Source organism: Klebsiella sp. EMBS2024 (assembly GCF_036233805.1).
Lineage (GTDB): Bacteria > Pseudomonadota > Gammaproteobacteria > Enterobacterales > Enterobacteriaceae > Klebsiella > Klebsiella pneumoniae.
On record NZ_JAZARW010000001.1, the window covers coordinates 3,928,013 to 3,985,683 of the forward strand.

Sequence of the window (57,671 nt, forward strand, 5' to 3'; positions counted from 1 at the left end):
ACTGATAAACCGGCAGCAGATTGACGCTCGACAGGATATGTACAACCGCATTGCCGAGGCCAAAGAGCAGGATCAGCACAATCATTGGCGTTCCGCCCCAAACGCGGAACTGTGGGCTGCCGAAGCGTTTGCGTGAGGCGTGAGCCAGCAGCGCCGGTACAATCGCCGCCCAGATCGTCGCCGCCAGGCCAGCATAGCCGATGGCGTAGAGGAAACCATCGGGTTTGACCAGTCCGCCAATCATCGGCGGGATAAAGGTCAGCAGCGCGGTTTTAAAGCGTCCCATCGCGCTATCGTCAAAGCCAAACAGATCCGCCAGGTAGTCGAACAGCCCCAGCGTCACGCCGAGGAACGAACTGGCGACAGCAAAGTTCGAGAACACCACCAGCAGCAGATCCAGACTCCGACTATTCAGCACGCCGCTCAACGCCTGCACCAGCACATCAATGTTGCCGCCCTTCTGCGCAATGTCGATAAACTGCGGACGAGGGATGTTACCCATCGTCACCAGCAGCCAAACGACATACAGACCCAGCGCCAGCAGCGTACCGTAGGTTAAGCAGCGGATGATGGTGCGCGGATCTTTTCCGTAGTATTTCATCAGGCTCGGCACGTTGCCGTGATAGCCAAACGAGGCCAGGCAGAACGGGAGCGTCATCAGCAGGTATGGCGCATAGGAGGCATTCTTCTCCGCAACGTTAAATAGCGTCGTCGGCTCGACGTGCCCGAGCAGGCTACCGAAGGTCAGGAAGAAGGTGATCACCTTAGCGCCCAGTACGATAGCCGTCATGCGGCTCACCGCTTTGGTGCTCATCCAGACGATAAACGCCACCAGCAGCGCAAAGCCGAAGCCCGCCGCGCGCGCCAGCACCTTCAGCGACAGTTCACTGAAGGTGTGGTGGAGGATCGAACCGCTCGCCGAAATATAGGCGTAGGTCAGGATATAGAGCACAAAGGCGATTGATACACCGTTCACCAGGTTCCAGCCCTTGCCGAGCAGGTCTTTGGTAATGGTGTCGAAGCTGGAGCCGATGCGGTAGTTAAGATTGGCCTCGAGGATCATCAAACCGGAGTGCAGCATGCAGAACCAGGTGAAGACCAGCGCCGCCAGCGACCAGAAAAACCACGCGCCGGACATCACCACCGGCAGCGAGAACATGCCCGCGCCGATAATCGTGCCGCCGATAATCACCACGCCGCCAAATAGAGACGGACAGGTTGCCGTAGTGGTTAGTGTCGCCATTTACCGAATTCTCCAGTCGAAAATACTTCGCTCACGTTGAGCATGACGCACTGTACCAGTACACGAGTACAAAGGGAATAAAAAAAGCCCCAATCATGACGATCGGGGCTGTATTATTTAGTTTACGCTAGCGGGCGGCGTTGATTACGCATCGCCACCGAAGCGACGGCGACCGGCTGAGTCATCGCGGCGCGGCGCGGATGCATCGTCACGACGCGGCGCACGGCCTTCACGACGTTCGCCGCTGAAACGACGTCCTTCACCACGACCGCCTTCACGACGTTCGCCACCGAAGCCACGGCCGCCTTCACGACGCTCGCCGCCAAAGCCACGGCCGCCTTCGCGACGCTCACCGCCGCCACGACGTTCGGTGCGCGGCTGCGCATCGCCCAGCAGCTGCATGTTCATCGGCTTGTTCAGGATACGGGTACGAGTAAAGTGCTGCAGCACTTCGCCCGGCATCCCTTTCGGCAGCTCAATGGTGGAGTGAGAAGCGAACAGCTTGATGTTACCGATGTAACGGCTGCTGATATCGCCTTCATTGGCGATCGCGCCAACGATATGACGCACTTCAACGCCGTCATCGCGACCCACTTCAATGCGATACAGCTCCATGTCACCCACGTCACGACGCTCACGCTTCGGACGATCTTCGCGATCGCCGCGCGGGCCGCGATCATTACGGTCGCCACGACGGTCGAAACGATCGTCACGATCGCGGAATTCACGACGTGGACGCATCGGCGCGTCCGGCGGAACGATCAGCGAACGTTCGCCCTGAGCCATCTTCAGCAGCGCAGCAGCCAGCGTTTCCACGTCCAGCTCTTCACCTTCCGCCGTCGGCTGGATTTTCGCCAGCAGTGCACGGTACTGATCCAGATCGCTGCTTTCCAGCTGCTGCTGAACTTTCGCGGCGAATTTTTCCAGACGACGCTTGCTCAGCAGCTCCGCGTTAGGCAGTTCCACTTCAGGAATGGTCAGCTTCATAGTGCGTTCGATGTTGCGCAGCAGACGACGCTCGCGGTTCTCAACGAACAGCAGCGCGCGGCCAGCACGACCGGCACGACCAGTACGGCCGATACGGTGAACGTAGGATTCAGAATCCATTGGGATGTCGTAGTTCACCACCAGGCTGATACGCTCAACGTCCAGGCCACGGGCCGCAACGTCAGTCGCAATCAGGATATCCAGACGACCATCTTTCAGGCGTTCCAGAGTCTGCTCACGCAGCGCCTGGTTCATGTCGCCGTTCAGCGCCGCGCTGTTGTAGCCATTACGCTCCAGCGCTTCAGCTACTTCCAGGGTCGCGTTTTTGGTACGGACGAAGATAATCGCCGCATCAAAGTCTTCCGCTTCCAGGAAACGCACCAGCGCTTCGTTTTTACGCATGCCGTAGGCAGTCCAGTAGCTCTGGCTGATATCCGGGCGAGTCGTCACGCTGGACTGAATGCGCACTTCCTGCGGCTCTTTCATAAAGCGACGGGTAATGCGACGGATAGCTTCCGGCATGGTGGCGGAGAACAGCGCGGTCTGATGCCCTTCCGGGATCTGCGCCATAATGGTTTCTACGTCTTCGATAAAGCCCATGCGCAGCATTTCATCTGCTTCATCCAGTACCAGGCCGCTCAGTTTGGAGAGGTCCAGGGTGCCGCGCTTCAGGTGGTCCAGCAGACGACCCGGGGTACCGACGACGATCTGCGGACCCTGACGCAGGGCGCGCAGCTGCACGTCATAACGCTGGCCGCCGTACAGGGCAACCACGTTCACGCCGCGCATATGTTTAGAGAATTCCGTCATTGCTTCAGCAACCTGTACCGCCAGCTCGCGGGTCGGCGCCAGCACCAGAATCTGCGGTGCTCTCAGCTCAGGATCGATGTTGTTCAGCAGCGGTAAAGAGAATGCTGCGGTTTTACCGCTACCGGTCTGGGCCATACCCAGAACGTCGCGGCCGTCCAGCAGATGCGGAATGCACTCAGCCTGGATCGGAGATGGTTTTTCGTAACCCAGATCGGTGAGCGCTTCAAGGATAGGAGCCTTCAGGCCCAGATCTGCAAAAGTGGTTTCGAATTCAGCCATGTAGTACGTGTGCCTCAAAATTAATGGCGGCCAGTCTACATAACTCATCGTGAAAATTTACGGTAATTTTCATTGAAAAGTGTGAACCGGCTCAAAGTAGGTGTATTAACGAACAACAACGCCCTCACCCGCGAAGGTGATGGCAAGCAAAAAACTATGGGCTGATGTGTTCGTCAGCTATTGCTGGTCCGATTCTGCCAGGTCATCTTGCTCCTGGCCCAAGAGCGATAATTCCAACAATGCGTATCGGTGCTCAACGTAGTTGTGTACGTTGTTGGCGACCGCCAGTTTGAACAGTGCCGTAGCGCTGTCCTTGTCCCCCAGACTTAGGTAGTACTTACCTAAATAGAAGTTGGTTTCACTGAGATGCTCAGCGAGCGAGGTGTTATCCGTTGCGTCTGCCTTCAGACGAGTCATCAGCTCTTTTTCGCTAATGTCGCCAAGGTAGAACTCGACAATGTTCCATCCCCATTGCTCTTTATCCGACTTGTTTAAGCGCTCTCTGAGTGCTTCAAGCGCCCGCTTCTCGTCGAGTTTACGCTCGGCGATATAAAGCCACAGGCTACGGAAAGGATCATTGGGATCGTCTTGATAAAACGCCAGCAGATCATCTTGCGCTAACTTAGCCCGGCCGCCGTAATACAGGGCGATACCGCGGTTCAAGTGCGCGTAGTTGTAAGTTGGATCAAGCTCAAGTACAGAATCAAACGCTTCATAGGCAGCATCAAAATTGCCTGCCTGCGTTAAGTAAATGCCTAAGTAATTGAATACTTCCGGCATATCGGGTCGGATTGCCAGCGCTTGTGAAAAATCATTTCGCGCTAGTGCCCTCAGACCGAGACTATCATACAACACTCCGCGCTCATATAAAAGCTGTGCGCGTTCGTCATCGGATAAAGCCCGACTGGCAAGAATTTGTTCCATGCGTGCCAGAATCACTTCTTGCTGTAAAGTCGGTTGCAATGGTACTGCGAGGACGGCGTCCTTACGCCAGGCGGTGCTACTGCATCCTGCCAGCGTGAGAGCTGTCGCCACGAAACACCAGCGCAAAAAAGGCTTCATTTCCCACTCCCGAAGACAACGATTGGATGAACGTCCTGTTCCCCGGCTGCAAACGAGGCGTCCTGCCCGTAAAACGCCCTCCGCAAAAGCGGAGGGCTAACGGCAACCTTACTCGCCCTGCTCGGCAGCCGGAGCTTCCGGCGCTGCGGCAGACGGAGTCTGTTCAGTTGCTTCTTTAATGCTCAGACGGACACGGCCCTGGCGGTCAACTTCCAGAACCTTAACCGGTACTTCCTGACCCATCTGCAGGTAGTCAGTCACTTTCTCAACGCGCTTGTCAGCGATCTGCGAGATGTGAACCAGACCTTCTTTACCGCCGCCGATGGCAACGAATGCACCAAAGTCAACGATACGGGTCACTTTACCATTGTAGATGCGGCCAACTTCGATCTCAGCGGTGATCTCTTCGATACGACGGATAGCATGCTGCGCTTTGTCGCCGTCGGTCGCTGCGATCTTCACGGTACCGTCATCTTCGATCTCGATGGTAGTACCGGTCTCTTCGGTCAGGGCACGGATAACAGAACCGCCTTTACCGATAACGTCTTTGATCTTGTCCGGGTTGATCTTGATGGTGTGGATACGCGGTGCGAATTCAGAGATATCGCCGCGCGGCGCGTTAATCGCCTGCTCCATCACGCCCAGGATGTGCAGACGCGCACCTTTAGCCTGGTTCAATGCAACCTGCATGATTTCTTTGGTGATACCTTCAATTTTGATATCCATCTGCAGCGCAGAGATACCGTCGCGGGAACCCGCAACTTTGAAGTCCATATCGCCGAGGTGGTCTTCGTCACCGAGGATGTCAGACAGCACGACGAAGTTGTCGCCTTCTTTCACCAGACCCATTGCGATACCCGCCACAGCGGCTTTTACCGGCACGCCCGCGTCCATCAGCGCCAGAGAGGCGCCGCAGACGGAAGCCATGGAAGAGGAACCGTTAGATTCGGTGATTTCCGATACCACGCGCACGGTGTACGGGAATTCTTCAATAGTCGGCATCACGGCCAGTACGCCGCGCTTCGCCAGACGACCGTGACCGATTTCACGACGCTTCGGAGACCCCACCATGCCAGTTTCGCCTACGGAGTACGGAGGGAAGTTGTAGTGGAACAGGAAGGAGTCGGTGCGCTCGCCCATCAGTTCGTCGATGTTCTGCGCATCGCGTGCGGTACCCAGAGTCGCGGTAACCAGCGCCTGCGTTTCGCCACGGGTGAACAGCGCGGAACCGTGAGTACGCGGCAGAACGCCGGTACGAACGTCCAGACCACGGATCATATCTTTTTCACGGCCATCGATACGCGGCTCGCCGGCCAGTACGCGGCTACGAACCACGTTTTTCTCGATGGCGTGCAGGATTTCACCCAGCTCGTTAGCGTCCAGGGTTTCATCTTCAGCAACCAGCGTGGCGATGGTTTCAGATTTGATCACGTCAACCTGAGCGTAACGCTCTTGTTTGTCGGTGATACGGTAAGCATCGCTCAGACGGGATTCAGCCAGCGCAGCCACGCGCGCGTTCAGCGCTTCGTTGACCGCTTCCGGCTGCCAGTCCCAACGCGGTTTACCGGCTTCTTTCACCAGGTCGTTGATGTTCTGAATAACAATCTGCTGCTGCTCGTGGCCGAAGACCACCGCGCCCAGCATCTGGTCTTCGCTCAGCAGTTCCGCTTCGGATTCCACCATCAGCACGGCCGCTTCGGTACCGGCAACCACCAGGTCCAGTTTGCTGGACTTCAGTTCTTCCTGGGTTGGGTTCAGTACGTACTGGTCGTTGATGTAACCCACGCGCGCAGCGCCGATTGGGCCATTGAACGGAATACCAGACAGCGACAGCGCAGCGGAAGCACCGATCATCGCGACGATGTCTGGGTTAACCTGCGGGTTAACGGAAACGACGGTGGCGATAACCTGAACTTCGTTAACGAAGCCTTCCGGGAACAGCGGGCGAACCGGGCGGTCAATCAGACGCGCGATCAGGGTTTCGCCTTCGCTTGGACGGCCTTCACGACGGAAGAAACCACCCGGGATTTTACCGGCAGCGTAGGTACGCTCCTGGTAGTTAACGGTCAGCGGGAAAAAGTCCTGGCCTGGCTTCGCTTTTTTCTGACCCACAACGGTAACGAATACCGCAGTGTCATCCATGCTAACCATCACAGCGGCCGTTGCCTGGCGCGCCATCATGCCGGTTTCCAGGGTCACGGTATGCTGGCCGTACTGGAATTTACGAACGATCGGATTAAGCAAAATTCTATCCTTTTTATCTATAAATCACGCCATATCCACGACATAGCGTCTATTGACCCGATCTTCTGCATCCTCGCGACTAATGACAACCTTTACCCGCCCCTGCGGATGAAGCCTCTCATTAGCCGCGCGAACCTCTGCATGAAGATCATTACTAGCAACAATACATGAGTTTTGAATGAATTGCTGCCGCCCGGTCGAAAAAAGGGGCCGTCAGGCCCCTTTTTCTGAAACTCGCAGAATTAGCGACGCAGACCCAGACGCTCAATCAGCGCAGAGTAACGGGCAACATCTTTACGTTTCAGGTAGTCGAGCAGTTTACGACGCTGAGAAACCATGCGCAGCAGACCACGACGGCTGTGGTGATCTTTTTTGTGCTCTGCAAAGTGGCCCTGCAGGTGGTTGATCTGTGCGGTCAGCAGTGCAACCTGAACTTCGGTAGAACCGCTGTCGTTTTCGCCACGACCAAACTCAGAAACGATTTTTGCTTTAGCTTCAACGCTTAGAGACATTTTATAACTCCAAAAATTAAAAGAAAGAAAGGGTGCCGATCTCTAATTCAGCGACCCCTGATGCAACGCCCGAAAATGTTAAAACACGTTAGCGGACGTTAAGCGGCGATATTCTACTCGTAGCAGGCTTTTATCGCAAGAAAAGCGCTTACGCCGGGTATTCCACCACCAGACGACGCGGGGCCACGCGGCCTTCATCGTCAATTTCGCCCATGCCGAGAAACTTGCCGGACTCGCTCTCCATCACTCGCACCAGCCCGTTAAGCGGCGCGCCTGACTGACGTACCGGGTTGCCGTTCTTAAAGTAGACTGCGGAGGTTTCTGGAATATTAACCAGCGGGTAATCCGAGGCCGGGCTGTCCATCGGCATCAGCAGCGGATCAAGCAACTGAGCGGCAGGAATATCCTGCGCCGCCGCCTCATCGACCAGCGCCTGCAGCTGCTCGAGGGTCACCATCCGCTCGACCGGGTATTTGCTTACCGCCAGGCGACGCAGGAAAATCACGTGCGCGCCGCAGCCGAGCTTCTCACCTAAATCATCGATAATCGTCCGGATGTAGGTGCCTTTCGAGCAGTGGATCTCCAGTTCCAGCTCATCGCCTTCGCGGCGAATAAACAGCAGCTCATAGACGGTTATCGGCCGGGCTTCCCGCGGAACTTCAATACCCTGGCGAGCATATTCGTATAGCTTCTTGCCCTGATATTTCAGCGCCGAATACATCGACGGCACCTGCTGCGTCTCGCCGCGGAAGCTGTCCAGCGCCGCCGCCAGCTGTTCGTCGCTAAAAGTCAGCGGGCGCTCTTCCACCACCTGACCGTCGGCATCGGAGGTATCCGTGCGCTGGCCAAGTTTGGCGATCACGCGGTAACGCTTATCGGAGTCCAGCAGATACTGGGAAAACTTGGTCGCTTCGCCAAGGCAGATCGGCAGCATACCGGTCGCCAGCGGATCCAGCGCGCCGGTATGCCCGGCGCGGTTGGCGTTATAAATACGTTTTACTTTTTGCAGCACATCGTTACTGGAGGCGCCCTGAGGCTTGTCCAGCAACAATACGCCATGCACGTCGCGGCCGCGACGACGAGGACGACTCATCAGTCCTCCTTGCTGTCGTCCGGGTTCACACGACGCTCATCGTCGTGTTTCACCACGCTGGTGACCAGGTTGGACATACGCATCCCTTCTACCAGTGAGTTGTCGTAGAAGAAAGTCAGTTCCGGTACGATGCGCAGACGCATCGCTTTCCCCAGCAGAGAGCGGATAAAGCCAGAAGCTTCCTGCAGCGCTTTGATGCCCGCTTTCACCGCGGCTTCATCTTTGTCGTTAAGGAAGGTGACATACACCTTGGCATAGGCCAGGTCACGGGACATTTCCACACCGGAAACGGTGGTCATCATGCCCAGACGCGGATCTTTAATTTCACGCTGCAGGATGATGGCAATCTCTTTTTGCATCTCCTGGGCCACACGCTGCGGGCGACCAAATTCTTTCGCCATAATAAGTTCTCCAGAATAAAGACAAAAAAGGGGCCAAAAGCCCCTTTTTAAAATGATTGCCGGGTGGCGCTTCGCTTCCCCGGCTGCTTAGCCATCAAATGATTAATCGATGCTACGCTGGATTTCGATGATTTCGAACACTTCGATCATATCGCCAACGCGAACGTCGTTGTAGTTCTTCACACCGATACCACATTCCATGCCGTTACGGACTTCGTTAACGTCATCTTTGAAGCGGCGCAGGGATTCCAGCTCGCCTTCATAGATAACCACGTTGTCACGCAGAACGCGGATTGGGTTGTGACGTTTGATCGTCCCTTCGGTAACCATACAGCCCGCGATGGCGCCGAATTTCGGCGATTTGAAGACATCACGCACTTCAGCCAGACCGATGATCTGCTGTTTCAGTTCCGGAGACAGCATGCCGCTCATCGCCGCTTTCACTTCGTCGATCAGGTTATAGATGACGGAGTAGTAACGCAGATCCAGGCTTTCCGCTTCGATAACTTTACGCGCAGAGGCATCGGCACGAACGTTGAAGCCAACCAGAATCGCGTTGGATGCTGCTGCCAGGGTAGCGTCGGTTTCGGTGATACCACCTACGCCGGAACCGATGATCTTCACTTTCACTTCGTCGGTAGACAGTTTCAGTAAGGAATCGGAAATCGCTTCGACAGAACCCTGTACGTCCGCTTTCAGTACGATGTTCACTTCGTGAACTTCGCCTTCGGTCATGTTAGCGAACATGTTTTCCAGTTTAGATTTCTGCTGACGCGCCAGCTTAACTTCACGGAATTTGCCCTGACGATACAGCGCCACTTCACGCGCTTTTTTCTCGTCACGCACTACGGTCACTTCATCACCGGCAGCCGGCACACCGGACAGGCCGAGGATTTCCACCGGAATGGACGGACCCGCTTCCAGCACTTCGCGACCCAGTTCGTCACGCATCGCGCGCACACGGCCATATTCGAAGCCGCACAGAACAATGTCGCCCTTGTGCAGAGTACCTTCGCGAACCAGAACGGTAGCTACCGGACCACGACCTTTATCAAGGAAGGATTCGATGACCGCGCCGCTCGCCATACCGTTGCGGACCGCTTTCAGCTCAAGAACTTCAGCCTGCAGCAGGATCGCGTCCAGCAGGTCGTCGATGCCGGTACCCGCTTTCGCGGAAACGTGGACGAACTGGCTCTCGCCGCCCCACTCTTCCGGCAGGATGCCGTACTGGGACAGTTCGTTCTTCACGCGATCCGGATCGGCTTCTGGCTTATCGATCTTGTTCACCGCCACTACCACCGGTACCTGCGCCGCTTTAGCGTGCTGGATAGCTTCGATAGTCTGCGGCATCACGCCGTCGTCTGCCGCCACCACCAGAACCACGATATCCGTCGCCTGCGCGCCACGAGCACGCATGGAGGTAAACGCGGCGTGGCCCGGGGTATCCAGGAAGGTGATCATGCCGTTGTCGGTTTCGACGTGGTAAGCACCGATGTGCTGGGTAATACCACCCGCTTCGCCGGAGGCAACCTTGGTAGAACGAATGTAGTCCAGCAGCGAGGTTTTACCGTGGTCAACGTGACNCATAATGGTCACGACCGGTGCGCGCGGTTCAGCCGCCGCGCCGGTGTCACGGTCGCTCATTACGGCTTCTTCCAGTTCGTTTTCACGACGCAGGATAACTTTGTGGCCCATCTCTTCGGCAACCAGCTGTGCGGTTTCCTGGTCGATGACCTGGTTGATGGTCGCCATGGCGCCCAGCTTCATCATCGCTTTGATGACCTGAGAACCTTTCACCGCCATCTTGTTAGCCAGTTCGCCAACGGTGATGGTTTCGCCGATTACGACGTCACGGTTAACGGCCTGCGCTGGCTTCTGGAAGCCCTGCTGCAGAGCGGAACCTTTACGGTGCTTACCGCCTTTACCGCCGCGAACGGCCGCGCGGGCTTCTTCACGATCAGCTTTCGATTCAGCGTGTTTGTTGCCTTTCTTCGCCGGACGAGCCGCTTTGCTGCTACGGCTACGGCCGCGACCGCCTTCGACTTCACGATCGTTATCATCTTCAGCCTGACGAGCATGCTGTGATGTGGTGACGTGATAGTCGCTGCTATCTTCCGGGCTGTCTGAGGTTTCAGACCAATTTTTTTCGTTTTCTTCAGCCATACGGCGTGCTTCTTCCGCTACACGGCGCGCTTCTTCTTCAAGTTTGCGGCGTGCTTCTTCTTCCGATTTGCGCTTCAATTCCGCGGCTTCGTTCTCGCGACGGATCTTTTCAGCCTGGGCGGTTTTGGTCATTTCGTCGGTATGTTGATTGCTCACTTTGTCTTTTTCCGCAGCTTCACGTTTCGCTTTATCAGCGACTTCACGTTTAGCTTGTTCTGCGGCCTCACGTTCAGCTTTTAATTGCGCCTCGCGTTTCGCTGCTTCTTCAGCTTCACGACGGGCCTGCTCTTCCGCTTCACGCTGCGCCTGCTCTTCCGCGGCCAGGCGTTCAGCCTCTTGCGGATCGCGTTTCACAAAGGTGCGTTTCTTGCGGACTTCGATTTGTACCGATTTACTCTTTCCACCGGTACCTGGAATATTCAACGTACTGCGCGTCTTACGCTGTAACGTCAGCTTGTCTGGCGCCGAGCCGTGTTCACGGTTCAGGTGCGTCAACAAAGTTTGTTTCTCTTGCGAGGTCACAGAATCATCAGCCGATTTGCGGATGCCTGCGTCAGCAAATTGCTGTATCAGGCGATCCACAGAGGTCTGAATCTCTGAGGCCAGCGCTTTAATAGTCACATCTGTCATGCTGTTCCTTCCTGCTACAGTTTATTACGCTTCGTCGCCGAACCAACAAATGTTGCGAGCGGCCATGATGAGCTCGCCAGCTTTCTCGTCGGTCATCCCTTCGATATCAGCCAGGTCATCAACGCCCTGCTCGGCGAGATCTTCCAGCGTACAAACACCACGGGCAGCCAGTTTGAATGCCAGGGCACGATCCAGACCTTCGAGATTCAACAGATCATCGGCAGGTTTGTTATCTCCCAGGCTTTCTTCCTGAGCCAGCGCCAGCGTAGTCAGTGCGTTTTTCGCACGCTCACGAAGTGCTTCAACGGTGGCTTCATCCAGACCGTCGATTTCCAGCAGTTCTTTCATCGGCACATAGGCCAGCTCTTCCAGCGAGGAGAAGCCTTCTTCAACCAGCACTGTCGCGAAATCTTCATCAATATCAAGATATTTGGTGAAGGTATCGATAGCGGCATGCGCTTCCGCCTGGTGCTTAGCCTGCAGATCGTCAACGGTCATGACGTTGAGTTCCCAGCCGCTGAGCTGTGAAGCCAGGCGGACGTTCTGACCGTTACGGCCGATCGCCTGCGCCAGGTTGCCCGCTTCTACCGCGATATCCATGGTGTGTTTATCTTCATCCACCACGATGGACGCGACGTCTGCCGGCGCCATAGCGTTAATCACGAACTGCGCCGGGTTATCATCCCACAGGACGATATCGATGCGTTCACCACCCAGCTCAGTCGACACGGCCTGCACACGCGCACCGCGCATACCGACGCAAGCGCCAACCGGGTCGATGCGCTTGTCGTTGGTTTTCACCGCGATTTTGGCACGAGAGCCCGGATCGCGAGCCGCCGCTTTGATCTCCAGCACTTCTTCACCGATTTCCGGCACTTCGATGCGGAACAGTTCGATCAGCATCTCAGGTTTGGAACGGGTGACGAATAGCTGGGCGCCACGCGCTTCCGGACGGACAGCGTACAGTACGCCGCGAATGCGGTCGCCCGGACGGAAGTTTTCACGCGGCAGCATATCTTCACGCAGGATCACGGCTTCAGCGTTGTTACCCAGATCCAGTGTGATATTGTCGCGGTTCACTTTTTTCACCACGCCGGTGATGATCTCACCTTCGTGCTCGCGGAACTGATCGACCACCATCGCGCGCTCGGCTTCGCGGACTTTCTGCACGATAACCTGCTTAGCGGTCTGGGTGGTGATACGGTCGAAGGTAACAGATTCGATCTGATCTTCGACATAGTCGCCGACGTTCATGCTTTCATCTTCGAAACGCGCTGCTTCCAGCGTGATCTCGCGCGTCGGCTGGGTGACTTCTTCTACAACCAGCCAACGACGGAAGGTATCGAAATCGCCGCTCTTGCGGTCGATTTCAACGCGAACGTCGATCTCTTGTTCGTATTTTTTCTTGGTGGCCGTTGCCAGCGCGCTTTCCAGCGCTTCGAAAATTTTCTCACGCGGCAGCGCTTTTTCGTTGGAAACGGCTTCAACAACAGCCAAAATTTCTTTGTTCATCGGGGCCTTTCACCTCAATCCAGACTGTTAAAAGTGGGGAACCAGGTTCGCCTTCTGGATGTTACTCAGCGCGAACACTTCATCTTTGCCTTCGACGGTTACCGTGATCATCTCACCGTCTACCGCTTTGATAATGCCCTGCCATTTGCGGCGGTTCTGAACCGCCATGCGCAGCACCAGCGCAACTTCTTCGCCGGTGAAACGTTGATAGTGTTCGGCGGTGAACATCGGACGGTCAAGACCAGGCGAAGAGACTTCCAGGTTGTAAGCGACAGTGATCGGGTCTTCGACATCCATGACGGCGCTTACCTGGTGGCTCACATCAGCACAATCATCAACGTTGATGCCATCTTCACTATCAATATAGATGCGCAGTGTGGATGTGCGACCGCGAATAAATTCGATGCCGACCAGCTCAAAGCCAAGCGCTTCAACCGGCGCAGTGAGCATCTCTGTCAATTTTTGCTCTAATGTGGACAAACCCACCCCCAAGACATAAAAAAAGGGCGTATAGCCCAGTTATTCTGAAGTCAGATAACAAAAAACCCCGATAAATCGGGGCTTTAGATAACTGAACCCTGAGATCGCCATGGCGATCTGGAACACCTTCCGCAAGAATTCTTTCAAATTCGGCTACGAAGGACACCTAGTCCTCACAGTATATTTGAAAAAGTACTTAATGGGAAAGTGGTTGCGGGGGCCGGATTTGAACCGACGACCTTCGGGTTATGAGCCCGACGAGCTACCAGGCTGCTCCACCCCGCGCCTGAAACGTGGCATATTTTACTCTTTTTGAGCAAAAGACGCAAATACTGCTGGGATTTGGTACCGAAGACGGGACATAAAATCGAGATGAATTGTAACGGCGATTAGTATATTTTGTCAACATGCTTTTTAGCGTCCCCGATTGCCGTTTGTGCTGGTATTTCAGGCTTTTTTAGCAAAAAGATGATGAAGCACTTCCTGTCGCCAGTAAAAGATGGTTAAATGAATACTCACAATTAATGCATAAAAATGCAGTTAAGGTTGTTGGGTCGAACTCACCACAGTCTATCGAGCAGGGTTTTATTTTATGACGACGATTCTCAAGCATCTCCCGGTTGGTCAACGTATTGGTATCGCTTTCTCTGGTGGACTGGATACCAGCGCCGCGCTGTTATGGATGCGCAAAAAAGGCGCCGTGCCTTATGCATATACCGCTAACCTGGGTCAACCGGACGAAGACGACTACGATGCTATCCCGCGCCGCGCGAAAGAGTACGGCGCTGAAGGCGCCCGTCTGATCGACTGCCGCAAACAGCTGGTCGCAGAAGGGATCGCCGCGATTCAGTGTGGCGCTTTCCATAACACCACCGGTGGGTTGACCTACTTCAACACCACGCCGCTAGGCCGCGCGGTCACCGGCACCATGCTGGTGGCGGCGATGAAAGAAGACGGCGTTAACATTTGGGGCGATGGCAGCACCTATAAAGGCAACGATATCGAACGTTTCTATCGTTACGGCCTGCTGACCAACGCTGAACTGCAGATTTACAAACCGTGGCTGGACAGCGACTTTATCAATGAGCTCGGCGGTCGTCACGAAATGTCCGAATTTATGATCGCCTGCGGCTTTGATTACAAGATGTCGGTCGAGAAAGCCTACTCCACCGACTCCAATATGCTCGGCGCGACCCATGAAGCGAAAGATCTCGAATTCCTGAACTCCAGCGTCAAGATCGTCAACCCGATTATGGGCGTGAAGTTCTGGGACGAAAACGTGAAGATCCCTGCGGAAGAGGTCACCGTACGCTTTGAGCAGGGCCATCCGGTGGCGCTGAATGGTAAAACCTTTGCCGATGACGTCGAGATGATGCTGGAAGCCAACCGCATCGGCGGTCGTCACGGCCTGGGCATGAGCGACCAGATTGAAAACCGGATTATCGAAGCGAAAAGCCGCGGCATTTATGAAGCTCCGGGGATGGCGCTGCTGCATATTGCCTACGAGCGTTTGCTGACCGGTATCCATAACGAAGATACGATTGAGCAATATCACGCCCACGGTCGCCAGTTGGGCCGCCTGCTGTATCAGGGCCGCTGGTTTGATTCCCAGGCGCTGATGCTGCGTGATTCGCTGCAGCGCTGGGTCGCCAGCCAGATCACCGGCGAAGTCACCCTCGAACTGCGTCGCGGTAACGACTACTCGATCCTTAATACGGTATCAGACAACCTGACCTATAAAGCGGAGCGTCTGACCATGGAAAAAGGCGATTCCATGTTTACTGCCGCAGACCGTATCGGCCAGCTGACCATGCGTAATCTGGACATCACCGATACCCGCGAGAAGCTGTTCGGCTATGCCCAGTCTGGCCTGCTGAGCGCCTCCTCGGCAACCGGTTTACCGCAGGTTGAAAATCTGGAAAACAAAGGCAAATAATCGCCTGACAATGTTGCTTTCCGCCGGCGGCTCACCGCCGGCTTTTTATTTTGAATGACCCACCAACGTAAAAAAAATGCCATGACGCATTTTTTCCTTATCGCCAGACCAGCAAAACTGTTGACTATAATAGCCTCAATTGATTAATTCATATCTGGTGATACACATCATGAATATTAAACCGCCGATCAGGCCGCAAAAGACCATTGACCGACTGATCGATGTACTTGAGCCACACGCGACACCCGTTAACGCAATCGCCAGAAAAAGACTGACATGGGAATATAAAGGCAAAACCCAGCTCTTTATTTTTAAAAAAGGCGAGCTGTCGATTATTCGTAATTCCGACAGGCTACTGATGGTGACCGTCTATGAGCCGCATCTTTTCGGCGTGGCGGAAATGCTGCAGCCCAGCCGCAGCCACAGCCTGCGAGCCGAGGTATCATGCGAACTGCTACGGATCGACTATGACCTGGCTTCGGCGCTTTTTCGTCAGCATAACCTATGGGAAGAGGTGACCAGCCTGTTGGCTTATCATACCTCGTATATGGTGTATCGTGACGATCTGGTCCTGCAGCAGCGTACCTATTCGGTCATCCGTAACCATCTGCTGGAGATGATGCTATTAAGCGAAGAGACCCGACAGCGGGTATCTATTCTTGAGTATATTCAGGACAGGACCCTTCTGTCGCGTAGCAGTATTCTCAATGTATTGTCAGCATTAAAGAAAGGCGGTTATATTACCTTTGCCCGCGGCGGTTATTTACAAAATATCGTCTCACTTCCTGAAAAATTCTGACCCGCACTCCTCCTATCATTTATTGTTATTTGCTGCAGCGGGGAAGATGTTTAAATTTAAACCAATAACCGTTACCGCTAAAAGAACAAAAATTTTATGCTAAGCGCCTGGGTTTCCCGGAAGACAATCTATTACTGAGTTCGCCAGCAGACGACCACAAACGGCGTTAACCGCCGGGTCTGCACCGGCTCAGGATATGCCAGCGGAAATCGGCCAGACGTGTGCGGCGGTAGCGAGAGTTGCCCCCTCGCCTGCCGCGACCATAACAATGAGATGCACGAACCCGTTAATTATGCCCGAACGCCCATATCGGGCTTTTTTTTATCTGAAGGAATTTAATAATGAAGTCTATTGCTGCAAAAATGGTTGCCGTAACGATCGCTTTGGGAGCCAGCAGCGCTGCCTGCGCAGCCGTTAACCTGCATGGAGAAGCTGGCGCCGAGTTTACCAATCTGTCCGCCAGCTTTGGCGCCGGGGAACCGGGTATGACGTTCAGTTCTCAGTGGGCCCATAGCGACAACGACGGAGATAGTGTAGGACTGGGAATGGGTTATAACTTTAACCTTGGCCCTTTTCTGATGACCCTGGGCGGTAAGGCGGTCTATCTGAATCCAAAAGATGGTGATGAAGGTTACGCCATCGCCGCCGGTGGTGGCGCTGAACTCCCCCTTGGTCAGTATTTCACGCTTTTCGGCGAGGGCTATTACTCACCGGACTCAATGTCCAGCGGCGTTGAGGATTATGTGGAGGCCAATGCCGGGGTACGCCTTAACGTGCTCCCATCTCTGAATATCGAAGCTGGCTATCGCTATATTGATATGGCAGGGAAAGAGGGCAATCGCGATAACACCCTGGCCGACGGCGCTTACGCCGGGGTTAACTTCCGCTTTTAACTCTTCACAGGGATTGCCGGTCAGCAGTCCCTGTTTCATTCTCAGCTGGTCAGCGGCACGCTTTTCAGTACGCGGTTGATCTCTTGTAGGCCCGCAACATTATTCTCTTTGCGGTAAACCTCATTCATGGACGCCATCTGCTCCAGGCGGGTCAGGGCGCCATACACTTTATACGCCTCGCTGTGTCTGTCGAACACATCGCGGCGCTCCACGTCCTGCAGATAATGACTTTTCAACGAATGGTTAAGGCGACTAATCAGTGCCGTATTGTCCTGGAAATAGCGCCTCACCGCCTGGGCATGATTCGCTGTAGTCCCAGACTCACTGGGCGATACCGGTACGGTTAGCGCATTAATCATCTCCACTGTTTGGGAGGGCGATGTTGAACTGCACCCAGCTAAACCGAGCACGCCGGCGACGATAAGCAACCCGATCTTGTTCATTGTGTCACTTCACCTCTGTTAATTTGACGAGGCGACTTTAACGACAGTAAAAGGAGGCAACCAGCGAAGAGATGTTTATAAATAAATGTCCAGCGGGGACAAAAACAAAAAAAGACGCTTTTCAGCGTCTTTTTTCTGGAATATTGGTACCGAGGATGGGACTCGAACCCACAAGCCCGTTAGGGCACTACCACCTCAAGGTAGCGTGTCTACCAATTCCACCACCTCGGTACAGAATACTTAGTGCGGGATATCGCTGGTCGGCTGAGCCGGCGCAGTTGGCTGAGTTTGCTCCGTTTTCGGCGCGCTCAGATTATCCCACTCACTTCCTTTACTGGTCTTGTTGCTGTTGATATTACCCAGCGCCAGACTGATGATGAAGAACAGCGCAGCCAGGATGCCGGTCATACGGGTCATAAAGTTGCCAGAACCGCTGGACCCAAACAGTGTGCCGGAAGCGCCTGCACCGAAGGAGGCTCCCATATCAGCGCCTTTACCTTGCTGCAGCATAACCAGACCTACAAGGCCAATCGCTACAATAAGGAAAACAACCAAAAGAGCTTCGTACATAATCAACCTGTTCCTTGCGGATTCGCCGCATACCAAGTGCTTCGACCAATAAAGCGGGACGTTTTAACGTTTCCCACTGAAGCGGGTGTGAATACTAACCAAAGCGAATGACCTTCGCAAGGGCAATTTCGACACATTGTATCAACTGCAGAAAAAAACAGCAAAAAGCCAATTTTCGATCATAAAAAAGGCGGCAAGCGCCGCCTTTTTAACCACTTAGCCGGCAAAGCTAAACGCTTTTTACCGCCTCAGCGATGCGGTGCGCAAACTCGTGCACCTGATCTTCATGCTCGCCTTCCACCATCACGCGGATCAGCGGCTCCGTACCCGATTTACGCAGCAGGACACGGCCGCGTTTTCCTAACGCCGCCTCCACTTCCGCGGTCACCGCTTTGACGCGCTCATTCTCCAGCGGGTTACCGCTGCCCTCGGTAAAGCGGACATTCACCAGCAGTTGAGGGAACATTTTCATGCCGCTGCACAGGTCATGCAGGCTCATGTGGTTGCGGACCATCGCCGCGACCACCTGCAGGCTGGCAACAATGCCATCGCCGGTGGTGGTTTTATCCAGCAGGATCACATGGCCGGAGTTTTCCGCACCGATGCGCCAGCCTTTTTCCTGGAGCATCTCCAGTACATAGCGGTCACCGACCTTCGCGCGGGCAAACGGGATGCCTAACTGCTTGAGCGCCAGCTCCAGCCCCATATTACTCATCAGCGTGCCGACGGCGCCGCCGCGCAGCTGCCCCTGACGCAATCCTTCCCGGGCTATGATATAGAGGATCTGGTCGCCATCGACTTTATTGCCTTCGTGGTCAACCATAATCACCCGATCGCCATCGCCGTCGTAGGCAATACCCAGATCGGCTTTTTCCGCCAGCACGCGCGCCTGCAGCGCCCGCACGTCAGTGGCGCCGACCTCTTCGTTGATGTTGAGACCGTCTGGCTCGCAGCCCATCGCGATAACCTGGGCTCCCAGCTCGCGGAAGACATTAGGGGCGATGTGATAGGTCGCGCCGTGCGCGCAATCCACCACCACTTTCAGCGTGCCCAGGCTCAGTTCGTTGGGAAAGGTACCCTTACAAAATTCAATGTAGCGCCCCGCCGCATCAACGATACGGCTGGCTTTGCCCAGCTCAGCCGAATCCACGCAGGTGAGCTCTTTCTCCATTTCGGCTTCAATCGCCTCTTCGACATCATCCGGCAGCTTGGTGCCCTCAATGGAGAAGAATTTAATGCCGTTGTCGTAGAAAGGGTTATGTGAAGCAGAGATAACAATCCCCGCCTCGGCGCGGAAGGCGCGCGTCAGGTAGGCGATGGCCGGTGTCGGCATAGGCCCGGTGAACGACGCAGAGAGCCCCGCTGCCGCCAGTCCAGCTTCCAGCGCCGATTCCAGCATATAGCCCGAAATACGGGTATCCTTGCCGATGATAATTTTACGCGAACCGTGACGCGCTAACACTTTGCCCGCCGCCCAGCCCAGCTTGAGCACAAACTCCGGAGTGATCGGCGCATCGCCGACGCGGCCACGAATACCATCGGTGCCAAAATACTTGCGGTTACTCATAACGTTTTTTTCCCTTAGCGGCGAGGGTGGCTTCCACCACGCGCAGCGCTTCTACCGTTTCTTTGACATCATGGACGCGGATAATCTGCGCGCCCTGCATTGCTGCAATGACGGCACACGCCAGGCTGCCGTTCAGCCGCTCCGACGGCCCGACGTTCAGCAACTGACCTACCATCGACTTACGTGACATACCGACCAGCAGCGGCAGACCAAAGTGATGAAACTCCCCAAGCCTGGCCAACAGTTGGTAATTGTGGGAGAGATTTTTACCGAAACCGAATCCCGGGTCGAGCAGCAATTTTTCTTTTGCGATCCNCGCCTGTTCGCAGCGCACAATGTGCTCATTAAAAAAACGCTCAACATCGGCGAAGACGTCCTCATACTTCGGCGCCTCCTGCATGGTTTTTGGTTGTCCCTGCATATGCATCAGACACACTGGCAGTCCGGTTTCCGCGGCAGCCTGCAGCGCGCCGGGCTCGGTCAGCGAACGAATATCGTTGATGATATGCGCCCCGGCCCTGGCCGATTGGCGAATAACCTCCGCCTTGGAGGTATCCACTGAGATCCATACCTCAAAGCGCTGGGCAATGGCTTCAACCACCGGTATCACCCGCGCAAGCTCCTCTTCCACATTAACCTCAGCCGCCCCTGGCCGCGTCGATTCACCGCCGATATCAATGATGGTCGCGCCGGCGTTGATCATCAGATTGGCATGCTTCACCGCCTCAATCAGCGAATTATGGGCGCCGCCATCGGAGAAGGAGTCAGGCGTCACATTTAGAATACCCATCACGTGGGGGTGAGAGAGATCGAGGGTTGAGCCCTGGGCTACAAGTTTCATCACAAAATCCCTGAGACTGAAGAGGTTAAAAAAGAAAAACCCCGGAGCGGACGCCCGGGGTTTTAAGGTTAAACAAGCATCAACAGCGGTAGCTTACTTGTCGCCCAGCTGCTCTGACATGGTGTTGCCCGGGTTCGGCGTACGCGGTTCATCAACCGGACGCGGCGCACGAGGCGTGCCATTGTTGTCAGAGTTGTTAGAAGAACCAGGTTCTTCCCAACCCGCTGGCGGACGAACTTCGCGACGAGCCATCAGGTCGTCAATCTGCGGCGCATCGATGGTCTCATACTTCATGAGCGCATCTTTCATCGCGTGCAGAATGTCCATGTTGTCGTTCAGCAGCTGGCGAGCACGACCGTAGTTACGCTCAATCAGCGATTTCACTTCCTGGTCGATGATACGCGCGGTTTCATCGGACATATGCTTCGCTTTCGCGACGCTACGGCCGAGGAAGACTTCACCCTCTTCTTCCGCATACAGCAGCGGACCGAGTTTGTCGGAGAAGCCCCACTGGGTCACCATGTTACGCGCCAGGTTCGTCGCCACTTTAATATCGTTGGACGCACCGGTAGAAACATGTTCCGGACCGTAGATAATCTCTTCCGCCAGACGACCGCCGTACAGGGTGGAGATCTGGCTTTCCAGTTTCTGACGGCTGGCGCTGATTGCATCGCCTTCCGGCAGGAAGAAGGTCACACCCAGCGCACGACCGCGCGGGATAATCGTCACTTTGTGCACCGGATCGTGCTCCGGCACCAGGCGACCAATAATCGCGTGGCCCGCTTCATGATAAGCAGTAGACTCTTTCTGCGCTTCCGTCATCACCATGGAGCGACGTTCCGCACCCATCATGATTTTGTCTTTCGCTTTCTCGAACTCAACCATCGACACAACGCGTTTGTTGCCGCGGGCAGCAAACAGCGCCGCTTCGTTGACCAGGTTGGCCAGATCCGCACCGGAGAAGCCCGGGGTACCGCGCGCAATGATTGCCGCATCGATATCCGGCGCCAGCGGAACGCGACGCATATGCACTTTCAGGATCTGCTCACGACCGCGAACATCCGGCAGGCCAACCACCACCTGGCGGTCAAAACGGCCCGGACGCAACAGCGCGGGGTCAAGAACGTCCGGACGGTTAGTCGCCGCGATAACGATGATACCTTCGTTACCTTCGAAGCCGTCCATCTCAACCAGCATCTGGTTCAGGGTCTGCTCACGTTCATCGTGACCACCGCCCAGGCCTGCGCCACGCTGGCGGCCGACGGCGTCGATTTCATCGATGAAGATGATGCAAGGCGCGGCTTTCTTAGCCTGTTCGAACATGTCACGCACACGAGAAGCGCCCACACCGACGAACATTTCGACGAAGTCAGAACCGGAAATGGTAAAGAACGGAACCTTCGCTTCACCAGCGATCGCTTTCGCCAGCAGCGTTTTACCGGTACCCGGAGGGCCGACCATCAGGACGCCTTTCGGGATTTTACCGCCCAGTTTCTGGAAACGGCTCGGCTCACGCAGGTATTCTACCAGCTCGCCGACTTCCTCTTTCGCTTCGTCACACCCGGCAACGTCTGCAAAAGTGGTTTTGATCTGGTCTTCCGTCAACATACGGGCTTTGCTTTTGCCGAAGGACATCGCGCCCTTCCCGCCGCCGCCCTGCATTTGCCGCATAAAGAAGATCCAGACGCCGATCAGCAGCAGCATTGGGAACCAGGAGATGAAGATGGAAGCCAGCAGGCTCGGCTCTTCTGGTGGTTCGCCAACAACTTTGACGTTTTTAGTCAACAGGTTATCGAGCAGCTTCGGATCGTTAACCGGAATGTAAGTCGTGTAACGGTTACTATCTTTCTTGGTAACGTTGATCTCACGTCCGTTGATACGCGCTTCGCGAACCTGGTCCTGATTGACCTCTTGCAGGAAGGTAGAATAATCCACCTTGCGGCCATTCGACTCGCTGGGCCCAAAGCTCTGGAATACTGACATCAGCACAACGGCAATGACCAGCCAGAGTATTAGGTTTTTCGCCATGTCACTCAAGGGATTAACCTCTTATTACAACTGTGTTAAAAACAGCGTCAGGATACTCTATATCCAGTTTCTTTCAAACTTTCGTTTGAAATCTGCCGGTTATGGTTTACGCCCGGTCGCTACAATATACACTTCACGCGAACGAGCGCGGGAAGAGTCCGGCTTACGAACTTTGACCTTCGTAAACAGGGAGCGAATTTCTCGAAGATACTCATCGAAGCCTTCGCCCTGGAACACCTTCACTACAAAACTACCACCTGGCGCTAATACATCACGAGACATTTCAAGCGCCAGTTCTACCAGATACATAGCCCGGGGAATATCCACCGCCGGTGTTCCGCACATATTCGGCGCCATATCGGACATGACAACTTGGACTTTACTGTCGCCCACTCGCTCAAGTAACGCTTTCAGGACTAATTCATCACGAAAATCGCCCTGAAGGAAGTCCACACCAACGATTGGATCCATTGGTAAAAGATCGCAAGCGATGATGCGGCCGCTGTTGCCGATCTGCGTGACCGCATACTGCGACCAGCCACCGGGAGCAGCACCGAGGTCGACTACCGTCATCCCCGGCTTAAAAATTTTGTCACTTTGCTGTATTTCATCAAGTTTAAACCAGGCACGGGAACGTAACCCCTTTTTCTGTGCCTGTTGAACATATTTATCGCTAAAGTGTTCCTGAAGCCAGCGGCTTGAGCTGGCAGAACGCTTTTTACCTGTCATTTAACATTCCCGTTCGGGTTCATCGTACTTTACTGCGTAAAAATCGACGCGGTAGTTTGGCGATATATGGGAGATGGCGGTAGAATGACCCGTTTTCAATCCCAACGTAAGCAAAAAAATACGATGAATCTGAGTACTAAACAAAAACAGCACCTGAAAGGTCTGGCACATCCGCTCAAGCCGGTAGTTATGCTTGGCAACAATGGTTTGACCGAAGGGGTACTGGCCGAGATCGAACAAGCGTTAGGGCACCATGAACTCATCAAGGTGAAGATCGCCTCAGAAGATCGCGAAACAAAAGCCTTGATCGTGGAAGCCATCGTACGCGAAACCGGCGCCTGTAACGTACAGGTCATCGGTAAAACGCTGGTTCTGTACCGCCCAACGCCAGAGCGTAAAATCTCGCTGCCACGCTAAGAATATCCTGAATCTCGACACAACTTTGTGTAAAACGAGGGATTTCTGCGGCCAGGCGAGCAAAATGCCATGCTCCTGACGTTGATAAAAGGCCGCTATGCGGCCTTTTTCCTTTCTTTACAATCTATAAACATCGTAGCGGGAAATACGCCTTACAGGTATTCAACCTTGGTAATTTCGTATTCCACTTCCCCACCCGGGGTACGGATAGTCACGACGTCATCCTGCTCTTTGCCGATCAGACCGCGAGCGATCGGCGAGTTCACGGAGATCAGATTCTGCTTAAAATCAGCTTCGTCATCGCCCACGATGCGGTAGGTCTGTTCCTCGTCGGTATCGAGGTTCAGCACGCTGACGGTAGAACCAAAAATCACCCGGCCGTTGTTCGGCATTTTGGTGATATCGATAACCTGCGCGTTAGACAGCTTCGCTTCGATATCCTTGATACGCCCCTCGCAGAAACCCTGCTGCTCACGCGCGGCGTGATACTCGGCATTCTCTTTCAGATCGCCGTGTTCACGGGCCTCAGCAATAGCGGCAATGATTTCAGGACGACGCACAGACTTCAGATAATCCAGTTCTTCGCGCAGTTTTTCAGCGCCACGTAAGGTCATCGGAATCGCTTGCATTAGTTATACCTCTTTATCATTCCTTCAGGGAACGGATAGCTCCGCTCCGCCACCTGTCCTGCCCACGGGCAGGACACGAGCAAAAAGAAACCGACCCGGGAAACACTCCCCAGGTCAGCAGCAATTTTTCATTTGATGGGTATTTTACCCCGAAGTTCATTATGGGTCATCGTTTACTTTACTGGGCGTTGCACCGTAGTATGACGGCCTGGCTTCAGGTTGTTAGCGCGAGATTATGCGATTTCCCAGATTTATCATCGGATTGACCGCCGGTATAGCGCTTAGCGCTCAGGCGGCGAATATTGACGAGTACATCAACCAGCTTCCCGCCGGTGCGAACCTTGCCTTTATGGCGCAAAAGGTCGGCGCATCGACGCCGGAAATCGACTATCACAGCCAGCAAATGGCGCTCCCGGCCAGTACGCAAAAGGTCATCACCGCGTTGGCGGCACTGCTGCAACTGGGGCCCGATTTTCGCTTTACCACCACGCTGGAAACCAAAGGTTCCCTTGACGGCGGCGTGCTGAAAGGCGACCTGATTGCACGCTTCGGCGGCGATCCGACGCTTAAACGGCAGGATATTCGCAATATGGTGGCGACGCTGAAAAAAGCCGGCGTGCAGCGTATCGAAGGCAATGTGCTCATCGATACGTCGGTCTTCGCCAGCCATGACAAAGCGCCCGGCTGGCCGTGGAACGACCTGACGCAGTGCTTCAGCGCCCCGCCGGCGGCGGCGATTGTCGACCGTAACTGCTTCTCTGTCTCGCTGTATAGCGCGCAGAAACCGGGCGATGTCGCCTTCATTCGCGTTGCATCCTATTATCCGGTCACCATGTTCAGCCAGGTGCGAACGCTGGCGCGTGGCTCATCGGAAGCGCAGTATTGCGAGCTCGACGTGGTGCCGGGCGATCTCAATCGCTATACTCTCACCGGCTGCCTGCCGCAGCGTAGCGAGCCGCTGCCTCTGGCCTTCGCCATTCAGGATGGCGCCAGCTATGCCGGAGCGATCCTCAAAGCCGAGCTGGCCCAGGCGGGGATCACCTACAGCGGCACGCTGCTGCGCCAGACGCTGGCCAATGAGCCCGGCACCGTGCTGGCAACCAGCCAGTCGGCTCCGCTGCACGATCTGCTGCGGATCATGCTGAAGAAGTCAGACAACATGATTGCCGACACCGTCTTTCGCACCATCGGCCACGCCCGGTTCGGCGTACCTGGCACCTGGCGGGCGGGCTCCGATGCCGTACGGCAGATCCTGCGTCAACAGGCTGGGGTCGATCTCGGCAATACTATCATCGCCGACGGCTCTGGCCTGTCGCGCCACAACCTGATCGCCCCGGCGACCATGATGCAGGTGCTGCAGTATATCGCCCAGCACGATACCGAGCTCAACTTCATCTCCATGCTGCCGCTGGCGGGCCATGACGGATCGCTGCAGTATCGCGCCGGTCTTCATCAGGCGGGCGTCGATGGTAAAGTTTCGGCGAAAACCGGGTCGCTCCAGGGGGTTTATAACCTCGCAGGCTTCATCACTACCGCCAGCGGACAAAAGGTGGCCTTCGTGCAATATCTCTCCGGATACGCCGTGGAGCCAGCTGATCAGCGCAATCGCCGCATCCCACTGGTCCGCTTTGAAAGCCGCTTGTATAAAGATTTGTACCAGAACAATTAAAACAAAAGGGCCGCATCAGATGCGGCCCTTTTTGATCCAGAGAAGTCAGGATTAGCGTTTGTAGATGAATTCGACGCCTTCTTCGTCGTCCTCATCCCAGTCGTCATCCCAGTCTTCGTCATCTTCTGCTTCGGCTTCGGCCTCTTCAAGCTGCTGACGGTGATAGTCGTCCCACATAAACTCGACTTTCTCCGGCTTCTGCTCTTCTTCCGCCTGCACGATCGGGTTTTCGATGATGAAGGTCATCACGTCCCAGCACAGCTCTTTCACGCCCTGCTGGCTAGCCGCGGAGATCAGGTAGAATTTCTCTTCCCAACCCAGCGCTTCGGCAATCGCTTTGGCTTTGGCTTCGGCTTCGGACTTGTCCATCAGGTCAATCTTGTTGAAAACTAACCAGCGTGGTTTGGAGGCTAGCTTCTCGCTGTATTTCTCCAGCTCGCCGATGATAATGCGCGCATTCTCAACCGGATCGGAGCCGTCGATCGGATCGATATCGATGAGGTGCAGCAGTACGCGGCAGCGCTCGAGGTGCTTGAGGAAGCGGATACCGAGGCCAGCCCCTTCCGCTGCGCCTTCAATCAGCCCCGGGATATCGGCAACTACGAAGCTCTTTTCATTGTCCATACGCACCACGCCCAGGCTTGGCACCAGGGTGGTAAACGGATAGTCAGCCACTTTCGGCTTGGCGGCGGAGACCGCACGGATGAAGGTGGATTTGCCGGCGTTCGGCATGCCCAGCATCCCGACATCGGCCAACAGCATCAGCTCCAGCTGCAGGTCGCGTTTATCACCCGGGGTACCCATGGTTTTCTGACGCGGCGTACGGTTAACGGACGATTTGAAACGGGTGTTGCCCAAACCGTGCCAGCCGCCTTTCGCCACCATCAGACGCTGACCGTGTTTGGTCATATCGCCCATGGTCTCGCCGGTGCCCTGATCGATAACCCGGGTGCCGACCGGCACTTTTACCGTCACGTCTTTACCGCGCTTACCGGTACAGTCGCGGCTTTGACCATTCTGCCCACGTTCGGCGCGGAACGATTTTTCAAAACGGTAGTCGATCAGGGTGTTCAGGTTCTCGTCCGCTTCCAGCCAGACATCGCCGCCATCGCCGCCATCGCCGCCATCCGGACCGCCTTTCGGAATATACTTTTCGCGGCGGAAGCTTACGCAACCATTGCCGCCGTCACCTGCTACGACCAGGATCGTTGCTTCATCTACAAACTTCATTTTACTCTCCGTAAATCATTCGCCTGAGCGGGGCAGCGGTACTACCGCCTCTCGCTTACGCCAACGTCCCCAAAGACGATGACCGATGGCGGAATACATCGCGCCCGCAACCACGACAAACGCACCGAGATAACCAATCAGGTTTAACATCGGTCTGGCGAAAACATCGGGCCAGGCCATTGATAATAAATCAGAAAACAGTAGCGTAAACAGTGGCGTCAAGGTGATTAACGCGCTGACCTGCGCCGCCTGCCAGCGCGCCATGGCTTCCGCCAGCGCCCCGTAGCCGACCAGGGTATTCAGCCCGCAAAAAATCAGGCATGCCAGTTGCCAGCTGCTTAACCGGGAAATCACTCCGGGCTCAGCAAGTGGCAGTAATGCAATCGTACACAAAGTGTACAGCAAAAATAGTATCTGCTGTGATGCCAGACGGCGCAATAACACCTTTTGCGCGACGCCGTAGCTTACCCACACCGTAGCGGCAGCAACGCCGAAAATTACCCCCCACGTGTAGTCCGTCAGGCGGGTAAAGATTTCAATCAGACTGGTATTGAAGAACATCACCAGCCCGCTGAGCAGCATCAACGCGCCCACCACCTGGGTGCCGCGCATGCGCTCTTTCAGAATTACGACGCTAGCCACCATCATCCCCACCGGCGATAGCTGGCCGATGACCTGAGAAGCCGTGGGGCTGAGGTATTGCAGGGAAGAACTAAACAGGATGAAGTTACCGAACAGACCGCCGGTGGCAATCGCTAATAACACCAGCCAGCGCGGCTTGCGAAAAATTCGCATCGGCGGCAGTTTGCCTTTGATCGCGAGGATCGCGCCAAGCCCAATGCTGGCCATCAGGAAGCGATAAAAGACCACCGTAGGCGGCGCCATCACCTCGAGAACCTGTTTCATTGCAATCGGCAACGCTCCCCAACACATTGCGGTGGTAAGCGCCAGAATAATGCCAATCCCAGCCTGCTGCTTCATGCCTGTTTCCCTGCAAAAATTTTCCGGTAGACGAATGTAAAAAGCCCCGCAACGTGTTGCGGGGCTTTCATCCGTTACCGGGACGCGAAAAACTTATTCAGCAACGATGCTGATGAATTTACGGTTTTTCGGGCCTTTAACTTCGAACTTGACTTTACCGTCAGTCAAAGCGAACAGAGTGTGGTCACGGCCGCAACCAACGTTGGTACCAGCGTGGAATTTAGTACCACGTTGACGAACGATGATGCTACCTGCCAGAACTGCTTCACCGCCGAAACGTTTTACGCCCAGACGTTTAGCTTCTGAATCGCGACCGTTACGAGTCGAGCCGCCAGCCTTTTTATGTGCCATTTAAATCTACTCCTCAGGTCTTAGGCGCTGATGCCAGTGATTTTCACATCAGTGAACCACTGACGATGGCCCTGCTGCTTACGATAGTGTTTACGACGACGAAACTTAACGATTTTAACTTTCTCGCCACGACCGTGAGCAACAACTTCAGCTTTGATTACGCCGCCCTCAACGAAAGGAACGCCGATCTTGATTTCTTCACCGTTTGCGATCATCAGCACTTCAGCGAATTCAACAGCTTCGCCAGTTGCGATGTCCAGCTTTTCCAGGCGAACGGTCTGACCTTCGCTTACTCGGTGTTGTTTACCACCACTTTGGAAAACCGCGTACATATAAAACTCCGCTTCCGCGCACCTCTTTATGTGATTCAGAGTGCGCTATAAATATTCACAATAGGGCGCGAATATTACGCAAAACGCGAGCCTTTGACAAGAGCGATTAGCGATCAATGCAGAAAAAAAACACAACTTTCACGACAACGTTTATCTACGGCAATTTTTCAGTACAATCATATCTTCTTTTAATTCTGTCTTAATCCTTCTGTGATCCCACCTGGATTCATGGTAACAGGACATTTGGCCCGGCTTTTGCGATGAATTTAGAAAAAATCAATGAGTTAACCGCGCAAGATATGGCGGGTGTCAATGCGACGATTCTTGAGCAACTCAACTCCGATGTTCAGCTTATCAATCAGTTAGGCTATTACATCGTCAGCGGCGGCGGCAAACGCATTCGCCCGATGATTGCTGTGCTCGCCGCACGCGCGGTGGGCTATCAGGGGAGCGCGCATGTCACCATTGCCGCGCTGATTGAATTTATTCATACCGCCACCCTGCTGCATGACGACGTCGTCGATGAGTCTGATATGCGTCGCGGCAAAGCCACGGCCAATGCGGCGTTTGGCAATGCCGCCAGCGTGCTGGTCGGCGATTTTATCTATACCCGCGCCTTTCAGATGATGACCCAGCTGGGCTCGCTGAAGATCCTTGAGGTCATGTCGGAAGCGGTGAACGTCATTGCCGAAGGCGAAGTGCTGCAGCTGATGAACGTCAATGACCCGGATATCACCGAAGAGAACTACATGCGCGTTATCTACAGCAAGACGGCGCGCCTGTTTGAAGCTGCCTCGCAGTGTGCGGGACTGCTGGCCGACTGCACTGCGGAAGAAGAACGCGCGTTGCAGGATTATGGCCGCTATCTCGGCACCGCTTTCCAGCTAATCGACGATTTACTCGATTATAGCTCTGACGGCGAGCGGCTCGGTAAAAACGTCGGTGACGACCTGAACGAAGGTAAACCCACGCTACCGCTGCTGCACGCCATGCACCATGGCACACCCGATCAATCAGCGATGATCCGCGGTGCGATCGAGCAAGGCAACGGCCGCCATCTACTGGATGCTGTGCTGGAAACGATGGCGACCTGCGGTTCGCTGGAATGGACGCAGAAGCGTGCCGAAGAAGAAGCTGACAAAGCCATTGCCGCGCTGCAGATCCTCCCGGACACGCCCTGGCGCGAAGCCTTGATTGGGCTGGCGCATATTGCAGTCCAGCGCGATCATTAATCCCCCCTCCTTTCCCGCGCGACGCGCGGGAAAGTTCCAGTAAAATGCCATTTCTCTCCCTAAACTTCCGAATATCTTGATAGATTCTGAATATTCCGGCGCTTTAACAGAACTTGTTAGAACCCTACATAGTACGCGGGTATAGTGTCTCTATCGCCCATGTGGGACGATCTGGACCTTTAACACCAGGAGAATTTATGGATAAGTTCATCGACTGGCATCCCGCAGATATTGTTGCGGGATTACGTAAACGGGGAACATCGCTGGCGGCAGAGTCGCGACGGCACGGACTAAGTTCTTCAACGCTGGCGAACGCCCTGACCCGCCCCTGGCCGAAAGGCGAATTGATTATCGCCACAGCGCTGGAAACGCAGCCGTGGGTCATCTGGCCGTCACGCTACCACGACCCGGTGACTCATGAGTTTATCGACAGAACGCAGATGATGCGTCAGAAGAAGATCGACAAGTGATGTGATTGCTCGACAGCGCCCCGGAACAACGTCCCGGGGCGCTGTCAGGACGCGGTTACTCGCCCTTCACGCGTTGAATATTGGCGCCCAGCGCCTGCAGTTTATCTTCGATACGCTCATAGCCGCGATCGATATGATAGATGCGATCGACGATGGTGGTCCCTTCAGCGATACAGCCGGCCAGCACCAGGCTCGCCGACGCGCGCAAATCGGTCGCCATCACCTGCGCGCCAGAAAGCTGCTTCACGCCGTGACAGATAGCGGTATTGCTCTCGATCTCCGCGTGCGCGCCCATACGGATCAGCTCCGGAATGTGCATGAAGCGGTTTTCAAAGATCGTTTCGGTGATCACGCCGGTCCCTTCCGCTACCAGGTTAAGCAGCGTGAACTGGGCCTGCATATCGGTCGGGAAGCCCGGGTGCGGCGCGGTACGCACGTTGACCGCTTTCGGACGGTTGCCGTGCATATCGAGGCTGATCCAGTCTTCGCCCGTTTCGATGTCAGCCCCGGCGTCGCGCAGCTTCGCCAGTACGGCATCCAGGGTATCCGGCTGCGCGTTACGGCAGAGGATCTTGCCGCCGGAAATCGCCGCGGCCACCAGGAAAGTCCCGGTTTCAATACGGTCAGGCAGCACACGGTAGACGCCGCCGCCCAGGCGCTGCACGCCTTCGATGGTAATGCGATCGCTACCCTGGCCTGTGATTTTTGCGCCCAGCGCGTTCAGGAAGTTGGCGGTATCGACAATCTCCGGCTCGCGAGCGGCGTTTTCAATAATCGTCGTTCCCTCCGCAAGCGTCGCTGCGCTCATGATGGTTACGGTGGCGCCGACGCTCACCTTATCCATCACAATATGCGCGCCTTTCAGGCGACCGCTGACCGAGGCTTTGACATAACCTTCTTCCAGTTTGATCTCGGCGCCCAGCTGCTCCAGACCGCTAATATGCAGATCGACCGGACGCGCGCCGATAGCGCAGCCGCCAGGCAGAGAAACTTGCCCCTGACCGAAACGTGCCACCAACGGGCCCAGCGCCCAGATAGAGGCGCGCATGGTTTTCACCAGATCGTACGGAGCACAGAATACATCGACCGGGCCGGCGTCAATCCATACCGAACCATTGCGCTCGACCTTCGCGCCCAGCTGGCTCAGCAGCTTCATGGTGGTATCGATGTCTTTCAGCTTAGGTACGTTTTGGATCTCTACCGGCTCTTCGGCAAGCAGCGCGGAAAAGAGGATTGGCAGGGCGGCGTTTTTTGCCCCGGAGATGGTGACTTCACCCTGAAGGCGAGTCGGCCCCTGAACACGGAATTTATCCATTGATTCTGTTCTCTATTAAAAATTCACATACGCTGCAGGGGATCCCCCACAGCTTAGAAGCCATTGAGTTTGCGGTCTCGCGCCCACTCCTGCGGAGTAAAGGCCTTGATCGACAGCGCATGGATGCGGTTGTCGGCAATATATTCCATCAGCGGCGCGTAGACGCTCTGCTGCTTTTTCACCCGACTCATGCCATCGAACATCTCACCCACAGCAATAACCTGAAAGTGGCTGCCATCGCCAGAGACGTGGACTTCCTGGAGGGGGAGTGCGTTCATCAGCACGGTCTGAATTTCATGATTTTCCATGGGCTCAAATTTATCTGATAGTGAAAACAGCCCAACATCTTAGAGGAAAGTGGCGCGGTCTTAAACAAGCAAAAAGCCCCGGCGAAAAGATTGCCAGGGCTTTCGGAATAGCTTCAGTGCTAAGGCACTGAAAAGATTATCAGATCAGATCGGCAGGCAGGTTGTAAAGACCGATCAGCGTTTGCAGGTTTTCGCTCTTGCCGACCAGCTGCGCTTCCCGGCCCTGACGGCGAATCAGCGCCATAAAATGCACTAACAGCGCCAGGCCCGCGGTGTCCACGCGCGTGGTCTGACTGAGATCGATGATCGCCGTTCCCGCCGTCGCCTGGGCGCGCGCCTCCCAGAGCGGGACCAGCAGATCCTGATCCAGCTCCCCGTGCAGCGCCAGCGTCTCGCCCTCGCNAGTCCAGCTCAGCTGCCCGCTCATTATTTTTTCTGTTCCAGGGTGATCGGCTGCGCAGAGATCGCTTTCAGCTGCGCGGTCAGGCCATCAACGCCCTTGGTGCGCAGCAGATCGCTCCACTCATTCTGTTTGGTGGTGATCATGCTCACCCCTTCCGCGATCATATCGTAGGCCTGCCAGTTGCCGGTCTGGGTATTTTTACGCCACTGGAAGTCAAGACGTACCGGCGGACGACCGTTCGGGTCGATGATAGTGACGCGGATCGGAACGATGGTTGCGCTGCCCAGCGGCTGCTCCGGAGCAATCTGGTAAGTCTGCCCATGGTACATCGCCAGCGCCTGACCGTAGGCCTGCTTCAGGTATTCACGGAAGGCGGCAAAATAGGCCTCACGCTGCGCAGGGGTCGCTTCTTTGTAATAGCGGCCCAGCACCAGCGCGCCGGCATATTTCACCTGTACATACGGCAATAACTCCTGGTCGACGATGTCGCGCAGATAGTTAGGATTAGCTTTAATCTTCGGCTGTTCATTCTTCAGGCGATCGAAGGTTTTCTGCGCCGCTTCATTCATCAGCTTATACGGATTGGACTGATCTGCGGCCTGGACGGCGGTCAGCGGGGCAATCACCAGCATGGCGACCATGAGTAAGCGTTTAAACATATCGTATTTCTCCTGAAATTAATGCGTCGTGCCGGCTGCCGGCGTCGCGTCAGTATGACCTTCTGCCTCGGCCTTATCATTGCCAGAATTCTGATTGTCGCCGCCCTTACTGTTATAAAGGAACTGACCAATCAGATCTTCCAGCACCATGGCGGACTTGGTGTCCTGGATAGTGCCGCCGTCTTTAAGGATAGTCGTCCCGAGGTCCGGGTCTTCAAAACCGACGTTCAGCGCCAGGTACTGCTCGCCCAGCAGGCCAGAGGTGCGGATCGCCAACGAACTGGTATCCGGGATATGGTTGTAGCGCTCATCGATATCGAGCTCCACGCGTGGCAGATAGGTTTTCGGATCGAGCGTAATGTCCGCTACCCGCCCCACTACCACGCCGCCGATGCGCACCGGCGAGCGCGCCTTCAGGCCGCCGATGTTATCGAAAGTCGCATAAAGGCGATAAGTCGGCTCGGTGCGTAGCGAGGTGACGTTCGCCGCCTTCAGGCAGACAAACAGCGCCGCCAGCAGCGCCACCAGTAAGAACACCCCTACCCAGATTTCAGTTTTTTTCGTTTGCATGAACTCAATTCCCAAACATCAGCGCAGTCAGCACAAAATCCAGCCCCAGAACCGCCAGCGACGCATGCACCACGGTACGCGTTGTCGCCCGGCTAATCCCGGCGGAAGTGGGGATAGCGTCATAACCATTAAATAACGCAATCCAGGTTACCGTAATAGCGAACACCAGACTCTTAATCAGGCAGTTCACCAGATCCATTCGCCAGTCGACGGCATTTTGCATCGCGGTCCAGAAAAAACCACCGTCAATGCCTTTCCAGCTCACCCCCACCAGCGCACCGCCCCAGATCCCTACCGCGACGAAGATAATCGTCAGCAGCGGCAGCGAAATGACACCGGCCCAGAAGCGTGGGGAAATGACGCGACGCAGCGGATCCACCGCCATCATCTCCATACTGGAGAGCTGTTCCGTGGCCCGCATCAGGCCAATCTCGGCGGTCAGCGCCGACCCGGCGCGGCCGGCAAACAGCAGCGCGGCGACCACCGGCCCCAGCTCACGCAGCAGCGACAGCGCCACCAGCATGCCAAGACTGGTCTCTGCGCTGTAGGTGGTTAACACTAGATACCCCTGCAGCCCGAGCACCATACCGATAAACAAGCCCGATACAATGATAATCAGCATCGACAGGACGCCGACGTTATAGAGTTGACGAACCAGCAGCGGCGCGTGCTTGCGAAACTCTGGTTTGCCGACAACGGCGTTGAAAAGCATTAATCCGGCGCGTCCAAACGTCGCGGTGGTTTTAATACCGCGATGACCTAGCGCGGCCAGCGCATTAAACAGCATGAGTCGCTCAACTCCCTATGCCTAATAAATCATGGTGATAGTCGCCAGCAGGATAACGGAACGGCACCGGACCGTCGGCAATACCATCAATGAACTGACGAACCCGAGGATCGGTATTCTCCCGTAGCGACTGGGCGCTACCGTGGGCGACAATCTTTTTATCCGCCACGATATACGCGTAGTCCGCGATGCTAAGCACCTCGGGCACATCGTGCGAAACCACGATGCAAGTGACACCCAGCGTGCTGTTGAGTTCAGAAATCAGCTTCACCAGCACGCCCATAGTGATGGGATCCTGCCCGACGAACGGTTCGTCGAACATAATCAGATCCGGCTCCAGGGCAATGGCTCTCGCCAGGGCGGCGCGGCGCGCCATCCCACCGGAAAGCTCAGAAGGCATTAACTTCGCCGCACCGCGTAGCCCCACCGCTTCCAGCTTCATCATCACCGTCGTATGCAGCAGCGCAGGCGGCAAATGCGTATGTTCGCGCAGCGGATAGGCAACGTTGTCAAAGACATTGAGATCGGTGAACAGCGCGCCGGACTGGAACAGCATGCTCATCCGCTTACGCACCGTATAAAGACGCGAACGCGTCATCTGCGGCACGTTCTCGCCATCAAACAGGATCTCTCCCCTGTCCGGCGGGATCTGGCCGCCGATCAGGCGTAACAGGGTAGTCTTGCCGATCCCCGAAGGTCCCATGATCGCAGTAATTTTACCGCGTGGCACCGACAGCGAGATGTCGTCGAAGATCACACGATCGCCGCGTGAAAAGCGGATACCGCGCACTTCAACTAAATTCGCCTGAGTTTGGCTCATAAAATCATCCTTACTAAACACCTGACGGGCAAGCATGGCCCTTTCTTGCGCCACAATCACAACATTTTTACAGAATCTTACCTGCACAGGTTAGCGAAAGCTGGCATTTGTTTTACTTTTGGCACACATAAAGTCAAAATTAAGAATTCGTTACGCTGCGTAGGGATAACCCAGCGAGGCGACGATTATACCTGAAGAAAGGACTTTAGATGCTCTTAGCGACGGCTCTGTTAATTATTGGTTTATTGCTGGTTGTCTACAGTGCCGATCGTCTGGTCTATGCCGCCTCCATCCTGTGTCGTATGTTGGGGATCCCGCCGCTGATCATCGGCATGACAGTGGTCAGTATCGGCACCAGCCTGCCTGAGATCATGGTCGCCACCGCGGCCTCGCTGCACGGGCAGACCGATCTGGCGGTCGGCACCGCGCTCGGATCTAATATCACCAATATCTTATTGATCCTCGGTCTCGCCGCCTTACTCAGGCCATTTACCGTGCATTCTGATATTCTGCGCCGCGAATTACCGCTAATGTTGCTGGTCAGCGTGCTGGCGGGACTGGTGCTCTACGATGGACAACTGACCCGTCTCGACGGGCTATTTTTACTGGCGTTAGCGCTTCTGTGGCTGCTGTTCACCATCAAAATCGCTCGCCTGGCGGAGCGCCAGGGAAGCGATAGCCTGACCCGCGAACAGCTGGCGGAGCTGCCACGCGAAGGGTCGCTGCCGGTCGCCCTGCTCTGGTTAGGGGTAGCGATGATCGTCATGCCGATGGCGACCCGCATGGTGGTGGATAACAGTACAGTGCTGGCAAACTATTTCGCCATCAGCGAACTGACCGTCGGCCTGACGGTGGTGGCGATAGGCACCAGCCTGCCGGAGCTGGCCACCGCCATCGCCGGGGCGCGGAAAGGGGAAGATGATATTGCCATCGGCAATATCATCGGCGCCAATATCCTTAATATCGCACTGGTGCTGGGTTTACCGGCGCTGATCGCGCCGGGGAGCTTTGCGACCGAAGCCTTCACTCGCGATTATGGCGTGATGCTGCTGGTCAGCCTGATCTTCGCAGTGCTGTGCTGGCGCCGTCAGCAGCAGCCGGGACGACTGGTTGGCGCGCTGCTGGTCGGCGGCTTTGTGGTTTGGTTGGCGATGCTGTTTTGGACAGCACCGCTCTTCGTTGAATGATTCGGGATAACATCATGCCGCAAATAGATTTGCCCACGGATTTTGACTTTCAACAGGCAGGCCGTCAGGTGCTGGAAATTGAACGTGAAGGTCTGGCCCAGCTCGATCAATACATAAATGAAGACTTTACCCATGCCTGCGAAACGATTTTCCGCTGCGGCGGGAAAGTCGTGGTGATGGGGATGGGCAAATCCGGCCACATCGGCCGCAAAATGGCGGCAACCTTCGCCAGTACCGGCACCTCGGCATTTTTTGTCCACCCCGGCGAAGCGGCGCACGGTGATTTAGGTATGGTCACGCCGCAGGATGTGGTAATTGCGCTGTCGAACTCCGGCGAATCGAATGAAATCCTCGCGCTGATCCCGGTCCTCAAGCGCCAGCAGGTGAAGCTTATCTGTATCACCAGCCGGCCGGAGAGCAGCATGGCGCGCGCGGCGGATATCCATCTGTGCGTGAAAGTGCCGAAGGAGGCCTGCCCGTTAGGACTGGCGCCCACGTCGAGCACCACCGCCGCGCTGGTGATGGGTGATGCCCTCGCCGTCGCCCTGCTGGAAGCCCGCGGCTTTACCGCTGAGGATTTCGCCCTGTCGCATCCGGGCGGCGCACTCGGTCGTAAGCTGTTGCTGCGGGTCAATGATATTATGCATACCGGTGATGAAATCCCGCACATCGGCCTGCAGGCGACCCTGCGCGATGCGCTGCTGGAAATCACGCGTAAAAATTTAGGCATGACCGCTATCTGCGATGACGATATGAACATCATCGGTATTTTTACCGACGGTGACCTGCGCCGGGTCTTCGATACCGGCGTTGATATGCGCGATGCCAGCATTGCCGACGTCATGACCCGGGGAGGTATCCGCATCCGCCCCGGCACTCTGGCGGTGGATGCGTTAAACCTGATGCAATCCCGTCATATCACCTGCGTGCTGGTTGCCGATGGCGACCATCTGCTGGGTGTGGTACATATGCACGATCTGCTGCGCGCGGGCGTAGTGTAAGTAAGGAAAAAATAATGAATAATGCTGATGCTCAGTTAGCGACCTGCTACGGGCCGGTAAGCCAGGCGTTTGTCGATCGCGCGGCGAAGATCCGTCTACTGATCCTTGATGTCGACGGTGTATTATCCGACGGGCTTATCTATATGGGTAATCACGGCGAGGAGCTGAAAGCGTTTAACGTCCGCGATGGCTATGGTATCCGCTGCGCGCTGACCTCGGGTATTGAAGTGGCGATTATTACCGGGCGAAAAGCTAAACTGGTAGAAGATCGCTGTCAGACGCTGGGCATCACGCATTTGTACCAGGGGCAGTCGGACAAGCTGCTGGCGTTCCGCGATCTGACGGACAAACTGCACGTGCGGCCGGAAGAAGTCGCCTACATCGGCGACGATCTGATTGACTGGCCGGTGATGGCCGAAGTGGGCCTTAGCGTCGCCGTCGCCGATGCGCATCCGCTGCTGCTACCGCGGGCGAATTATGTCACGCGAATTAACGGCGGACGCGGCGCGGTACGCGAAGTCTGCGATTTGTTACTATTGGCGCAGGGCAAGTTGGATGAGGCCAAAGGGCAATCAATATGAGTAAAACCAGACGTTGGGTTATCATTTTACTGTCGCTGCTCGCGCTGATCCTTATCGGCCTGAATCTGGCGAATACGGACGACACGGCCCAGCCGGAGGTCAATCCTAACGACCCTACGTATAAAAGCGAACATACCGACACCGTGGTATACAGTCCGGAAGGCGCCCTGAGCTATCGGCTGATTGCCGAGCACGTGGAATATTTTTCCGATCAGGAGGTCTCCTGGTTTACCAAACCGGTGATGACCACCTTTGATACTAACAAGGTGCCTACCTGGTCGGTCAGAGCAGACAAAGCGAAGCTGACGAATGACCGGATGCTCTATCTTTACGGGCACGTTGAGGTGAATGCGCTCGCGCCAGATTCTCAACTGCGCAAAATTACGACGGATAACGCCCAGATAAATCTGGTAACGCAGGACGTTACCTCCGATGACATGGTGACGTTATACGGCACCACATTTAATTCCAGCGGCCTGAAAATGCGTGGAAACCTTCGCAGCAAAAATGCCGAGCTGATTGAAAAGGTGAGAACCTCTTATGAAATTCAGAACAAACAAACTCAGCCTTAAGATTGCGCTCGCCGGCGCGTTACTGGCCGCCAGCCTGCCGGCCCTCGCCAAGACGGGCGATACCGATCAGCCGATCCATATCGAATCCGATCAGCAGTCGCTGGACATGCAGGGCAATGTCGTCACCTTCACCGGTAACGTGGTCGTGACCCAGGGGACGATCAAGATTAACGCTGATAAAGTGGTGGTCACCCGTCCGGGCAACGAGAAAGGCAAAGAGGTGATCGAAGGTTTCGGTAACCCGGCTACTTTCTATCAGATGCAGGATAACGGCAAGCCGGTAAAAGGCCGGGCGTCGAAAATGCGCTACGAGCTGCAGAACGATTACGTCGTGCTGACGGGCAACGCTTATCTGGAACAGCTCGACAGCAACATCAAGGGCGACAAGATCACCTATCTGGTGAAAGAGCAAAAAATGCAGGCCTTCAGCGATAAAGGTCGACGCGTCACCACCGTTCTGGTGCCGTCCGAGCTGCAGGATAAAAGCGGCAACCAGCAAAAGAAGAGTAACTAATCCGTTATGGCAACCTTAACTGCGAAGAATCTCGCTAAAGCGTATAAAGGCCGCCGCGTGGTGGAAGATGTCAGTCTCACCGTTAACTCGGGCGAGATTGTCGGCTTGCTCGGCCCGAACGGCGCCGGTAAAACGACCACCTTCTACATGGTGGTCGGGATTGTGCCCCGCGACGCAGGCAATATCATCATCGATGACGAAGACATCAGCCTGCTGCCGCTGCACGCGCGCGCGCGACGGGGCATCGGCTACCTGCCGCAGGAAGCGTCGATTTTCCGTCGCCTCAGCGTCTATGACAACCTGATGGCGGTCCTGCAGATCCGTGACGATCTAACCAGCGAGCAACGGGAAGATCGCGCTAAAGAGCTGATGGAAGAGTTTCATATTGAGCACCTGCGCGACAGCCTCGGTCAGGCGCTCTCCGGTGGTGAACGCCGCCGCGTCGAAATCGCCCGCGCGCTGGCGGCGAATCCGAAATTTATTCTTCTGGATGAACCCTTTGCCGGCGTGGATCCGATCTCCGTTATCGATATTAAACGCATCATTGAGCACCTGCGCGACAGCGGTCTCGGCGTTCTGATTACCGACCATAACGTCCGTGAGACCCTCGCGGTCTGCGAACGCGCGTATATTGTCAGTCAGGGACACCTTATCGCTCATGGTACACCGCAGCAGATCCTCGAAGATGAGCAGGTTAAGCGCGTGTATCTTGGGGAAGACTTCAGACTCTGATAGGGTAGAGGTTACAGACGTTTTAGCCGGAGATATTTACCCTGAACATGAAGCAAGGTTTGCAATTAAGGCTTAGCCAACAGCTTGCCATGACGCCGCAGCTGCAGCAGGCGATTCGTTTGCTGCAGTTGTCCACGTTAGAACTCCAGCAAGAGCTCCAGCAAGCGCTGGAAAGTAACCCGTTGCTTGAGCAAACCGATCTTCACGACGAGGTAGAGGCAAAAGAGGTGGAGGACCGCGAGTCCCTCGATACCGTCGATGCGCTTGAGCAAAAAGAGATGCCCGACGAACTGCCTCTCGATGCCAGCTGGGATGAAATCTATACCGCTGGCACGCCGTCGGGTAACGGCGTCGACTATCAGGACGACGAGCTTCCCGTCTATCAAGGCGAGACCACCCAGACGCTGCAGGACTATCTGATGTGGCAGGTTGAGCTGACGCCTTTCACCGACACCGACCGCGCTATTGCCACCTCTATCGTCGACGCCGTCGACGATACGGGCTACCTCACGATTCAGATTGAAGATATTGTCGACAGCATCGGCGATGACGAGATCGGCCTGGAGGAGGTGGAAGCGGTCCTCAAGCGAATCCAGCGTTTTGATCCGGTTGGCGTCGCAGCGAAAGATCTGCGCGACTGCCTGCTGATCCAGCTGTCGCAATTTGCTAAAGAGACGCCGTGGCTGGAAGAGGCCCGGCTGATTATCAGCGACCATCTTGATCTGCTGGCCAACCATGATTTCCGCACTCTAATGCGAGTCACCCGCCTGAAAGAAGAGGTGCTTAAAGAGGCGGTCAACCTGATCCAGTCCCTGGATCCTCGCCCTGGCCAGTCCATTCAGACCAGCGAACCGGAATATGTCATCCCGGATGTGCTGGTGCGCAAGGTGAGCGGCCGCTGGACCGTCGAGCTCAACGCCGACAGCATTCCACGGTTGAAAATAAATCAGCAGTATGCGGCAATGGGCAACAGCGCCCGCAATGACGCCGACGGCCAGTTCATTCGCAGCAATCTGCAGGAAGCCCGCTGGCTGATTAAAAGTCTGGAAAGCCGCAACGATACCCTGCTGCGCGTCAGCCGCTGCATCGTAGAGCAGCAGCAGGCTTTTTTCGAACAGGGTGAAGAGTATATGAAGCCGATGGTGCTGGCCGATATCGCCCAGGCCGTCGAGATGCATGAATCGACGATTTCCCGTGTCACCACGCAAAAATATCTGCACAGTCCGCGCGGTATTTTTGAACTGAAGTATTTCTTCTCCAGCCATGTGAATACCGAAGGCGGAGGCGAAGCCTCGTCGACGGCGATTCGCGCGCTGGTGAAGAAGCTCATCGCCGCGGAAAACCCCGCGAAGCCGTTGAGCGACAGTAAGCTCACCTCCATGCTGTCCGAGCAGGGTATTATGGTGGCGCGCCGCACTGTCGCGAAGTACAGAGAGTCTTTATCCATCCCGCCGTCAAACCAGCGTAAACAACTGGTCTGACATAACCGATAAGGAAGACACTATGCAGCTCAACATTACAGGACACAACGTCGAAATTACGCCTGCGATGCGCGAATTCGTTACGGCGAAGTTCAGCAAGCTGGAGCAATTTTTCGACCGGATCAATCAGGTCTATATTGTGTTAAAAGTAGAGAAAGTGACGCAAATTGCGGACGCGAATCTGCATGTCAACGGTGGCGAAATCCATGCCAGTGCGGAAGGGCAGGATATGTATGCGGCTGTCGATGGTCTTATCGACAAGCTGGCAAGACAGTTAACGAAGCACAAAGATAAACTAAAACAACACTAATTGTCCGGGCCCCCTTGCGCCCGCCGCTGGATATCATCGGCGACGGGCGCGGGGGCGCTCAGGTGAAATTATGATGAACAACGATTCGGCTCTACAACTGAGCAACGTCCTGAACCAGGAATGTACCCGTAGCCAGGTGCACTGCCAGAGCAAGAAGCGTGCTCTGGAAATCATCAGCGAACTGGCCGCCAAACAGTTAAGTTTGCCGCCGCAGGTGGTGTTCGAAGCGATCCTCACCCGCGAAAAAATGGGCAGTACCGGGATCGGCAATGGTATCGCCATTCCCCACGGAAAACTGGAAGAGGATACGCTGCGTGCTGTCGGCGTTTTTGTCCAGCTGGAAACCCCCATCGCCTTCGACGCGATCGACAATCAACCTGTCGACCTGCTGTTCGCGCTGCTGGTGCCGGCCGACCAGACAAAAACTCACCTGCATACGCTCTCCCTGGTGGCCAAACGGCTGGCGGACAAAGCGATTTGTCGTCGCCTGCGCGCGGCGCAGAGCGATGAAGAGTTGTATGAGATCATCACCGAAGCAGGAAGCAGCGATGACGCATAACGGCAGTCGCACCTTATCCTTTATCGTACTGAGGAGAAACGGTACATGGTACTGATGATCGTCAGCGGCCGCTCGGGCTCGGGGAAATCCGTCGCTCTGCGAGCGCTGGAAGATATGGGCTTTTACTGCGTGGATAACCTGCCGGTCGTGCTGCTGCCCGACCTGGCGCGGTCGCTGGCTGACCGTAATATCTCCGCGGCCGTCAGCATCGACGTGCGTAACATGCCGGAATCCCCGGAGATATTCGAGCAGGCGATGCAGAATCTGCCGGAATGTTTTTCTCCGCAGCTGCTGTTCCTTGATGCCGACCGCAATACCCTGATCCGCCGGTACAGCGACACCCGTCGTCTGCACCCGCTGTCNAGCAAGAATCTGTCGCTGGAAAGCGCCATCGACGAAGAGAGCGATCTGCTGGAGCCCCTGCGCTCCCGCGCCGATCTGATCGTCGATACGTCGGAAATGTCGGTGCATGAGCTGGCCGAGATGCTGCGTACCCGACTGCTGGGTAAACGCGAGCGTGAACTGACGATGGTCTTCGAATCCTTCGGCTTCAAGCACGGTATTCCGATCGATGCCGATTACGTCTTTGACGTGCGCTTTCTGCCCAACCCGCACTGGGATCCGAAACTGCGTCCAATGACCGGTCTGGATAAACCAGTGGCCGCCTTCCTCGATCGGCACACTGAAGTGCACAACTTTATTTATCAGACCCGAAGCTATCTTGAGCTATGGTTACCGATGCTGGAGACCAACAATCGCAGCTATCTGACGGTGGCCATTGGCTGTACCGGCGGTAAACATCGTTCGGTTTATATTGCTGAACAACTGGCTGACTACTTCCGCTCGCGCGGCAAGAACGTGCAGTCTCGTCATCGGACGCTGGAAAAACGTAAATCATGACCGTAAAGCAGACCGTTGAAATCACCAATAAGCTGGGCATGCACGCCCGCCCGGCGATGAAGCTGTTCGAACTGATGCAGAATTTCGATGCCGAAGTACTGCTGCGCAACGATGAAGGCACGGAGGCGGAAGCCAACAGCGTGATTGCCCTGCTGATGCTGGACTCGGCGAAAGGGCGACAGATAGAGGTGGAGGCCAGCGGTCCGCAGGAAGTTGAAGCCCTCGCCGCGGTGATTGCCCTGTTTAACGCTGGCTTTGACGAAGACTAAACGTGACGCTTCCCGGCGGCGGACGACTGGCGATTGTACCAGCCCCGGCGCCGGAGTAACCCGCTAATAGAGCTTATGCTCGCGCATGAACCCTTCCCCGCCCAGCTGTCGCATCTGGCGTAAGATCCAGGCCTGACGACTGCGCACATAGCCTGACGGCGCGTCAGCGCGATAGCGGATCGGGTTCGGCAGCACCGCGGCCAGCAGAGCCGCTTCCCCCGGCGTCAGCTGACTGGCGGGTTTATGAAAATAGCGCTGGGCGGCCGCTTCCACACCAAATATCCCATCGCCGAACTCGGCAATATTCAGGTAGACGGTCAGGATCCGCTTTTTACTCCACACGGTTTCGATCCCGACAGTCAGCCCGGCTTCCAGCCCCTTACGCAGCCAGCTGCGGCCATCCCATAAAAACAGGTTTTTCGCCGTCTGCTGCGACAGCGTTGACGCGCCGCGGATGCGGGTCTCGTGACGTTCATTGTGCGCCAGCGCTTTCTCAATCGCCGACACGTCGAACCCCCAGTGTTCCGGGAACTTCTGATCTTCGGCGGCAATCACCGCCAGCCCCATCCATGGGGAGATCTTATCCATGGCAACCCAGTCGGAATGCGCCAGATAATGGAAATCGCCGGACAGCCAGGCGCTCACCTGCCGCTCAAGCATCACCGCCGAAAACGGCACCGGCAGCACGCTAAACAGCGCGATCCCCCCGCCCCAGAAAACGGCGGCGATCAGCAGCAGACGCAATGCCAGACGTTTTAATAGCGCAAGGGGCGCAACGCGGAGCCTCATGCGCTCAGCGCCAGCACGCGGGCCACCAGCTTCTCAATTCCGGTGGCGGCTTGCGCAATGTCCTCCGCCAGCATATACGCCGGAGTGGTGACCACTTTGTTGTCTTCATCCACCACGATGTCGTCGACCGGGCAAGGCACGTGCTCTGCCCCCATCTCTTCCACCACATCGGCGGTATCAAGATCGGTCCCAATGGTCATCCGCAGCGGAAACGCAAAGATCTTCGGCAGCATCGCCNGGGCAATGCACATAAAGCCCAGCGGCTTGCCGGCCTGATGCATCGCCAGCGCCAGGGCCCGCAGATCGGGATCCACCTGGCATTCGCTGCCCTCGGCGGCGAAGCTGCTTAGATTTTTCGCCGCGCCGAAGCCGCCAGGGACGATCAGCGCGTCCAGCGTCTCCGCACGCGCCTGCGCCAGCGGCAGGATGTCGCCGCGGGCGATACGCGCTGCTTCCACCAGCACATTGCGCTGCTCTGGCATCGCCTCCCCGGTTAGATGGTTGATGACATCGCGCTGCGGTTTATCGGGCGCAAAGCACACTGCCTGCGCGCCGTTGCGCGCGATCGCCAGCAGGGTAATCACCGCCTCATGGATTTCACTGCCGTCGTACACGCCGCAGCCGCCCAGTACCACACCAATTTTTTTCATCGCTTTCGCTCCTCCATGCAACTCGCTGAAACCAGTCAAAAATGTCGATTAACTCGCTATGCTTCACATATTTTACTGATTCATGTAACAAATTAGTTAAGCTTTGCTATCTTAATGAGCGAGCAATCCACTTCTTCGGTTGCGCCACGTAACAACATCACTCAAACAACACTGGCTCAACCACCAGTTCCCTGGTGTTGGCGCAGTATTCGCGCACCCCGGTCTGTCCGGGGTCATTTTTTGCTGGCTTTCGCCACCCACGCCTTCAGTACCGCTACATCGTTTTGCCACTCGGATTTCATCTCTTCAACCCATTCAGCGACATTATCAGACCAGGCAGGCAGATCCGGAGTCTGGATCTGCTGGCCCAGCTGCTGGATGTGGCGCAGTCCGATAGAACCGGCCGCCCCTTTGATCTTATGCCCCTCTTCGACAATCCCTTTTTGGTCGCGGGCGGTCAGATTAGACTCCAGAACGGACATGTAGCCCGGCATCATCTTCTCAAACACCGCGAGGCCATCGTTGATAAGCTTCGGTCCCACCAGCTCGATATATTGCTCCAGCATATCGGTATCCAGCACCGCGTCGGCTTTATGCAGATCGGCCGCCGGCGCTTCCTGCGCTTCCTCATCCGGTGCATCCCAGAATTTCTTGATCATGGCCGTTAGCGCTGGCACCGATAGCGGCTTACTCAATACATCGTCCATCCCGGCGTCGAGATACTCTTTCTTATTCTTCAGCACGTTGGCGGTGAGGGCGACCAGCGGCGGTAGCTCGTCAGCGGCAAAGCGCTGTTTCAGTTCCCGGGAAATATCCAGTCCGGTCATGTCCGGTAACTGAATATCCAACAGCACAAGGTCATATTCGCCTGGCTCAAACATCTCCAGCGCGGCTTTCCCGGTCATCGCCACATCAACGCTGTTACCCAGTTTTTCCAGCACTGAACGGGCCACAATAACGTTGAGCTCAATGTCCTCAACCAGCAGCACGTTGAGCGCCGGTAATGGCATGTCGTCTTCCGCCAGCGTATCTTCCACTTCTTCCGCAATGGCAGGCGCATGGACGGTAAGCGTAAAGGTCGCCCCTTTACCCGGCTGGCTGGTAACGCTGATATCACCGCCCATATTACGCGCCAGGCGACGCGAGACGGCGAGACCAATCCCGGTTCCGGTGGCCGGTTTGCCGCCGTGGCTGTCTTTGACCTGGTAATACATGGCGAAAATTTTGTCCTGTTCCGCTTCAGGAATACCAATTCCGGAGTCTTCCACTTCGAAATTCAGGATATCGCCTTCGTCATAGCGCACGCGGACGTTCACCCCTCCGCCCTGCGGGGTAAACTTCACGGCGTTACTGATAAGATTCCACAGGATCTGCCGCAGGCGGGTCCCATCCGTGATTACCTTATGCGGCAGCGGCAGGCTCGGCTCCAGCACAAAGCGCAGCCCCTTTTGCTGTGCCTGCAAGCCGGATAGGTTTTCAAGGTCGGCAAGGAAGCTGGTGAAGTCCACCGGCTGGTTATCGAGCTGCACCTTGCGGCGCTCCATTTTGTCCATGTCGATAATATCATTGAAGATATTCCCCAGCGTCACCGCCGAGACATGGATAGTTTTCAGGTATTTTTCCTGTTCGCTGGTCAGTTCGGTATCCAGCAAAATTCGGCTCAGCCCGACGATCCCGTTTAGCGGGGTACGCAGCTCATGACTGATGGTGGAAATAAAGGTGGTTTTATCCCGGCTGGCGCGCTCAAGAGCGTCCTGATAGCGTTTACGTTCGGTGATATCGCGGCCGAAGCCCATCAGGCCGCGACGCTTACCAACGCGATCGTAGTAGGGGACCTTGCGGATTTCAAAGCACGCTTTGCGGCCATCGGGATAGTCCAGCCACTGCTCATAGGTCAGCGATACATTATGGCGGAACACCTTCTCGTCGGTCTCCAGTACCTTTTCCGCCGCCTCTTCGCTATAGACGTCCTGCGGTTTGAGGTGGATCAGCTGTTTCTCGCTTTTGCCGGTCAGCAGCTCCATCGCCCGGTTACAGCCTGAAAACTCCTTATCCTCATTGCGATAGAAGACCAGGTCCGGGGAAGCATCAAGGAAAGAGCGCAGAAAGGAGGATTGCTGTTCGAGCTGGATCTGCGTCTCTTCACGCTCTTTCATCTCAATCTTCAACTGCTCGAGGGTGGTTTCGCGCTCGGCTTCCGCTTTTTCACGTTCGCCAATCTCCTGATTCAACTGCGCGATGTTATCTTTCAGTTGGACGTTCAGCTTTAGATCGCGCTCACGCATCTCCTCCAGCTTGTCCACCAGCCGCGAAAGACGCTGCCGGGACTCTTCGAGCTGCTCCACCACCACCGAGAGAAAGTAGACCGCCCAAGGCGTGATCAGCAGGCCAAAGAAGATAGAGCGGATAACGTCGATACTTTCAACCTGGCCATGCAGCACCATGGTAACCGCCATCTGTACCACGATGGCCAGCACCACCAGCGCAAGAGCCAACAGCATCGAAAAGCGGACCAGACCCAGCTTCATCATCAGGTCGACATAATACTGCGCCAGCATACGAATTTGCTTCATAGGGGATTCCTTCACGACAACTCCGCACAATAATACTCAATTCTGAGCAATGCGCTGTAAGTTGTGCAAAAAATGCGGGCAGGAGTCGATACGGCGGCCGGCCGCTGAGGCGAACCAGCCGCAAAAGAGGGGGATCAGAAGAGGGATTAACGCTTGCTTAACGCCTCCCAGAGTCCTTTCAGGTAGGTTACGCCGAGGGCGCGGTCGAACAGGCCATAGCCCGGCCGTCCGGTCTCTCCCCAGATAAAGCGACCATGATCCGGGCGAATATAGCCGTCGAATCCGTTGTCATACAGCGCTTGCATCACTTTGTACATATCGAGGGAGCCGTATTCTGACGGATGGGCGCACTCGTAAAAGTCTTTATCCTGTATCAGCTTTATATTGCGGACGTGGGCAAAATGAATTCGCTTACGCCGCGTAAATTCGGCCAGGATGGCGTACACGTCATTATCAGGATCTTCGGCAATCGAGCCGGTGCAGAGCGTAATGCCGTTGGCGGGTGAATCGACGGCCCGGCAGATCCAGTCCAGATCGTCGCGGTTTTTGACCACCCGCGGCAGGCCAAAAATGGAGTACGGCGGGTCGTCCGGGTGGATCGCCATTTTCACCCCAACCTCTTCGCAAACCGGGATCACCGCCTGCAGAAAATAAACCAGGTTCTCCCGCAGTTTCTGATCATCCACCGCGCTATATTTGGCAAACAGGGTCTGCACCTCCGCCAGCCGTTCCGGCTCCCAGCCCGGCAAGGCGAAGCCGTTTGAATTCTCAAGCACCTCCTTCACCACGTCTTCCAGCCGCTTATCGATATCTTTCTTCTCAAACGCCATCGTCAGCGAGCCATCCGGCAGGACGTAGTTCATATCCGTCTTCATCCAGTCGAAAACCGGCATGAAGTTATAGCAGATGACTTTAACGCCAAAGCGGGCAAGGTTGCGGATGGTCTGCTGGTAGTTGGCAATATAGCGGTCACGGGTAGGTAGGCCGATTTTGATGTCGTCATGGATGTTGACGCTCTCGATCACCTCCATTTTCAGGCCTGCGGCATGGGCCTGATCGACCAGACGCTCAATTTTATCCACCGGCCATACTTCGCCCACCGCGACGTCGTAGAGCGCGCCGACCACCCCCTCAACGCCAGGCACCTGGCGAATATGTTCTAATGAAATCTTGTCTTCCTCTGGTCCAAACCAGCGCATTGTCATCTGCATTGTCTTCACCTGCTCAACTTAGTTTAATTTACCCTACTACCATACCAGCAATCATAGATGAATGAGCGTTGGCTGTCGTGATAGCGATCACATTCCTGCCGACCGGCTCGCCAGCGGTGAATGCGTCGGTGCATTCATAATTTTTTTCAATTTATTTCAATAGATTAATCATGCCATGGCTTTTTCTGCCGAGCTTTCTCAAATGTGATCCAGGCCTGATTATGATCTTTTGCATACTTGTATGGTAATAAAAGTAGCGTAATTTGTTCAGAAAAAAGACAATGGAAGGAATCAAAATGAGAAGCGTCGTCGTCAAAGAGCCAGGCCAACTGAACATTGAATCACGTCCGGTTCCAGTTCCGGGCGCCCATGAAGTACGGGTGAAAATTGCTTTTGCCGGGATCTGTGGTTCCGATGTACACATCTATCACGGCCACAACCCTTTCGCGAAATATCCCCGCGTCATCGGCCATGAATTCTATGGCATCATCGACGCCGTCGGCGAGCAGGTATCTCCGGCACGCATCGGCGAGCGTGTCGCGGTGGACCCCGTTGTCAGCTGCGGCCATTGTTATCCTTGCTCGGTAGGAAGGCCGAATGTCTGTACGCAGCTCCAGGTCATAGGAGTTCACCGCGACGGGGGATTTAGCGACTATGCCTGCGTGCCGGCGAAAAATGCCTGGCGCATCCCCGAGGCTATCAGCGACCGTCAGGCAACGATGGTTGAGCCTTTTACCATCGCGGCAAATATTACCGCCCAGCTGCAGCCCACGGCGCAAGATATTGCCCTAGTTTACGGCGCTGGCCCGATGGGGCTGACAATCATTCAGGCGCTAAAGGGGGTATATGGCGTTAAGCAGGTGATCGTCGTGGATCGCATTGCCGAACGTCTGCAGATGGCCCGGGAAAACGGCGCCGATCTGACGCTCGATAACACTGACCAGCCGCTCGCGGAACAGCTGGCGCAGCGGCAGCTTGCCCCCACGCTGGTCATTGATGCCGCCTGCCACCCGGCGATCCTGCAGGAAGCCATTCTCCTCGCNTCCCCCGCCGCCCGCATCGGTATACTCGGTTTCTCCGGCGAGGCCTCAACCCTCACTCAGCAAAGCATCACCAGTAAAGAAATTTCTATTTTCTCCTCCCGGCTGAACAGCGGGCGTTTTCCGCTGGTCATCGACTGGATGGAGAAAGGCCTTATTCGTCCGGAGGCGTTAATCACCCATTGTATGCCGCTGGAGCAGGTGAAAGAGGCCATGGAGATTTTTGCTAACGACCGTAAGACCTGCTGCAAAGTGCTGCTGCAGCTGGGTTAAACCGGCATCGTATAGAATAACGGCCGACGGATATCTGCGTATCCGCCGCGCCTGATATAAATAATATAATGAGCATGGTGTTATCATGGGAAAAAATATCCGCTGGATTATCGTCCTGTTATTATTTTTAGTATATATGATAAATTATCTGGACCGGGTGGCATTATCCATTACGGTCCCGATGATTGAAAAGGACCTTGCACTTAACGCTGAACAATTCGGCATTATTTTCGGCAGCTTTTTCTTCGGCTACGCGGTATTTAATTTTATTGGCGGTTTGGCCGTGGATAAGTTTGGCGCAACGCTGGTAATGGGCCTGGCGGTCGGTCTGTGGTCGCTGTTTTGCGGCTTAACCGCGGTAGCCACCGGCTTTTATTCCATGCTGGTGCTGCGGGTGCTTTTCGGGATGGCGGAAGGCCCGATCTGCGCATCGGCGAACAAGATGATCAACGGCTGGTTTCCTAAAAAGCAAGCGGCTACCGCCGTCGGCTTTCTCAGCGCAGGCTCTCCGCTGGGCGGCGCGGTCGCCGGCCCCATCGTCGGTTACCTGGCCCTGGCATTCGGCTGGCGCCCGGCTTTTATGATTATTTTCGCTATCNGTATTGTATGGATGATAGCGTGGTTTTTCATTGCCGCTAATTCGCCCGAAAAGCACAAAAAAGTCAGCCAGGAAGAACTTAAGCTGATTAATAAAATGAAAGAAGAAGAAGTCGCGCTGGAAACAATAGAAAATCAAACAGCTCACTCGCTGGGTTATTATTTGAAACAGCCAATTATTCTGGTAACGGCCTTTGCCTTCTTCTGCTACAACTATATTCTGTTTTTCTTTCTCAGCTGGTTCCCGTCCTATCTGGTACAACAGCACCATCTGGATATTAAACAGATGAGCCTTACCACTATGATCCCATGGATAGTCGGCTTTGTCGGTCTGGCGCTTGGGGGCTATATTTCCGATAAAATTTTTAAACTCACCGGGCGCCTGCTGCTGTCGCGCAAAATTGTGCTGGTGGTATGCCTGCTGATGGCCGCTATCTGCGTGGGACTGGCGGGTACCGTCAGCAGCGTCGTGCCTGCCGTTCTGCTGATGTCGGTCTCCATCTTTTTCCTCTATGTAACCGGGGCGATCTACTGGGCGATTATCCAGGACGTGGTGCATAAATCCCGCGTCGGCGGCGCCAGCGGCTTTATCCATCTTATCGGCAGCGTCTCCGGCATCGTGGGGCCGATTGTTACCGGCTATATCGTGCAGTCTACTGGTAAATTTGACAGCGCTTTCGTTCTCGCCGGCACTATCGCCGCGCTTGGCGCCCTGCTGGTGCTGTTCGTGATCAAAACTCCGCGTGTGACGATGAAAGCCAGCCAGGCATAAATGGCTGGAGCGCGATGTCCGGCATTGTTCCGGACATCACGCTCGTACTTCTCACTCAGCCTGGGGAGCAACCCAGCTACGGCCCAGCGCCGAGCCCTGAGCGCCCTGCTGATTCAGATAACGATCCAGTTCAACCATGCCGGCCCAGCGATTTTCACACCACAGCGGCGCCAACAGCGTGGGCCGACGGGCGCTGGCGGAAATACGGTGGTAGATCACCTCCGGCGGCGTATGGCGGATCATCTCTCCAGCGGTGACGGTATACGCCTCCAGCTCAATGCCATCGAGACGCCCGGCCTGCCACGCTTTGGCCATAATGCTGCCTTTCACAATATGCAGTGGATGCAATTTGATCCCATCCACGCCGGTCGCCACTACCTGCTCCAGCGTCTGCAGACAATGCCCCTGGCTCTCTCCGGGCAGACCGACGATCAGATGCGCACAGACTTTCAGCCCCCGCTCTCGCGCCAGGCGCGCGGTACGCTGATAACAGGCGAAATCGTGTCCACGGTTAATGCGATGCAGGGTCTTATCATGAGCAGTTTGCAGCCCCAGCTCCAGCCATACCTCATACCCTTGCTGATGGTATTCACTCAGCAGGTCAAGGACCGCCTGCGGAACGCAGTCCGGGCGGGTGCCGACGCACAGGCCAACGATATTTGCGGCACTGACGGCCTGACGATACATTGAACGGAGCACCTGCACTTCAGCGAAGGTGCTGGTGTAGGCCTGAAAATAGGCCAGATAGCGCTTCGCCCGGTTGACGAGCTGCGCCTGATGAGCGAGCTGTTCGGCGATAGAGCGATGCTGCTGCGCCTCATCGGCAAACGATGCCACGTTACAGAAAGTGCAACCGCCGCGGCCCAGCGTGCCGTCGCGGTTTGGGCAGCTAAAACCGCCGTGCAGCGTTAGCTTATGGACCTTTTCGCCATAGCGACGCATAAGATCCCCACCAAACATATTGACTAATTTCTGTAACTGCATAATCTGATAGACCGCCCTCAACAAAGGGGGCCAAGCCTGCCACTTTTCGTCACCGACGGCGATGACCTGGATCAATCGTCAGCGCGGCGACCAACCCTATTGCATAAACAATCAAGATTACTGCAATTTCATTCAACCACCAGGTGATGAGTTTTCCTTATATTTTATCTTCGCATTGCCCTAATCTGCTTTCTGGTAAAAAACGGTATTAATGTCCAGTATTTAAAAATATTGCAGTCAAATATGCTAATAATGAAATATATTTCAGCGCATATTGGTAATGCAAAGCCGCGTGCACAGTGAGACAGATCACACTAGCCGCACCACCAGCAGGCGTATTCAAAGCATAAAAATTGCCATTATTTTCTTTAATAACAATTAGTTAACTTGTGTATAGCACATTTTTGTATTAATAAGATTGCCATTTGACGTAAGTGTGGATTCCCGATAAGTTGGGAATCCGCTGGAAGCTTTCTGGATGAGCACTCTGCTCATCATATTTATGCAGTAATTGAGATTCCCTCTTAACAGCAAGTCCTCAAACTTGTGTACCGATGCGAAAAGGATTTAAAGAGGGCGAATGCGAGGTGTAAACCCCGTCGCCATGCTCTTTCTGTGCCTGTGCGCAATCGGTATCGGAGGGTGTCCGTAGAGCCTGGGGAGGTTCACTGATATGTTGTACGACAAATCCCTTGAGAGGGATAACTGTGGTTTCGGCCTGATCGCCCACATAGAAGGCGAACCTAGCCACAAGGTAGTGCGAACCGCAATACACGCACTGGCCCGCATGCAGCACCGTGGCGCAATCCTTGCCGATGGTAAAACCGGCGACGGTTGCGGTCTGCTGCTGCAAAAACCCGATCGTTTCTTCCGCATCGTTGCCGAAGAGCGCGGCTGGCGTTTAGCCAAAAACTACGCCGTTGGGATGCTGTTCCTGAATAAAGATCCTGAGCTGGCTAAAGCGGCGCGCCGCATCGTTGAAGAAGAACTTCAGCTTGAGACCCTGTCGATTGTCGGCTGGCGCGATGTGCCGACCAACGAAGGCGTGCTCGGTGAAATCGCCCTCTCCTCGCTGCCCCGTATTGAGCAAATCTTTGTCAACGCCCCGGCTGGCTGGCGCCCGCGCGATATGGAGCGCCGTCTGTTTATTGCGCGTCGTCGCATTGAAAAACGCCTGCAGGAAGACAAGGATTTCTACGTTTGTAGCTTGTCCAATCTGGTCAACATCTATAAAGGTCTGTGTATGCCGGCGGATTTGCCGCGCTTCTACCTGGACCTCGCGGACCTGCGCCTGGAGTCGGCTATCTGCCTGTTCCACCAGCGCTTCTCCACCAACACCGTACCACGCTGGCCGTTGGCGCAGCCGTTCCGCTACCTGGCGCACAACGGTGAAATTAACACCATTACCGGCAACCGCCAGTGGGCCCGCGCCCGTACCTATAAGTTCCAGACCCCGCTGATCCCTGACCTGCACGACGCCGCGCCGTTCGTTAACGAAACCGGCTCCGACTCCAGTTCTATGGACAACATGCTGGAGCTGCTGCTGGCCGGCGGGATGGACATCGTGCGCGCCATGCGTCTGCTGGTGCCGCCAGCCTGGCAGAACAACCCGGATATGGATCCGGAGCTGCGTTCGTTCTTCGACTTTAACTCCATGCATATGGAGCCGTGGGACGGCCCGGCGGGCATCGTCATGTCAGATGGCCGCTACGCGGCCTGTAACCTCGACCGTAACGGTCTGCGCCCGGCGCGCTACGTCATTACCAAAGATAAGCTCATCACCTGCGCCTCCGAAGTCGGCATCTGGGATTACCAGCCTGACGAAGTGGTCGAGAAAGGCCGCGTGGGCCCGGGCGAGCTGATGGTTATCGATACCCGTGCCGGACGCATTCTGCACTCAGCGGAAACCGATGACGATCTGAAGAGCCGCCATCCGTATAAAGAGTGGATGGAGAAAAACGTTCGTCGCCTGGTGCCGTTCGAAGATCTGCCGGACGAAGAGGTTGGCAGCCGCCAGCTGGATGACGACACGCTCGCCAGCTACCAGAAACAGTTTAACTACAGCGCGGAAGAGCTGGACTCCGTCCTGCGCGTGCTCGGCGAAAATGGCCAGGAAGCAGTCGGTTCGATGGGCGATGACACGCCTTTCGCCGTGCTCTCCAGCCAGCCGCGCATTATCTACGATTACTTCCGTCAGCAGTTCGCCCAGGTGACTAACCCGCCGATCGACCCGCTGCGCGAAGCGCACGTCATGTCGCTGGCTACCAGCATCGGTCGCGAAATGAACGTCTTCTGCGAAGCGGAAGGCCAGGCGCATCGTCTGAGCTTCAAATCGCCGATCCTGCTGTACTCCGATTTTAAACAGCTGACGACGATGGAAGAAGAGCACTATCGCGCCGACGTCCTCGATATCACGTTCAACCCGGCAGAGGCCTCCCTCAGCGAGACGGTGAAAGCGCTGTGCGATAAAGCGGAGCAAATGGTGCGCGACGGCACCGTGCTGCTGGTGCTCTCTGACCGCAACATCGCCAAAGACCGTCTGCCGGTACCGGCGCCGATGGCCGTTGGCGCGATCCAGACCCGTCTGGTCGATAAAAGCCTGCGCTGCGATGCCAACATCATCGTTGAAACCGCCAGCGCCCGCGATCCGCACCACTTCGCCGTGCTGCTCGGCTTTGGGGCGACGGCTATCTATCCATACCTCGCCTACGAAACGCTGGCGAAGCTGGTCGACAGCAAAGCCATCGATAAACCGTACCGTGCGGTGATGCTGAACTATCGCAACGGTATCAATAAAGGTCTGTATAAGATCATGTCCAAGATGGGGATCTCGACCATCGCCTCCTACCGCTGCTCGAAGCTGTTCGAAGCGGTCGGTCTGCATCGCGATGTCTCCGAGCTCTGCTTCCAGGGCGTGGTCAGCCGCATCGGCGGCGCCAGCTTCGACGACTTCCAGCAGGATCTGCTGAATCTGTCGAAACGCGCCTGGCTGGCGCGTAAGCCACTGGCCCAGGGCGGTTTGCTGAAATATGTGCACGGCGGCGAATATCATGCCTACAACCCGGACGTGGTGCGCACCCTGCAGCAGGCCGTGCAGAGCGGCGAATACAGCGATTATCAACAATACGCGAAACTGGTTAACGAACGTCCAGCGGCCACGCTGCGCGACCTGCTGGCGCTCAACCCAGGCGAAGACGCCATCAGCATCGACGAAGTAGAGCCGGCGAAGGAGCTGTTTAAACGCTTCGATACCGCGGCGATGTCGATCGGCGCCCTGAGCCCGGAAGCGCACGAGTCGCTGGCGGAAGCGATGAACAGCATCGGCGGCTTCTCCAACTCCGGTGAAGGCGGTGAAGACCCGGCGCGCTACGGCACTAATAAAGTGTCGCGCATCAAGCAGGTCGCGTCCGGCCGCTTCGGCGTCACGCCAGCCTACCTGGTCAATGCCGACGTCATCCAGATCAAAGTCGCCCAGGGGGCGAAACCGGGTGAAGGTGGCCAGCTGCCGGGTGATAAAGTCACCCCGTACATCGCCAAACTGCGCTATTCGGTACCGGGCGTCACGCTGATTTCCCCGCCGCCGCACCACGATATCTACTCTATCGAGGATCTGGCGCAGCTGATTTTCGACCTCAAGCAGGTCAATCCGAAAGCGATGATTTCGGTCAAACTGGTTTCTGAGCCGGGCGTTGGCACCATCGCCACCGGCGTGGCCAAAGCCTATGCCGACCTGATCACCATCGCCGGCTACGACGGCGGCACCGGGGCGAGCCCGCTCTCTTCGGTGAAATATGCCGGCTGTCCGTGGGAGCTCGGCCTGGTGGAAACCCAGCAGGCGCTGGTCGCTAACGGTCTACGTCATAAGATCCGTCTGCAGGTGGATGGCGGCCTGAAAACCGGTCTCGATATCATCAAAGCGGCGATCCTCGGCGCGGAGAGCTTCGGTTTCGGTACCGGCCCGATGGTCGCGCTGGGCTGTAAATACCTGCGTATTTGCCACCTGAACAACTGCGCTACCGGCGTGGCGACCCAGGATGACAAACTGCGTAAGAATCACTATCACGGTCTGCCGTTCAAAGTGACCAACTACTTTGAATTTATCGCCCGTGAGACCCGCGAGCTGATGGCCCAGCTGGGCGTCAAGCGTCTGGTGGATCTGATTGGCCGCACCGATCTGCTCAAAGAGCTGGATGGGTTCACCGCCAAGCAGCAGAAACTGGATCTGGGTAAACTGCTGGAGACCGCAGAGCCGCATCCGGGCAAAGCGCTGTACTGCACCGAGAACAACCCACCGTTCGATAACGGCGTGCTCAACGCCCAGCTGCTGCAGCAGGCGAAACCGTACGTGGATGAAAAGCAGAGCAAGACGTTCTGGTTTGATATCCGTAACACCGACCGCTCCGTGGGGGCCTCGCTGTCCGGGTATATCGCCCAGACCCATGGCGACCAGGGACTGGCGGGCGACCCGATCGTCGCTCACTTTAGCGGCACCGCGGGCCAGAGCTTCGGCGTGTGGAACGCCGGCGGCGTGGAACTGCATCTGACTGGCGACGCCAACGACTACGTCGGGAAAGGCATGGCGGGCGGTCTGCTGGCCATTCGTCCGCCGGTGGGCTCTGCGTTCCGCAGCCATGAAGCCAGTATTATCGGCAACACCTGCCTGTACGGCGCGACCGGTGGTCGTCTGTACGCCGCAGGCCGCGCGGGCGAGCGTTTCGCCGTGCGTAACTCCGGCGCCATCACCGTGGTGGAAGGCATCGGCGACAACGGCTGCGAATATATGACCGGCGGCATCGTCTGCGTGCTCGGAAAAACCGGCGTCAACTTTGGCGCAGGGATGACCGGCGGCTTTGCCTATGTCCTGGATGAAGATGGCGACTTCCGCAAACGCGTGAACCCGGAGCTGGTGGAAGTGCTGGACGTTGATTCTCTGGCCATCCATGAAGAGCACCTGCGCGGTTTAATCACCGAGCACGTACAGCTTACCGGTTCGCAACGCGGCGAAGAGATCCTCGCCAACTGGCCGGCCTTCTCCGCGAAGTTTGCGCTGGTTAAACCAAAGTCCAGCGATGTTAAAGCACTGTTGGGTCACCGTAGTCGTTCCGCAGCTGAGCTGCGGGTGCAGGCGCAGTAAGGGGTTAAGATGAGTCAGAACGTTTATCAATTTATCGACCTGCAGCGCGTTGATCCGCCAAAGAAACCGCTGAAGATCCGTAAAATTGAGTTTGTGGAAATTTACGAGCCGTTTTCAGAAGGCCAGGCCAAGGCGCAGGCGGATCGC

Annotated in this window: 56 protein-coding genes and 2 tRNA genes (1 of these 58 cut by a window edge); 22 read left to right on the forward strand and 36 right to left on the reverse strand. The window is 55.7% G+C overall.

Annotated elements, in window-relative coordinates:
- The 12 genes from mtr to VZP09_RS17925 all read right to left on the reverse strand — a co-directional run.
- The coding region (mtr, locus tag VZP09_RS17870; protein WP_328795316.1) for a tryptophan permease at positions 1–1,243 on the reverse strand (1,243 nt) is incomplete at its 3' end.
- Positions 1,244–1,387: 144 nt separating this feature from the next.
- Complete coding sequence (deaD, locus tag VZP09_RS17875) at positions 1,388–3,319, reverse strand: ATP-dependent RNA helicase DeaD (RefSeq protein WP_004150943.1); 1,932 nt, start codon at positions 3,317–3,319, stop codon at positions 1,388–1,390.
- A complete protein-coding gene (gene yrbN, locus VZP09_RS17880; RefSeq protein ID WP_085903200.1) occupies positions 3,312–3,392 on the reverse strand; it encodes a protein YrbN in 81 nt (26 codons plus the stop codon). Before yrbN ends, deaD begins: the two co-directional genes overlap by 8 nt.
- Positions 3,393–3,496: 104 nt before the next feature.
- Complete coding sequence (gene nlpI / locus VZP09_RS17885) at positions 3,497–4,381, reverse strand: lipoprotein NlpI (protein ID WP_002918241.1); 885 nt, start codon at positions 4,379–4,381, stop codon at positions 3,497–3,499.
- A 108-nt stretch (positions 4,382–4,489) separates the two neighbouring features.
- Positions 4,490–6,625 (reverse strand): polyribonucleotide nucleotidyltransferase, encoded by a 2,136-nt coding sequence (gene pnp, locus VZP09_RS17890; protein WP_004150944.1) that lies wholly within the window; start codon positions 6,623–6,625, stop codon positions 4,490–4,492.
- A 242-nt stretch (positions 6,626–6,867) separates the two neighbouring features.
- Complete coding sequence (rpsO, locus tag VZP09_RS17895) at positions 6,868–7,137, reverse strand: 30S ribosomal protein S15 (RefSeq protein WP_002918244.1); 270 nt, start codon at positions 7,135–7,137, stop codon at positions 6,868–6,870.
- A 148-nt stretch (positions 7,138–7,285) separates the two neighbouring features.
- On the reverse strand, positions 7,286–8,230 hold the full coding sequence (gene truB / locus VZP09_RS17900; protein ID WP_004144892.1) for a tRNA pseudouridine(55) synthase TruB: 945 nt from the start codon (positions 8,228–8,230) through the stop codon (positions 7,286–7,288).
- Entirely contained in the window at positions 8,230–8,631 is a 402-nt protein-coding gene (rbfA, locus tag VZP09_RS17905; protein WP_002918248.1) for a 30S ribosome-binding factor RbfA, read from the reverse strand. Before rbfA ends, truB begins: the two co-directional genes overlap by 1 nt.
- A gap of 102 nt (positions 8,632–8,733) precedes the next feature.
- Positions 8,734–11,424, reverse strand: a complete 2,691-nt coding sequence (gene infB, locus VZP09_RS17910) for a translation initiation factor IF-2 (RefSeq protein WP_328795317.1) — start codon at positions 11,422–11,424, stop codon at positions 8,734–8,736.
- A 24-nt stretch (positions 11,425–11,448) separates the two neighbouring features.
- Positions 11,449–12,936, reverse strand: coding sequence for a transcription termination factor NusA (gene nusA, locus VZP09_RS17915; RefSeq protein ID WP_002918252.1), 1,488 nt, complete (start codon positions 12,934–12,936; stop codon positions 11,449–11,451).
- Positions 12,937–12,963: 27 nt separating this feature from the next.
- On the reverse strand, positions 12,964–13,416 hold the full coding sequence (gene rimP / locus VZP09_RS17920) for a ribosome maturation factor RimP (RefSeq protein WP_002918364.1): 453 nt from the start codon (positions 13,414–13,416) through the stop codon (positions 12,964–12,966).
- 208 nt (positions 13,417–13,624) lie between these two features.
- Positions 13,625–13,701: transfer RNA gene (locus VZP09_RS17925), tRNA-Met, on the reverse strand.
- 307 nt (positions 13,702–14,008) lie between these two features.
- On the opposite strand from VZP09_RS17925, the gene argG reads away from it, so the two are divergent.
- The 3 genes from argG (at position 14,009) to VZP09_RS17940 (ending at position 17,044) form a co-directional block, all read left to right on the forward strand.
- Positions 14,009–15,352: an argininosuccinate synthase gene (gene argG, locus VZP09_RS17930; protein ID WP_328795318.1), complete on the forward strand. Its 1,344-nt coding sequence runs from the start codon at positions 14,009–14,011 to the stop codon at positions 15,350–15,352.
- A gap of 169 nt (positions 15,353–15,521) precedes the next feature.
- On the forward strand, positions 15,522–16,151 hold the full coding sequence (locus VZP09_RS17935) for a winged helix-turn-helix transcriptional regulator (protein ID WP_004185827.1): 630 nt from the start codon (positions 15,522–15,524) through the stop codon (positions 16,149–16,151).
- 341 nt (positions 16,152–16,492) lie between these two features.
- A complete protein-coding gene (locus VZP09_RS17940) occupies positions 16,493–17,044 on the forward strand; it encodes a YfaZ family outer membrane protein (RefSeq protein WP_032415624.1) in 552 nt (183 codons plus the stop codon).
- 41 nt (positions 17,045–17,085) lie between these two features.
- Here the strand turns inward: VZP09_RS17940 and VZP09_RS17945 are convergent, their stop codons facing one another.
- From VZP09_RS17945 to rlmE, 7 genes are all read right to left on the reverse strand, one after another.
- Positions 17,086–17,334, reverse strand: coding sequence for a hypothetical protein (locus VZP09_RS17945; protein WP_014906872.1), 249 nt, complete (start codon positions 17,332–17,334; stop codon positions 17,086–17,088).
- Between the two features lie 297 nt (positions 17,335–17,631).
- Positions 17,632–17,718 (reverse strand) — tRNA-Leu (locus VZP09_RS17950).
- Between the two features lie 9 nt (positions 17,719–17,727).
- Entirely contained in the window at positions 17,728–18,057 is a 330-nt protein-coding gene (secG, locus tag VZP09_RS17955) for a preprotein translocase subunit SecG (protein ID WP_002918369.1), read from the reverse strand.
- A 229-nt stretch (positions 18,058–18,286) separates the two neighbouring features.
- On the reverse strand, positions 18,287–19,624 hold the full coding sequence (gene glmM / locus VZP09_RS17960; RefSeq protein ID WP_023280604.1) for a phosphoglucosamine mutase: 1,338 nt from the start codon (positions 19,622–19,624) through the stop codon (positions 18,287–18,289).
- On the reverse strand, positions 19,617–20,465 hold the full coding sequence (folP, locus tag VZP09_RS17965) for a dihydropteroate synthase (protein WP_328795320.1): 849 nt from the start codon (positions 20,463–20,465) through the stop codon (positions 19,617–19,619). Before folP ends, glmM begins: the two co-directional genes overlap by 8 nt.
- Positions 20,466–20,558: 93 nt before the next feature.
- Positions 20,559–22,493 carry an ATP-dependent zinc metalloprotease FtsH gene (gene ftsH / locus VZP09_RS17970; RefSeq protein WP_002918372.1) on the reverse strand — a complete coding sequence of 645 codons (1,935 nt, stop codon included), beginning with the start codon at positions 22,491–22,493 and terminating at the stop codon, positions 20,559–20,561.
- A 99-nt stretch (positions 22,494–22,592) separates the two neighbouring features.
- Positions 22,593–23,222: a 23S rRNA (uridine(2552)-2'-O)-methyltransferase RlmE gene (gene rlmE, locus VZP09_RS17975; protein ID WP_002918373.1), complete on the reverse strand. Its 630-nt coding sequence runs from the start codon at positions 23,220–23,222 to the stop codon at positions 22,593–22,595.
- 123 nt (positions 23,223–23,345) lie between these two features.
- Here rlmE and yhbY point away from each other — a divergent pair, with 123 nt between their 5' ends.
- Complete coding sequence (gene yhbY / locus VZP09_RS17980) at positions 23,346–23,639, forward strand: ribosome assembly RNA-binding protein YhbY (protein ID WP_002918374.1); 294 nt, start codon at positions 23,346–23,348, stop codon at positions 23,637–23,639.
- Positions 23,640–23,791: 152 nt separating this feature from the next.
- Here the strand turns inward: yhbY and greA are convergent, their stop codons facing one another.
- Positions 23,792–24,268, reverse strand: coding sequence for a transcription elongation factor GreA (gene greA, locus VZP09_RS17985; RefSeq protein WP_002918375.1), 477 nt, complete (start codon positions 24,266–24,268; stop codon positions 23,792–23,794).
- A gap of 235 nt (positions 24,269–24,503) precedes the next feature.
- On the opposite strand from greA, the gene dacB reads away from it, so the two are divergent.
- The gene (gene dacB / locus VZP09_RS17990) at positions 24,504–25,937 is read left to right on the forward strand and encodes a serine-type D-Ala-D-Ala carboxypeptidase (protein ID WP_004149937.1); all 1,434 of its coding nucleotides are present in this window, start codon (positions 24,504–24,506) and stop codon (positions 25,935–25,937) included.
- Positions 25,938–25,988: 51 nt separating this feature from the next.
- Here dacB and cgtA read toward each other — a convergent pair whose 3' ends face one another.
- From cgtA to rplU, 4 genes are all read right to left on the reverse strand, one after another.
- Positions 25,989–27,167 carry an Obg family GTPase CgtA gene (gene cgtA / locus VZP09_RS17995; RefSeq protein ID WP_032415626.1) on the reverse strand — a complete coding sequence of 393 codons (1,179 nt, stop codon included), beginning with the start codon at positions 27,165–27,167 and terminating at the stop codon, positions 25,989–25,991.
- Between the two features lie 15 nt (positions 27,168–27,182).
- On the reverse strand, positions 27,183–28,148 hold the full coding sequence (locus VZP09_RS18000) for a DMT family transporter (RefSeq protein WP_004149938.1): 966 nt from the start codon (positions 28,146–28,148) through the stop codon (positions 27,183–27,185).
- 93 nt (positions 28,149–28,241) lie between these two features.
- Positions 28,242–28,499 carry a 50S ribosomal protein L27 gene (rpmA, locus tag VZP09_RS18005; RefSeq protein WP_002434222.1) on the reverse strand — a complete coding sequence of 86 codons (258 nt, stop codon included), beginning with the start codon at positions 28,497–28,499 and terminating at the stop codon, positions 28,242–28,244.
- Positions 28,500–28,519: 20 nt separating this feature from the next.
- Positions 28,520–28,831: a 50S ribosomal protein L21 gene (gene rplU / locus VZP09_RS18010; protein WP_002918379.1), complete on the reverse strand. Its 312-nt coding sequence runs from the start codon at positions 28,829–28,831 to the stop codon at positions 28,520–28,522.
- A 260-nt stretch (positions 28,832–29,091) separates the two neighbouring features.
- Here rplU and ispB point away from each other — a divergent pair, with 260 nt between their 5' ends.
- Positions 29,092–30,063, forward strand: a complete 972-nt coding sequence (gene ispB / locus VZP09_RS18015) for an octaprenyl diphosphate synthase (RefSeq protein WP_004144907.1) — start codon at positions 29,092–29,094, stop codon at positions 30,061–30,063.
- A gap of 197 nt (positions 30,064–30,260) precedes the next feature.
- Entirely contained in the window at positions 30,261–30,533 is a 273-nt protein-coding gene (sfsB, locus tag VZP09_RS18020) for a DNA-binding transcriptional regulator SfsB (protein ID WP_002918381.1), read from the forward strand.
- 55 nt (positions 30,534–30,588) lie between these two features.
- On the opposite strand, the gene murA is transcribed toward sfsB, so the two are convergent.
- The 7 genes from murA to mlaF form a co-directional block, all read right to left on the reverse strand.
- A complete protein-coding gene (murA, locus tag VZP09_RS18025; RefSeq protein WP_002918382.1) occupies positions 30,589–31,848 on the reverse strand; it encodes a UDP-N-acetylglucosamine 1-carboxyvinyltransferase in 1,260 nt (419 codons plus the stop codon).
- Between the two features lie 53 nt (positions 31,849–31,901).
- Positions 31,902–32,156, reverse strand: a complete 255-nt coding sequence (ibaG, locus tag VZP09_RS18030; RefSeq protein ID WP_004144910.1) for a BolA family iron metabolism protein IbaG — start codon at positions 32,154–32,156, stop codon at positions 31,902–31,904.
- Positions 32,157–32,295: 139 nt separating this feature from the next.
- Entirely contained in the window at positions 32,296–32,583 is a 288-nt protein-coding gene (mlaB, locus tag VZP09_RS18035) for a lipid asymmetry maintenance protein MlaB (protein ID WP_328795321.1), read from the reverse strand.
- On the reverse strand, positions 32,583–33,218 hold the full coding sequence (mlaC, locus tag VZP09_RS18040; RefSeq protein WP_002918386.1) for a phospholipid-binding protein MlaC: 636 nt from the start codon (positions 33,216–33,218) through the stop codon (positions 32,583–32,585). The genes mlaB and mlaC overlap by 1 nt, the downstream gene beginning before the upstream one ends.
- An 18-nt stretch (positions 33,219–33,236) precedes the next feature.
- A complete protein-coding gene (gene mlaD, locus VZP09_RS18045; RefSeq protein ID WP_002918387.1) occupies positions 33,237–33,788 on the reverse strand; it encodes an outer membrane lipid asymmetry maintenance protein MlaD in 552 nt (183 codons plus the stop codon).
- Positions 33,789–33,792: 4 nt separating this feature from the next.
- On the reverse strand, positions 33,793–34,575 hold the full coding sequence (gene mlaE, locus VZP09_RS18050; protein ID WP_004150949.1) for a lipid asymmetry maintenance ABC transporter permease subunit MlaE: 783 nt from the start codon (positions 34,573–34,575) through the stop codon (positions 33,793–33,795).
- A 7-nt stretch (positions 34,576–34,582) separates the two neighbouring features.
- Positions 34,583–35,395 (reverse strand): phospholipid ABC transporter ATP-binding protein MlaF, encoded by an 813-nt coding sequence (gene mlaF, locus VZP09_RS18055; RefSeq protein ID WP_004150950.1) that lies wholly within the window; start codon positions 35,393–35,395, stop codon positions 34,583–34,585.
- A gap of 209 nt (positions 35,396–35,604) precedes the next feature.
- Between mlaF and VZP09_RS18060 the strand changes: the two genes are divergently transcribed.
- The 11 genes from VZP09_RS18060 (at position 35,605) to npr (ending at position 43,501) form a co-directional block, all read left to right on the forward strand.
- Entirely contained in the window at positions 35,605–36,582 is a 978-nt protein-coding gene (locus VZP09_RS18060) for a calcium/sodium antiporter (RefSeq protein WP_002918397.1), read from the forward strand.
- Entirely contained in the window at positions 36,579–37,583 is a 1,005-nt protein-coding gene (gene kdsD / locus VZP09_RS18065; RefSeq protein ID WP_420515132.1) for an arabinose-5-phosphate isomerase KdsD, read from the forward strand. Before VZP09_RS18060 ends, kdsD begins: the two co-directional genes overlap by 4 nt.
- A gap of 14 nt (positions 37,584–37,597) precedes the next feature.
- Positions 37,598–38,164: a 3-deoxy-manno-octulosonate-8-phosphatase KdsC gene (kdsC, locus tag VZP09_RS18070; protein WP_002918405.1), complete on the forward strand. Its 567-nt coding sequence runs from the start codon at positions 37,598–37,600 to the stop codon at positions 38,162–38,164.
- A complete protein-coding gene (gene lptC, locus VZP09_RS18075) occupies positions 38,161–38,736 on the forward strand; it encodes an LPS export ABC transporter periplasmic protein LptC (RefSeq protein WP_002918413.1) in 576 nt (191 codons plus the stop codon). Before kdsC ends, lptC begins: the two co-directional genes overlap by 4 nt.
- Complete coding sequence (gene lptA / locus VZP09_RS18080) at positions 38,705–39,250, forward strand: lipopolysaccharide ABC transporter substrate-binding protein LptA (protein ID WP_002918415.1); 546 nt, start codon at positions 38,705–38,707, stop codon at positions 39,248–39,250. Before lptC ends, lptA begins: the two co-directional genes overlap by 32 nt.
- A gap of 6 nt (positions 39,251–39,256) precedes the next feature.
- Positions 39,257–39,982: an LPS export ABC transporter ATP-binding protein gene (gene lptB, locus VZP09_RS18085; protein WP_002918417.1), complete on the forward strand. Its 726-nt coding sequence runs from the start codon at positions 39,257–39,259 to the stop codon at positions 39,980–39,982.
- A gap of 47 nt (positions 39,983–40,029) precedes the next feature.
- Positions 40,030–41,463 (forward strand): RNA polymerase factor sigma-54, encoded by a 1,434-nt coding sequence (rpoN, locus tag VZP09_RS18090; protein ID WP_002918420.1) that lies wholly within the window; start codon positions 40,030–40,032, stop codon positions 41,461–41,463.
- A 22-nt stretch (positions 41,464–41,485) separates the two neighbouring features.
- Positions 41,486–41,773: a ribosome hibernation promoting factor gene (hpf, locus tag VZP09_RS18095; protein ID WP_002918423.1), complete on the forward strand. Its 288-nt coding sequence runs from the start codon at positions 41,486–41,488 to the stop codon at positions 41,771–41,773.
- Between the two features lie 70 nt (positions 41,774–41,843).
- Positions 41,844–42,332 (forward strand): PTS IIA-like nitrogen regulatory protein PtsN, encoded by a 489-nt coding sequence (gene ptsN / locus VZP09_RS18100; protein WP_004144926.1) that lies wholly within the window; start codon positions 41,844–41,846, stop codon positions 42,330–42,332.
- A gap of 45 nt (positions 42,333–42,377) precedes the next feature.
- Positions 42,378–43,232, forward strand: a complete 855-nt coding sequence (gene rapZ / locus VZP09_RS18105) for an RNase adapter RapZ (protein WP_002918428.1) — start codon at positions 42,378–42,380, stop codon at positions 43,230–43,232.
- Positions 43,229–43,501, forward strand: coding sequence for a PTS phosphocarrier protein NPr (gene npr / locus VZP09_RS18110; RefSeq protein WP_002918431.1), 273 nt, complete (start codon positions 43,229–43,231; stop codon positions 43,499–43,501). Before rapZ ends, npr begins: the two co-directional genes overlap by 4 nt.
- Before the next feature lie 63 nt (positions 43,502–43,564).
- Here the strand turns inward: npr and mtgA are convergent, their stop codons facing one another.
- The 4 genes from mtgA to uxuA all read right to left on the reverse strand — a co-directional run bounded on the left by mtgA (position 43,565) and on the right by uxuA (position 48,724).
- On the reverse strand, positions 43,565–44,290 hold the full coding sequence (mtgA, locus tag VZP09_RS18115) for a monofunctional biosynthetic peptidoglycan transglycosylase (RefSeq protein WP_004174135.1): 726 nt from the start codon (positions 44,288–44,290) through the stop codon (positions 43,565–43,567).
- Positions 44,287–44,940: an isoprenoid biosynthesis glyoxalase ElbB gene (gene elbB / locus VZP09_RS18120; protein WP_328795322.1), complete on the reverse strand. Its 654-nt coding sequence runs from the start codon at positions 44,938–44,940 to the stop codon at positions 44,287–44,289. Before elbB ends, mtgA begins: the two co-directional genes overlap by 4 nt.
- Positions 44,941–45,173: 233 nt before the next feature.
- A complete protein-coding gene (arcB, locus tag VZP09_RS18125) occupies positions 45,174–47,513 on the reverse strand; it encodes an aerobic respiration two-component sensor histidine kinase ArcB (RefSeq protein WP_328795323.1) in 2,340 nt (779 codons plus the stop codon).
- Between the two features lie 146 nt (positions 47,514–47,659).
- A complete protein-coding gene (uxuA, locus tag VZP09_RS18130) occupies positions 47,660–48,724 on the reverse strand; it encodes a mannonate dehydratase (protein WP_048978429.1) in 1,065 nt (354 codons plus the stop codon).
- Between the two features lie 296 nt (positions 48,725–49,020).
- On the opposite strand from uxuA, the gene VZP09_RS18135 reads away from it, so the two are divergent.
- Both VZP09_RS18135 and VZP09_RS18140 read left to right on the forward strand, forming a co-directional pair.
- Positions 49,021–50,037 carry a Zn-dependent oxidoreductase gene (locus VZP09_RS18135; RefSeq protein ID WP_002918451.1) on the forward strand — a complete coding sequence of 339 codons (1,017 nt, stop codon included), beginning with the start codon at positions 49,021–49,023 and terminating at the stop codon, positions 50,035–50,037.
- 85 nt (positions 50,038–50,122) lie between these two features.
- Positions 50,123–51,406: an MFS transporter gene (locus VZP09_RS18140; RefSeq protein WP_328795324.1), complete on the forward strand. Its 1,284-nt coding sequence runs from the start codon at positions 50,123–50,125 to the stop codon at positions 51,404–51,406.
- Between the two features lie 51 nt (positions 51,407–51,457).
- Here VZP09_RS18140 and VZP09_RS18145 read toward each other — a convergent pair whose 3' ends face one another.
- Positions 51,458–52,390 carry a TIGR01212 family radical SAM protein gene (locus VZP09_RS18145; protein WP_032439012.1) on the reverse strand — a complete coding sequence of 311 codons (933 nt, stop codon included), beginning with the start codon at positions 52,388–52,390 and terminating at the stop codon, positions 51,458–51,460.
- Between the two features lie 673 nt (positions 52,391–53,063).
- Here VZP09_RS18145 and gltB point away from each other — a divergent pair.
- Complete coding sequence (gene gltB, locus VZP09_RS18150) at positions 53,064–57,524, forward strand: glutamate synthase large subunit (protein ID WP_002918458.1); 4,461 nt, start codon at positions 53,064–53,066, stop codon at positions 57,522–57,524.
- A 9-nt stretch (positions 57,525–57,533) separates the two neighbouring features.
- Positions 57,534–57,671 carry the 5' portion of a glutamate synthase small subunit gene (locus VZP09_RS18155; RefSeq protein ID WP_002918461.1) on the forward strand. 1,281 nt of this gene lie beyond the right edge of the window, so only the first 138 of its 1,419 coding nucleotides appear in the window; the start codon lies at positions 57,534–57,536; its stop codon lies off the right edge, out of view.

What these genes read in the sequence shown, in the direction of transcription:
- hpf (WP_002918423.1), top strand. Translation starts at nt 41,486, where the DNA reads ATGCAGCTCAACATTACAGGACACAACGTCGAAATTACGCCTGCGATG.
- yrbN (WP_085903200.1), bottom strand. Translation starts at nt 3,392, where the DNA reads ATGAAAATTACCGTAAATTTTCACGATGAGTTATGTAGACTGGCCGCC.
- kdsD (WP_420515132.1), top strand. Translation starts at nt 36,579, where the DNA reads ATGATTCGGGATAACATCATGCCGCAAATAGATTTGCCCACGGATTTT.
- mlaC (WP_002918386.1), bottom strand. Translation starts at nt 33,218, where the DNA reads ATGTTTAAACGCTTACTCATGGTCGCCATGCTGGTGATTGCCCCGCTG.
- mlaF (WP_004150950.1), bottom strand. Translation starts at nt 35,395, where the DNA reads ATGAGCCAAACTCAGGCGAATTTAGTTGAAGTGCGCGGTATCCGCTTT.
- rlmE (WP_002918373.1), bottom strand. Translation starts at nt 23,222, where the DNA reads ATGACAGGTAAAAAGCGTTCTGCCAGCTCAAGCCGCTGGCTTCAGGAA.
- lptA (WP_002918415.1), top strand. Translation starts at nt 38,705, where the DNA reads ATGAAATTCAGAACAAACAAACTCAGCCTTAAGATTGCGCTCGCCGGC.
- argG (WP_328795318.1), top strand. Translation starts at nt 14,009, where the DNA reads ATGACGACGATTCTCAAGCATCTCCCGGTTGGTCAACGTATTGGTATC.
- lptB (WP_002918417.1), top strand. Translation starts at nt 39,257, where the DNA reads ATGGCAACCTTAACTGCGAAGAATCTCGCTAAAGCGTATAAAGGCCGC.
- ptsN (WP_004144926.1), top strand. Translation starts at nt 41,844, where the DNA reads ATGATGAACAACGATTCGGCTCTACAACTGAGCAACGTCCTGAACCAG.
- rplU (WP_002918379.1), bottom strand. Translation starts at nt 28,831, where the DNA reads ATGTACGCGGTTTTCCAAAGTGGTGGTAAACAACACCGAGTAAGCGAA.
- arcB (WP_328795323.1), bottom strand. Translation starts at nt 47,513, where the DNA reads ATGAAGCAAATTCGTATGCTGGCGCAGTATTATGTCGACCTGATGATG.
- ispB (WP_004144907.1), top strand. Translation starts at nt 29,092, where the DNA reads ATGAATTTAGAAAAAATCAATGAGTTAACCGCGCAAGATATGGCGGGT.
- npr (WP_002918431.1), top strand. Translation starts at nt 43,229, where the DNA reads ATGACCGTAAAGCAGACCGTTGAAATCACCAATAAGCTGGGCATGCAC.
- lptC (WP_002918413.1), top strand. Translation starts at nt 38,161, where the DNA reads ATGAGTAAAACCAGACGTTGGGTTATCATTTTACTGTCGCTGCTCGCG.
- nlpI (WP_002918241.1), bottom strand. Translation starts at nt 4,381, where the DNA reads ATGAAGCCTTTTTTGCGCTGGTGTTTCGTGGCGACAGCTCTCACGCTG.
- truB (WP_004144892.1), bottom strand. Translation starts at nt 8,230, where the DNA reads ATGAGTCGTCCTCGTCGTCGCGGCCGCGACGTGCATGGCGTATTGTTG.
- rbfA (WP_002918248.1), bottom strand. Translation starts at nt 8,631, where the DNA reads ATGGCGAAAGAATTTGGTCGCCCGCAGCGTGTGGCCCAGGAGATGCAA.
- kdsC (WP_002918405.1), top strand. Translation starts at nt 37,598, where the DNA reads ATGAATAATGCTGATGCTCAGTTAGCGACCTGCTACGGGCCGGTAAGC.
- rpmA (WP_002434222.1), bottom strand. Translation starts at nt 28,499, where the DNA reads ATGGCACATAAAAAGGCTGGCGGCTCGACTCGTAACGGTCGCGATTCA.
- sfsB (WP_002918381.1), top strand. Translation starts at nt 30,261, where the DNA reads ATGGATAAGTTCATCGACTGGCATCCCGCAGATATTGTTGCGGGATTA.
- glmM (WP_023280604.1), bottom strand. Translation starts at nt 19,624, where the DNA reads ATGAGTAACCGCAAGTATTTTGGCACCGATGGTATTCGTGGCCGCGTC.
- VZP09_RS18060 (WP_002918397.1), top strand. Translation starts at nt 35,605, where the DNA reads ATGCTCTTAGCGACGGCTCTGTTAATTATTGGTTTATTGCTGGTTGTC.
- cgtA (WP_032415626.1), bottom strand. Translation starts at nt 27,167, where the DNA reads ATGAAGTTTGTAGATGAAGCAACGATCCTGGTCGTAGCAGGTGACGGC.
- dacB (WP_004149937.1), top strand. Translation starts at nt 24,504, where the DNA reads ATGCGATTTCCCAGATTTATCATCGGATTGACCGCCGGTATAGCGCTT.
- uxuA (WP_048978429.1), bottom strand. Translation starts at nt 48,724, where the DNA reads ATGCAGATGACAATGCGCTGGTTTGGACCAGAGGAAGACAAGATTTCA.
- ftsH (WP_002918372.1), bottom strand. Translation starts at nt 22,493, where the DNA reads ATGGCGAAAAACCTAATACTCTGGCTGGTCATTGCCGTTGTGCTGATG.
- rpsO (WP_002918244.1), bottom strand. Translation starts at nt 7,137, where the DNA reads ATGTCTCTAAGCGTTGAAGCTAAAGCAAAAATCGTTTCTGAGTTTGGT.
- yhbY (WP_002918374.1), top strand. Translation starts at nt 23,346, where the DNA reads ATGAATCTGAGTACTAAACAAAAACAGCACCTGAAAGGTCTGGCACAT.
- mlaE (WP_004150949.1), bottom strand. Translation starts at nt 34,575, where the DNA reads ATGCTGTTTAATGCGCTGGCCGCGCTAGGTCATCGCGGTATTAAAACC.
- mtgA (WP_004174135.1), bottom strand. Translation starts at nt 44,290, where the DNA reads ATGAGGCTCCGCGTTGCGCCCCTTGCGCTATTAAAACGTCTGGCATTG.
- murA (WP_002918382.1), bottom strand. Translation starts at nt 31,848, where the DNA reads ATGGATAAATTCCGTGTTCAGGGGCCGACTCGCCTTCAGGGTGAAGTC.
- VZP09_RS18000 (WP_004149938.1), bottom strand. Translation starts at nt 28,148, where the DNA reads ATGAAGCAGCAGGCTGGGATTGGCATTATTCTGGCGCTTACCACCGCA.
- secG (WP_002918369.1), bottom strand. Translation starts at nt 18,057, where the DNA reads ATGTACGAAGCTCTTTTGGTTGTTTTCCTTATTGTAGCGATTGGCCTT.
- VZP09_RS17935 (WP_004185827.1), top strand. Translation starts at nt 15,522, where the DNA reads ATGAATATTAAACCGCCGATCAGGCCGCAAAAGACCATTGACCGACTG.
- ibaG (WP_004144910.1), bottom strand. Translation starts at nt 32,156, where the DNA reads ATGGAAAATCATGAAATTCAGACCGTGCTGATGAACGCACTCCCCCTC.
- VZP09_RS18145 (WP_032439012.1), bottom strand. Translation starts at nt 52,390, where the DNA reads ATGCAGTTACAGAAATTAGTCAATATGTTTGGTGGGGATCTTATGCGT.
- VZP09_RS17940 (WP_032415624.1), top strand. Translation starts at nt 16,493, where the DNA reads ATGAAGTCTATTGCTGCAAAAATGGTTGCCGTAACGATCGCTTTGGGA.
- mlaD (WP_002918387.1), bottom strand. Translation starts at nt 33,788, where the DNA reads ATGCAAACGAAAAAAACTGAAATCTGGGTAGGGGTGTTCTTACTGGTG.
- deaD (WP_004150943.1), bottom strand. Translation starts at nt 3,319, where the DNA reads ATGGCTGAATTCGAAACCACTTTTGCAGATCTGGGCCTGAAGGCTCCT.
- rpoN (WP_002918420.1), top strand. Translation starts at nt 40,030, where the DNA reads ATGAAGCAAGGTTTGCAATTAAGGCTTAGCCAACAGCTTGCCATGACG.
- greA (WP_002918375.1), bottom strand. Translation starts at nt 24,268, where the DNA reads ATGCAAGCGATTCCGATGACCTTACGTGGCGCTGAAAAACTGCGCGAA.
- gltB (WP_002918458.1), top strand. Translation starts at nt 53,064, where the DNA reads ATGTTGTACGACAAATCCCTTGAGAGGGATAACTGTGGTTTCGGCCTG.
- nusA (WP_002918252.1), bottom strand. Translation starts at nt 12,936, where the DNA reads ATGAACAAAGAAATTTTGGCTGTTGTTGAAGCCGTTTCCAACGAAAAA.